Raw genomic sequence first — 57671 nt, 5'->3', positions numbered from 1 at the left:
CAGACCCTAAATACTCTTTCATCAAAGCACGTTGCTGCTCTGGAGTAAGCATACCTGAGTATTTTGGTCCTAATACTTTAGTTATAAGTGGGTAAATATCCTTACTATTATCTACTCGAACATCGGTAGCAAACTTCATTTTATCTATTTGCTCATCTGTTGGGATAAAGAATGCATCATTACCAGTAGCATCATCTCCATTCATATCACCATACATTTCTATAGAATAAGGTGAGCCGCTACGACCTTGATAGATCATTCCTATTGTTGTTTGCCAAGCTTTCTTATAACCATACTGTAAATGATAATAAGCACTTGCTTGAACACGGTGAGGTACATTATAAGCACTAAATGTCAGCTCAGGATCATTAGGATTACGATATGTTGTATTAAAAGAAAAATTGCTTGCTGCAACAGAAGATGTTCCGCTATTAATACTCTTAGACCTCGTATAAGTATAACTTGCCATAAGATCTAATCCAAAGTTGAAATGCTTTTCTCCTTTTAAAGACAAACTTAAAGTATATCCCTTGTTAGTATTATATAGAGCATAAACATGGCTATAAGGAGTGCCTTTTGTAGTTTTTTCAAGCATAGGACGATTATCCCAGGTATAACCAGTCTCATCTCCGAAAGTCTTACCAGTAAGGTCATAAGCCAAATCCTTATAATAAATATCATTTAATGTCTTAGAATAAATAGCCTCTGCCGTCCAATCTATATCTAATAATCTTGCATCAAAACCAAGATTAAATTTTAAGGCCTGAGGCAGTTTAAACCTATCATCAAAGACATCTACTTCTTGGCTTCCTGAAGCTTTTAGCTTTTCTGCATTCGACAATTGTTTATTTGGATCAAGCACAAGTTTAATACCCTTAGGATTATTTACAGAATAAGTCGTTAGCTGAATACCTGTTTTTGCAAAATTATTACTTATCCAAACATATGGAACACGACCAGTAAACACACCTACTCCACCACGAAGAATAAAACGACGATCTTTATTTATATCCCAACGGAAACCTACTCGTGGGCTCCATAAAGGAGTACTTGATAATTTATGATTTGTACGAACTCCCCAATTATGCTTTGAAGCATAATCATTAAATCCAGAGTTTTCTTCAGGAGTATCAAAAAATAAAGGTATATCCACGCGCAAGCCATACGTAATCATTAATGATGGCATTATAGCCCACTTGTCTTGTGCATAGAAACCTAATTGACCTGCAGCAAAAGGTGTTCTCCAGCGTTTATCTCCTGTAACATCTACATTAGCCTGACCATACTTATAACTACGAAAATACTTTTCCTTATCATTGAAAGTATTTGCTACATCATCTTTATAGTATTTTTCAAAGCTTTTAAAATCATCAAACTGATAGGTTCCTGTATAATCTTGAATATATAAATTAGCAAACTTATAATATTCATCATGTGTACCAAATGTAAACGTATGATTTCCCTTATATATCGTCAAATTATCTTCAAAAGTATATATATCTTGATCCAATGAATTGGCTGCAGAGGAACGCTCATTACCTATGTTTATATTACCTCCATTATCTCTCACAGAAATACTTGGGAAAAAAGATCTTACATCACGCTTATCTCGTACACGAACATATGTAGCACGCACTTCATTGCTTATTGTGGGAGCAATACGACTATGAAGCTCTGCTGTTAAAGAATTGGTTACACTCTTAAAAGGATAAGTATATAAGTTGTCATTAATAGAAGTTGCTGAACTTACATTATTAAGTCGCTTTGCTACAACATTACTCCAACGAAATGAAAACTTATTAGCCTCATTAATATTCCAATCTATCTTAGCTCCTATCTTATTACTTTTAGTATAGATATCTGGATTAGAAAAACCTCCATCATATTCCACACCTTGCTTTTTAGCCATTTCTTTTATCATATCTAAAACAGAATTGGCTCTTTCTTTATTTACTCTTGACCCTTCTTGCCCATATCCATTAAGGTTAGGATATATCTTATTGGCATGCTCATAATTAACAAAGAAGAATAACTTATTCTTTATAATAGGTCCACCAAAAGTGAAACCTGCTTGATACTCATTCTGCTTATTATACTTTGGCGCATAACCTGTTCCGTCAGAAAAAGGATAAGAGCTTCCTATAAGATATTGATTATTACCAAAACCATATACGCTTCCATGAAAATGATTAGTACCACTCTTAGTGATGGCATTTATAGCACCACCAGTAAAACCACTCTGACGTACATCAAAAGGCGCAACATTTACTTGTATTTGCTCTATTGTTTCCATAGAAACAGGCTGACCTCCTGCCTGACCTCCATTAGATCCACTTGCAGCCAAACCAAACATATCATTATTCATCGCACCATCTATCATAAATGTGTTATAACGGTTACTAGTACCTGCAAACGAAATAGCACCATTAGATGATGTTGTTATTTGAGGGTTTAGACGAGCCACATCAGCAATACCATGAGTGATACTGGGCATTTCTGCAATTTGCTTTGAAGAGATAGCCTGTGCTGCACCTGTCTTTGTGCCGTTAAGCCCTGCATTACCTGTTACTACTACTTCTTGAAGCTCTTTAGAATCGTCTTCCATTCTGCAAGACAAATCTTCAGTTTCCCCCAACCGTAGATTAACATTCTTAAAAATCTTAGTCTTTTGACCAATGTAAGCTATTTCCACTTTATATGGACCGCCTACACGCATACCTTCGATGGAGAATCTACCATCAATGTTTGTGACTGCTCTGTAAATAGTTCCAGATGGTTGGTGCGTAGCTGTCACTGTTGCTCCAATCACATCCTCCCCTTGAGAAGTTACCTTACCACTAATTCCTGATGTTGTTATCTGTGCCATGGTAGTACTTACCATTGCAACTAACATTACAATCAGAAAGAACAATCTTTTCTGCATAGTTTAAAAAATTAAATGAAAATTATTAAAAGTGATTTTAATTCTTTTTGCAAATTTAGTAAAACAACTTTAAAAGCCGCTTATTTTTTTGTTAAATTGTTAAGTCCTTGAATAATATTATAAATAAAATAGTATTTGTCATTTTAAAACTCTATAACAAAAAAAGTGATGTAAGACACTATTATCATACACCACCTTCTTCGTCTTTTATGTCTATAAAAATATTATTTCTTTCTCTTTTTGTTAATTGTGCCATAGTTACAGCGCTAAGACCAGCTGTTTCTGTTCGTAATCGGCTATCTCCTAAAGTAACACTTTGAAAACCATTAGCCAAAGCCAAATCTACTTCTTCTATAGAAAAATCGCCCTCTGGCCCTATAAGTATAAGTACATCTCTTTCTAAAGCGTTACGTTTTGTTAGTAAAGAAAATAAATCTTTCTTTTTTATCTCCTCATAACAATGACATATAAACTTATTAGTAGAAGGCTTTTTAGTAGAAGATGTAGTAGCTGAAACTTTACGTATAAAGTCGCCAAACGAGGTCATTTCATTAACTATAGGTTTCCACCCCTTACGGCTCTGCTTCATAGCTGATATTATAATCTTTTCTATTCTATCAATACGTAACTGTTTGCGCTCAGAAAATCTACAGCTTAAAAATGTAATCTCATCTATCCCTATTTCTGTAACTTTTTCAGCTAACCATTCTATACGCCCAATATCCTTAGTAGGAGCTATGGCTAAATGAATATGCCCTCGCCAGTTTTTTTTCTGACAAAGGGTTTCTTTTATTGTATAAAAACAATGTTTAGCAGAAGTCATTGTCACTTGTGCCCGATAGAAATATCCTGCTCCGTCCATGAGGAAAAGCTCATCTCCCTGCTTCATACGTAAAACCCTAACAGCGTGAACCATCTCTTCTGCTGGCAGCTCCGTAGAATTTTTAACGTCGGGAACATAGAAAAATCTTACTTCTTTCATTTATTGTCTACAGATATTTGTTATGCCTTATCTTTACTCGTACGCTTATTTAGCTCATCTCTAATGAGTGAAGCTAACTCGTAATCTTCTAAAGCTATAGCCCTTTTAAGAGCACTGTTAAGCATATCACTATTTAGCGCATTTATAGGCAATGCTACGCGTTCTTTATTTATATTAATAGCACAGCTTTGCTGATTGAACAATTTCTCTTCAATATATATTTCAAGTTTAGCCACTAAAGCTAAAAGAATAGCATCAGAAGCACGTATGGAAGTATAGCTCAAATCATCTTTACTAATCAAATATACTTTATATTCACCATCTACAATTCCATTTATCAAAACCTCATAATGCTCATAACTCATCATAGGGTTAAGAGTACACAACACTTCAGGTAGCCAGTTAGTAGTATTCACTTTTCCTGCTAAACGCATAGACAATTCATGTTCTACATCCTCGTTGCACACAATAGCTATATGCCTATTCTTTTCCATATTCTCTAATATAATAAGGTAAAGATTACTGGAATCGACTAACTGGGTCAGACCTGAATATCTAAGTGGTATTTTATTCATTGAGCTTTCTTTGGACGAAAAATAATAGCAAATGATACACCTACTATAAGAGCATAACCAGCAAAAATAAACCAACATGCAGGCCAATCTCCCACTGTTATAGTATTATCTCCTATAGGCATGGCATGCGTATAAGCATTAATGACAGCCTGAGCAACGAGAGTTCCTATGGTCGCCCCTATACCATTTGTCATTAACATAAATAAGCCTTGTGCCGATGAGCGTAGTGAAGATTCTGTATAATGATCGACAAATAAAGAGCCTGAAATATTAAAAAAGTCGAAAGCTACACCATAAATTATCATTGATAAGATAAATAACAAGACACCGGGGAAACCTGGATTACCCAAACCAAACAACCCAAAACGTAATACCCATGCAAACATAGCTATAAGCATTACATTCTTTATACCATAATGCTTCATAAAGAATGGTATTAGCAAAATACAACAAGTTTCACTTACTTGTGAAAGGCTTATTAATATATTAGCATGCTGCACACCAAATGCTTGAGCATACTGTGGCTCGGCACCAAAACTAAATAAAAAAGGATTAGCAAAACTATTAGTTATCTGTAAACTAACACCTAATAACATCGAAAAAATAAAGAATATAGCCATTTTCTTTTCCTTGAACAAGGCAAAAGCACGAAGACCAAAAGCATCTATAAAACTTTTCTTATCTACATCCTTAGAAACCTTACAAGCTGGTAAAGTAAATGTATAAAAGAACAATATTATACTTACAACACCAGAAGTAACAAACTGGTTTTGATTACTTTGAAAACCTAATATATCTACTAACCACATTGTCAAAATAAAACCTATTGTCCCAAACACACGTATAGAAGGGAAAGCTTTAACTGTATCCATACCTGCATCGCTTAAAGCAGAATAAGCCACAGAATTAGACAATGCTAATGTAGGCATATAAAAAGATACTGACAAAGAATATAAACTAAAGATTATAGAAAACTCTGCGCGAACGCCGGCACTCAAGCCATAAGCGGCGGTACAAAACATAAACAAGCCTGCCAAGAAATGACAAATACCTAACAATCGTTGAGCCTGAACCCATCTATCAGCAATGATGCCCATAATAGCAGGCATAAAAATAGAGACTACCCCCTGCATAGAATAAAACCAACCTATATCACGACTAATACCAAGGTTACCAAGATACCTACCCATAGAGGTTAGATAAGCTCCCCACACTGCGAACTCTAAAAAGTTCATCAACGCTAAACGCACTTTCAAACTCATTTTTTATATGTTATTTATGATTTAATAAAAGTGATAGAATCATTATAAAACTTGTTTCGTTACAATAAAAACATTATTTAAACCCATTATCTTGCCAATGCAATACCTTAGTTTTAATTATGGGCTTAACACGCTCATAGTCCTTCTTTCCTAAAAGAGGGAAAGAATAATCCACTATTAGATCATTCTTTTTCTCCAATAAGGTGAAAACAACAAAATAAGGCGATAATAAACTTTTCAGCTCATTGTAAGTAGACTCTTGCATTGTGTCAGGCTTATCTGTATGCAAAGTTAAGTCTATTTTGCTATATTTTTGTATACACCAATCTGTAGAATATATATTAAGCTCACTATCAGAAGTGGGATAATTCCACGATTTTACTACTGCTATAGTGTTAGCATTTATTTTCTTTATTTGAAGATAAGTTTTATTATTCAATCTTACTTTCAAATAATTATCTGTCATTCTTTCTATTCTTGTGGTGTCGCCTAATAAGTTTTTTACAGGGACATAAGGCTTTTTCTTCACACCATCTATAAGGTCTGTACGTAAACTCTTATTAAGATAAGGTATTAGCCCTTTTGGCATATTAATCCAAATATCGCGCATAGATTGAGCTGAAACACAGCTACAACCCATATAAAACATAATAACTACAAATAATAATTTCATCAAAATAATAAGAATATTTTGTATCCAACCATTCTTTTAATAACCTTTCTTCTCCTATAGAGCTTTAAGGCTATAACTATAAAATCTGCACAAAGATACAAAAAAACTGGTATTTACTTTGCCTTTTCTATATTTTCCTTTACTTTTGCCAATAGAAAATAACGAAAGATACAAATATGAAATGTCCAGAATGTAATACAGAGATAAATGATAAAGAGCAATATTGTCCTAACTGTGGAGCTCCAATACCACATTCGGACAGCTACAAAGATGATAACCCACAGTTAGGTAAAGGCTTAGTTATCTTCATAGTAATAGGAACAATATTTCTTATTATCTTTGGTGTATTATATTATAACAATCATAAAAACGATCCAGAATACACACAAACAGCTATTGAGCCAGACTCTAACTTAGCAGAAAGCCATAATAGCAACCTTTCTACTGAACAAAAAGATACTACAACGCAAGATTCCAACGAAACAAAGGAGGAGGACGTTGCTGCTGAGAAAGTATTTAATAGTATTAGAAAGCAAACCATACCTCGACATATCAAAGAGGAAACTGAAGAAAAGAGCACTCACAATGGTGAAACAGATGATAAAACTCCTTCTACTGAAGAAAAAGAAGAGCCTAACAATATCAAGTCTACATCTAAAACAAATACAGAATCTATGACAGAATAAGTTAATGAGATTATAAGTCCTATATATATAATAAGGTGTAACACAAATACTCTTATCTTTTTATATGCCATTTTTTTAAAATAATGGCATATATTTTTTTTGTTATTTTCTTTTTATTGTTTCTACAACATCACATACTGTGAGTACTCCATTTGAAACCTTAAATCTAATATCTTTACCATCAAAAGACATACCATATACACGATTATCATCATGATGATATTGTGGACGAGGATCCTGCTTTAAGATCTCCCTCAACATTTCCATTTTTTTATTATCAAACTTCATGCCCCACTCTTTATCTATATCCACTCTCAATACATTCCATTTATACTCATCTGTAAACCCGCCACGAGCTTCTATATGGCTATCTACATACGATAGATAAGGTTTTATATCATATATAGGAGTACCATTCATTAAATCTGCACCTCTAACATCTATACTACTCTCCTTCACTTCTACTATCTTTACCGAAGACAACCCTAAACCATTGGGACGAAATGGAGATCTAGAAGCAAACACACCTACACGCCCGTTACCTCCAAGACGTGGTGGACGAACTGTAAGTTTAACACTTTCTTTAATAACTTTCTTTACCGGTTTATTAGCTGAAAAACCCCAAATAAGCCAAAGATAATCAAAATTCTCTATCCCACGAATAGCCTCTTTTTTATTATAAGGTGGTAACAACTCTATCGTTCCCATAATATTTTCCACAATACCACTCTGACGAGGAATACCAAACTTTGATGTCAGCGGAGAGTGAAAAACTGCAATAGGTTTTATTTCTTTCATGATTGCAAAGATAATATTTTACTTTTAATTGTTAGCTATTACTATCTTTTTTATCTATCTTTGTAGCCAATAGTAATAAAACAGGCAATTATAAATAAAAATCCAATCAATGGCGAATCAAGAAAAAACAAACATTGAGTTACCTGAAAACGCTTTTCATGAACTCAAAAAAGGAGAAGAATATGAACCTATTATGAAAAAAAATCAAAACTATCCCGAGGTTAGCACATGGTCTATAACATGGGGTATAGTTATGACAGTACTTTTTTCTGCCGCAGCCGCTTATTTAGGACTAAAAGTAGGGCAGGTTTTTGAAGCCGCTATCCCTATTGCTATTATAGCCATAGGGCTCTCTTCTGCCACCAAACGTAAAAATTCATTAGGCGAAAACGTTATTATTCAGAGTATTGGAGCTTGTTCCGGAGCTGTTGTTGCAGGCGGAATTTTTGTAATGCCTGCCATTTATATGCTCAACCTTGAAGCTGATTTCTTTAAAATATTCATTGCTGCGGCATTAGGAGGGGTATTAGGAATTCTTTTTCTTATTCCTTTCCGCAAATATTTTGTTAAAGAGCAGCATGGTAAATATCCTTTTCCAGAGGCAACAGCTACAACGCAAGTATTAGTAAGTGGTGAAAAAGGAGGAAGCCAAGCAAAACCTTTATTACTTGCAGGATTAGTTGGAGGGTTATACGACTTTATAATATCTACCTTTGGTTGGTGGAACGAAACAGTAACAACTCGTATTATAGGTCTTGGAGAAACTATTGCAGATAAAGCAAAATTGGTACTTAAAGTAAACACCGGTGCTGCCATCTTAGGTTTAGGATATATCATTGGCTTGAAATATGCCTTTATCATTTGCTGTGGCTCTCTAACTATATGGTGGGTAGTAGTGCCTGGTATGAACATCTTCTTTCACGATAGTGTACTTAACATGTGGGATCATAACATAACGCAAACCATCGGGCAAATGACTCCTGAACTTATCTTTAAGAGCTATGCACGCTCTATAGGTATAGGCGGAATAGCTATGAGCGGCATTATAGGTATAATCAAATCGTGGAAAATTATAAAAAGTGCAGTAGGATTAGCTGCTCGAGAAATAAAAGGAAAAGGTGCTGATAATGCAGAAATAATTCGTACACAGAGAGATATTTCTTTTAAGATAATTGCATTTGGTAGTATTGGCACACTTATCATTACCTTTCTGTTTTTCTATTTCGGTGTAATGAATTTTAATCTACTCCATGCCATAGTTGCCATTATTCTCGTCACTATCATTGCTTTCTTGTTCACTACCGTGGCAGCTAATGCTATCGCTATAGTAGGCTCAAACCCTGTTTCAGGAATGACTCTCATGACTCTAATCCTTGCTTCCGTGATAATGGTTGCAGTTGGCTTAACAGGTAAAGAAGGTATGTTGGCTGCTTTATTAATGGGAGGTGTAGTGTGTACAGCTCTTTCTATGGCAGGCTCGTTTATTACAGATCTCAAAATAGGATATTGGTTAGGCACAACACCTAAAAAACAAGAAACATGGAAATTTTTAGGAACAATAATTTCTGCAGCTACTGTAGCTGGAGTAATGATGGTTTTAGATAAAACTTATGGATTTAATACCGGCAAACTTGCTGCGCCACAAGCTAATGCTATGGCTGCTGTGATAAAACCACTTATGAGCGGGCAGGGAGCGCCATGGATACTATATGGCATTGGAGCTATAATAGCACTTGTTTTAGATCGCTGCAAAATACCAGCATTAGCCTTTTCTTTAGGTATGTTCATTCCTTTAGAACTAAACATACCACTACTTATTGGAGGAACTATAAATTGGTTTGTAACTTCTCGCTCAAAAGATAAAGCTATAAACACTGCTCGAAACGAAAAGGGTACACTTATAGCATCAGGATTTATTGCAGGAGGAGCATTAATGGGAGTTGTGTCTGCACTTATCAAGTTTGGAGGTATTGAGTTCGATTACGAAAACTGGTGGAGTAACCACCTTTCAGAGCTTTGTTCTATCATTGCATATATAGCTCTGATTAGCTATTTCATTATAGCTACAAAGAAAAAAGAGAAAACACAAAATTAAAAAAAACTATAAGCCTCTACCCTATCTACAAAGCATCATCTTTCTCTTTGCAAAAAATACTTCTGAAAGATAAGAAAGATGATGCTTTGCTTTTTAAAATAATCTATTTTTAGTGCATTTTTAATTTATTTTTCTTATAAAAATAAATTATTTTTAGTTTTCATAAGCCATTAATTAAAGCTAAACAAAACATCTTATACCTATATAGATATAAGATATTTTTTCTCTCTTATCCATCTTCTTATAATATACATTCAGCTGTTTACCACATTAATATATAACCATTACTTTTAGTAAAACATAATAGCTCTATTTTTTTACTTTGACTTATGCCTTTTATCATACTTCCAAAGTTGCAAACTATTAATAATATTTTGCCACAAAATATAACAACCGGGACCAACCGAAGATAATGGATTAAGATAAGAACTTGCTATCCAAATGGCAAAAGTAGTATTCTTTTGCCCTGCAGCCTGTCCTGCCTCAACCTTTCTATCAAAGTGTTTACCTATAAATCTTCCAATACCAAACTGGAAGATACAAACAACAAGAGATGATAAAGCTATTAATAAAAGCCAAAACTTAGAAATCTCAGCACTTATAATACTACGTATCGTTATCCCTGATACCGTCATTAAAACTACACACCACAGATAAAAAGCTAAATTTCTTTGCGAAAGAATCCAGATATAAAGCCATCTAAGAAAACAGCTATGCTTAGTAATATAGCCTAACAACATAGGCACAACAAGCACTATACTTACCTTATAACAAATAGAAAAGAAAGCTGTCCAAAAAGCTATATGCGTAGAAGGCTCAAGTAAAGGAAAAGAAAAAGGAATAAAGACAGCACTTAAAAAATTAGAAACAAAAGTAAAAGTAGTCATTTCCTCTAAATTTCCTCCCAACTTACTTGTTACTACTGCTGCTGCTGTTGCACATGGACATATAATACAGATAAAAACAGATTCTATCAAAACAAACAATGCTCCTTTTATGTTAAGAAGGTAGATTAATCCTAAAAGTAAAGCCATAAAAGCTATTTGAGCAAGGATAACATTAATATGCCACAAAGTAAACTTCAATTTACGATAATCTACCTTACAAAAAGTAACATACAAAACAAGAAACATAAGTACAGGCATAGATATTTGCACTATTGGTTCAAATATCAAACCTACATTTGTTAAAATAGGAATATAAGCAAAAAGCACATAAACAACAATACCTACTGTTATGGCTATAGGTAATGAGCAAGACCTTAAAAATATCAAAAACTTATCCATATCTCTTATAAATACAATTATACAAAAGTACAAAGAAAGAGATTAAAATAGTATTATATTAACAAAAATCCTATTTGCTAAAAGAGAATAATATAAAAACGACTGTAAATCATTTTTATTATAAAAAGGCTATTCACTAAAATAAGTAAATAGCCTTTCAATTTCTAAATATGTATAGGAATTGTTATTCCACTACAACAAATACGTCTTTGCCTAAACCACAAATAGGACAAACCCAATCTTCTGGAATATCCTCAAAAGGTGTTCCTGGAGCAATTCCGCCATCTGGATCACCTACTTCTGGATCATAAACATAACCACATGGTTCGCATTCATACTTTTTCATAATGTTCTCTTTTAAATTATACATAATGTTTACAATACAAAGATATACTTAAAACTACAATCTAACAAAAGAATAGATGTTTTTTTACAATAAATCTTTATCACTTGCTTTCAATTCTACTAAATTTCTCCTTTTTAAACAAAGGCTAATACATTTACTTCGGGTAACAAATTTGAAAACTTTTCTATAAAAAAACACATATATATACCTGCCTCATAACAGATGCTTAATTACCTACTATTTAGTATGTATTGTCTTAATAATCACCTAATTGCGTTAAAACTATCGATTTTATGCAAATATTAGAACGATTTTAATTAACTTTGCATCTTAAAGAAATAAAGACCGAATTAATAAAATGACAACAACTGAAAGTAATACTAATGAGGAGAAGCGTACACTAAGCTTTGTAGAACAACTTGTAGAAGAAGATTTGGCAAAAGGAAAAAATGGAGGACGAATACAAACACGTTTCCCTCCAGAGCCAAATGGTTATCTGCATATAGGACATGCAAAAGCTATTTGCATGGATTTTGGTGTAGCTGAACACTATAATGGAGTTTGTAACCTCCGCTTTGATGACACTAACCCAAGCAAAGAAAACAATGAATATGTAGAAAACATATTAAACGACATCAGATGGTTAGGATTTAAATGGGGCAATATTTACTATGCTTCCGACTATTTTGAGAAGTTATGGGATTTTGCTATATGGATGATAAAAAAAGGATTAGCTTATATAGATGAACAAGGCGCAGAGGAAATAGCTAAACAAAAAGGTACACCTACCACTGCTGGTATAGCTTCGCCTTATCGTGATCGGCCTATAGAAGAAAGTCTTGCTCTATTTGAAAAAATGAATACGCCTGAAGCTATTGAGGGCAGTATGGTGTTACGTGCAAAACTTGATATGTCGAATCCTAACATGCATTTTCGCGATCCTATTATTTATCGTATTATTCATATACCACACCACAGAACAGGAACTAAATGGAATGCTTACCCTATGTATGACTTTGCACATGGACAAAGCGATTACTTTGAAGGCGTAACTCACTCTATTTGTACGCTTGAATTTGTTCCTCATCGTCCATTATACGACAAATTTATAGATTTCTTAAAGGAAAAAGATGGAACAGATAATCCTTTAGACGATAACCGCCCACGGCAGATAGAGTTTAATCGTCTTAATCTTACATACACTGTAATGTCTAAACGTAAGCTACATCAGCTTGTTGACGAGCATTTTGTAAACGGCTGGGACGATCCTCGCATGCCTACTATATGCGGAATGCGACGTAGAGGATATTCTCCTGAAAGTATTAGACACTTTATCGACTCAATAGGCTATACAAAATTTGATGCCCTAAATGATGTAGCGTTACTTGAAGCATCTGTCAGAGAAGATCTTAATAAACGTGCTACACGTGTAAGTGCTGTAATAAACCCTATCAAATTAGTTATTACCAACTATCCTGAAGGACAGACTGAAGAAATGGAAGCTATTGACAATCCTGAAGACAATAATAGTACAAAGCATACCATTACTTTCTCAAAGAATTTATGGATTGAGCGAGATGATTTTATGGAAGATGCTCCTAAAAAGTTCTTTAGAATGGCGCCAGGTAAAGAAGTCAGACTAAAAAATGCTTATATAGTAACATGTACAGGATGCACAAAGGACGCAGATGGTAATATTATAGAGGTACAAGCAGAATACGACCCTAATAGCAAAAGTGGCATGGAAGGGGCTAACAGAAAAGTGAAAGGTACACTACATTGGGTAAGTGCTGATCATTGCTTGAAAGCAGAAGTAAGACAATACGACCGATTATTTAGTGTAGAGAATCCTTCAGCAGATGAACGCGACTTTCGTGAACTAATAAATCCAGAAAGCCTCAAGATTAATAATAATTGCTATGTAGAAGAATATCTTGCTGAAAAGAAACCTGGCGATTATTTACAATTTCAGCGAATAGGCTATTTTATGCTTGATACTGACAGCTCTCATAACCACTTAGTATTCAACAAAACAGTAGGTTTAAAAGACAATTGGGCTAAAAAAGCTAACAAATAAATAATAACTTATACTTAACACAAAGAAATAAACATATTGGACAAATACTATCAAACAGCTAAATTTAAGGCAATTCTAAACACTTACAATGAGTTGCTAAAGGGTAATAACAGTGGGACTCTTGATGCAGAAGACCTTACTGATATTTGCGAATATTATCATTACAAAGGAATGATGAAAGAAATGATGTATACCCTAAATTATGCTATTAATATATTCCCGGGAGCAGTAGCGCCTCTTGCTCTAAAAGCAAGGATAGAGCTTTTTAATAATAACGACATTAAGGCAGCCCTAACCTTAGCTGAAGAAATAGAAGATACTAATGACATAGAGTATATATACCTTATGGCAGAGATTTTGCTTTCACAAGATAAAGTAAATGAGGCTAACAGTTTTATAGAAGATAGGTATAACAACATTTTCGAACAACAAGAAAAAGATGAATACGCTATAGACATAGCAAACTTCTTTCTTGACTATTCAATGCCTTTATTAGCCAAAGCTTGGTTATCAAAAACAAATCAAAAAGACACAAAAGATTTTCATGAAGCAAGTGCTAGGCTATTAAAAGAAGAAGGTAAATACGAGGAAAGTGAAACTATTTATAATCACTTACTTGACAACAACCCTTACTCTATTGAGTATTGGAACGAACTTTCACAGAACCAAATCCTTCATAAAGATTATAATGGCGCAGTAAATTCCTGCGAATATGCTATTGCTATTAATCCTGAAGATGAAGACGCCATACTCAATAAAGCAACCGCATTATTTGCTTTAAACAATTATGATGATGCTCTAAAGTGCTATTACCGATACAAAGAAATTGTCTCCTTTGGAGATACCAGCTCTGTGGATATAACAATTGGACATATTCTTCTCTATCAAGGAAAAGAAAAGGAGGCTAAAAATTATTTTGAGCATGCCTACATGGTATCAGAAGATAAGCCTAACACTATGATACACATTGCTATATCGTCGTTTGAAAATGGCTATACTAATTATGCATATAACACTTTAAAGGCTGTTATTGGCAATTGTGATGAAAGGTGGAAAACAGGTTATGCCTATTTAGCACGATGCTGTTATGAATTAAAGTTAGAAGACGAGTTTAAAAAATATCTTGCCGTTGCTATAAAACGTAATCCTGATGAAAGCGTAGATCTTTTAGCTGATCTCTTCCCTGATGGAACTGATCCAAACAACTACCCTACCACACCTCTCTTATAATCTATCAAACAAAAAATAAATCTAAGAACTATTATGGGATTTATATCTTCGCTACTTTCTCAACTTAATTATGGATATATCTTTTTATTAATGTTATTAGAAAGTACTGTCATACCTGTACCATCTGAATTAGTAGTAGCTCCTGCTGCCTACCACGCAGCTAATGGCAATCTTAATGTATGGTTAGTTATTCTCTTTTCAACCTTAGGGGCAGCCATAGGGGCAAGTATCAACTACCTTGCAGGATACTACCTTGGACGACCCATTATCTATAAATTTGCGAATAGCAAGTGGGGACGTGCTTGCCTTCTAACTCAAAATAAAGTAGAAAAAAGTGAGAAATATTTTGATACTCATGGTATGGTAGCCACTATTACAGGACGCCTCGTACCCGGAATCAGACATCTAATTTCTATTCCTGCAGGACTTGCTAAGATGTCATATTGGAAATTTTTATTATATACCATCATCGGAGCGGCTATTTGGCATAGCATCTTAGCTGCTTTAGGCTATTATATGCACAGCTTTGTTCCAGAAAACCAACTAAATAACAAAATAGAAGAATATGGCGAATATATCAAAATAGTCATCTTAATATTAGTAATAGCGGCATTATTATATATTACTATAAAATGGTATATAAAGCATCGCAAATCAAAATAATACTTTAAACATAAAAATGGCTGTAAATGAAAAATATATAGGAGACATTATAGGTGAAAATCTCCTATCAGACGAAGAAGAAGTTCAACTATCAAATCGCATAAAGATAGGTGATGCTAAGGCTTTAGAAAAACTAACTAAAGCTAATCTTACTTTTGTAGTATCCATTGCACACCAATACAAAGAACAAGGTTTAGATGAAGACGACTTAATTAGTGAAGGGAATATAGGAATGATGTATGCTGCACAAAAATTTGATGGATCTAAAGGAATACGTTTTGTCAAATTTGCTGCGCCATATATCCGCAAAGCAATTGAGAAATCTATAAAGGAGCAAACCACATTATATAAAGTACCTAAAAAAGAAAATAAACTTTTTGAAAAAAAACGTGCAAAACCTGTTTCCTTAGACCAGCCAATACCTATAGGAAGTAATAATAAACTTACTTTACAAAACCTTATTCCAAATAATAACAACAAAGACACAGACGACAGTGTAAATAGCAATATACTAAATACTATACTAATGCAAAGTATAAATTGCTTAAACGAACGTGAAAAAGCTGTAATAACACAATTGTATGGAATAAATGGTACGTCATTAACAATGGCAGAAGTAGCCACCTCTTTAGGCTTAAAACGTGAACGTGTTAGACAAATTCGCAACACAGCTCTACGAAAACTATATCGTAAAATGCGATAACTAAAAAATAGATAATTCTACACTTTACTATTACACGTCATATAAAACTTTCTTTATAACATATATATATTACATATAAATATTAATCTTATTTAAACAGCTTTGCCAAAAAACTTGGCGTATATCCTTTTATACTTTTTATAACCTCCTCAGGAGTTCCTTGTGAAAGTATACGTCCTCCACATTTTCCCCCTTCAGGTCCCATATCTATAACATAATCCGCCATCTTTATAACATCAAGGTTATGTTCTATAATAAGTACTGTATTCCCCTTATCTACAAGTGTCTGTAGAACTTCCATTAATATGCGGATATCTTCAAAATGCAAACCCGTAGTAGGCTCATCAAGAATATAAAGTGTATTGCCTGTATCACGTTTTGATAATTCTGTTGCAAGTTTTACACGCTGACTCTCTCCTCCTGAGAGAGTTGTAGAACTTTGTCCAAGCTTAATATATCCTAATCCTACATCTTGCAATGTTTTTACTTTAGGTAATATTTGCGGAACACTTTCAAAAAAATCTACTGCAGTGTTTACAGTCATATCTAAGACATCTGCTATTGATTTTCCTTTAAAACGCACTTCTAATGTTTCGCGATTATAACGTTTACCATGACATTTCTCACAAGGTACTATTACATCAGGTAAGAAATTCATTTCTATTGTTTTGTATCCATTACCTCCACATGCTTCACAACGTCCACCTTTCACATTAAAAGAAAATCGTCCTGCTTTATATCCACGTATTTTTGCTTCAGGAAGTCCTACAAAAAGCTGACGAATATCCCCAAACACGCCTGTATAAGTTGCAGGATTTGAACGCGGAGTGCGTCCTATAGGGCTCTGATCTACGTCTACCACTTTATCTATATTATCTATTCCCTCTATTTTATCATACGGCATAGGCTTTTTTAAAGAGCGATAAAAATGATGTGAAAGAATAGGTTGTAATGTTTCATTAATAAGAGTACTCTTTCCTGACCCTGACACGCCACTCACTACAACAAGTTTTCCTAAAGGCAATTCTAAGTCTACTTTTTTCAAATTATTTCCTCTACAACCTATGAGTTTTATTGTTTTTCCATTCCCTTTTCTGCGCTCTTTTGGTATAGACAGCCTTCTTTCGCCATTTAAGTATTGAGCAGTTAAGGTATGCGTTTTAAACATTTCTGCTGGTGTTCCTTGAAAAACTACCTCCCCTCCTTTACGCCCTGCTTTTGGACCTATATCAATAATCCAGTCTGCTGCCCGCATCATGTCTTCATCATGCTCCACTACAATAACAGTATTACCAAGATCCCTTAATTCTTTTAAAGAATGTATTAACCTTTCATTATCTCTTTGATGTAATCCTATAGATGGCTCATCAAGTATATAAAGCACATTAACAAGTTGTGATCCTATCTGTGTTGCTAAACGAATGCGCTGACTTTCCCCACCTGAGAGCGAACCACTTTGACGATTAAGCGAGAGATAATCTAAGCCTACATCTAATAAAAAGTCAATGCGTTTACCTATCTCTTTAATTATTTCTGTAGCAATGCTTTTTTGCTTTTCATTAAGATGTTCTTCTATATGCTCTACCCAGTTTTTTAAGTCTACTATATCCTTATTTGCTAATGTTGCAATATTACTATTCCAAAGCCTATATGATAATGCTTCTCTATTAAGACGCTGTCCTTTGCACTCTGGACATTCTATCTCCGAGATAAACTGATCTGACCATTTTTTCCCTACTAAAGAATCTTCAGCTTCAATAACTGCTCGCAAATATTTTATTACCCCATCAAATTCAACAAAATAATCCGATGAAGTCAGAACTATTTCTTTTGCTATTTTTATCTTCTCTATAGACCCATTTAATATTTCATCTAAGCACTCTTTAGAAATATCTTTAACCGCTGTTTTTAATGTATAACCGAACTTTCTTAATATTGCTTCTATCTGCCAAAATATCATTTGCCTCTTATATCTCCCTAATGGGATAATAGCTCCTTCGTATATACTTAACTCTCTATTAGGTATTACCTTTTTAATATCTATTTCATTAACATATCCTAAACCTTTACAACAAGGACATGCGCCTTCAGGAGAATTAAATGAGAAAATATTAGGTGCTGGATTTTTATAAGCTATACCAGTAACAGGATCCATTAACCTTTTAGAAAAGAATTTAGCCTCATTCGTCTCTTTATTTAAAATCATAATTAGACCATCACCTTGCTTCATTGCAATAGAAATTGTTTTTTCTAATCGTTCATGTAATGTGTTTGTACACATTCCGCTGAGATCCATTTTATCAACAACTACCTCTATGTTATGGTTCTTATAACGGTCTACTTTCATTCCACGTGTTATTTCTAACACCTCTCCATCTACTCGAACATAAAGATACCCTTTACGGCGCATTTGTTCAAACAGCTCTCTATAATGACCTTTACGATTTCTAACAAGTGGAGCGAGAATAAATATCTTCTTATCAGAATAGTGGTTAATTATCATATCTATAACTTTTTCCTCTGTGTATTTCACCATCTTTTCTCCACTAATATATGAAAAAGCCTCTCCTGCACGTGCAAATAACAAACGTAAATAATCATAAATTTCTGTAGTAGTGCCTACTGTCGAACGCGGATTCTTATTAGTCGTTTTTTGCTCTATAGCTATTACAGGCGACAAACCTATAATATTATCTACATCTGGACGTTCTAAATTACCAAGAAAATTGCGTGCATACGCTGAAAATGTTTCTATATATCTACGCTGTCCTTCTGCAAATATAGTGTCAAAAGCAAGTGAACTTTTTCCTGATCCAGACAATCCTGTTAATACGGTTAGTGAGTTTCGTGGTATTATTACATCTACATCCTTCAGGTTATGCACGCGCGCACCTAAAACTTCTATTTTTTCATTCATTGTTTTCTTTTAATCTCCTTTATTTTATATATATCTAAGCACCTGTACAAATAGAACTTTTAATTTTAATCATACAATTTATTATCGCTCTAACTAAGTAAAACTATGTTTGGTAAGATATAAGATAACTAAACAAAATCTATTTGTAATAAGATTTTATGCCTCTTTTATTTATATAATTGTACAAAATTACAAAAAATAGTTCTTCTATAATATAAGAGCTAAATAGTTTTTCTTATCTTTGTAGCCAAAAGACTAAAGAATGAGGTTTTATTATGAATCATTATTTTAAATATTTACTAACAATCTTGTTGGCACTCGTTTGCACATTTAGTAATGCTCAAACTACTAAATGGAAAAATATGCACCAAGTAGGTAAACATGAAACTATATTTGGCATTGCAAAAACATATAATATCAGTATTCAAGATTTAATTGACGCTAATCCTGAAATGAAAGTTCCAGGATACGAACTTAAAAAAGGAATATGGCTCTTTGTTCCTTTTTCTAAATCTGGAGATAAAAACACACAAAACATTTTAGAAAAAAACAAGGCTAATATTATCCCTATTAAAACTGTAAATGCAAAAGCAAATGTTATTAAAATAGGTGTGCTCTTGCCACTACATAATAATGATGGCGATGGTAAACGCATGGTAGAGTTTTATCGTGGTATGCTTCTTGCCTTTAATGATCTCAAAAAAGAAGGCTATTCTACAGATGTTCATGCTTGGAACGTACCTATAGATGCTGATATTGATAAAATCTTACAGGATAAAAATATATCTGAGATGAATATTATCTTTGGACCTTTATATTCTAATCAAGTAAAAGCTTTATCCAATTTTTGTAAAGACAAAGGCATAAAAATGGTAGTTCCTTTTTCCATTAATGGTAATGAAGTTGCTGAGAATAGTAATCTTTTTCAAGTATATGAAAATGACAACTTACAAACTACTAAAGCTATTGCCGCTTTTTTAGAACGATTTCACAAATCACATCACCCTGTTTTCATCGATTGTAATGATAAAAATAGTAAGGTTGGCTCATTTACTAATATTTTAAGAAAACAATTAGAATTAGAAAAAATAAGTTACGACCTTACTAATATAAACTCTTCTGATACTAACTTTGCTAAGCATTTCAGTAAATCGATGCCCAATGTCGTTATAATTAATTCAGAAAAAAGTCCTCAACTAAATGCTGTTCTTGCAAAATTAAATATACTAACAAAGACTAATCCCGGCATTGCTATCTCTTTATATGGTTATAATCAGTGGTTTATGTATCAAGATTATGACCTCGCTTCATTCTTCAAATATAATACATATATACCTTCCACTTACTATTATAATAAAAATTCTGATAAGACAAAGGCTTTCGAAAAGATTTATTTTAACACTTATGGCGAGCCTATAAATAATATATATATTCCTCGCATAGCCATTAATGGGTACGATCAAATTCAATTCTTTGTGAGAGGATATAAAAAATTAGGATCTAATTTTAAAGGGCAAGCCTCAAGTATAAAATACAAATCACTACAAAATCGCTTCGATTTTGAGAAAATAGGGCAAGGAGGCTATCGTAATAAGTTCTTTCAATTAATACATTTCAAAAGTGACCAAACCTTAGAAAGTATAGTTTACTAACAATAATTTATTTACTACACTCACATTTTTTATATGACATTTCACAAAAAAATATTATTTTTTACTATCTTTTCTCTTCTTACTTTTACAACATCTTACGCACAAGTAGGTGAACATCGTAGCGTTTTTTCCTTAGGTATAAATGGTGGCTATATAGCTTCTAATATAGGATTCAGCCCAAAAGTAAATCAAAAGATGTACTTAGGTTATACAAGTGGACTTAGTTTGAGATATATTTGTGAAAAATATTTTAATACTATATGCTCTATTTACGGAGAAATAAACTATGCTAAACTTGGCTGGACCGAAGATATTCTAACATCTAATAACCAACCTGTAATTAATAGCAATGGCAAAGCTGAATCTTATAAGCGTACTATCAACTATATTCAAATCCCCATCATGGCACATCTTGCATGGGGAAAAGAACAAGATGGTATTAACTTCTTTTTCAAAGCTGGTCCTCAAATAGGCTATTTTCTAAATGAATCAATCAATAAAAATTTTATTCAACCTAATCTTTCTAAAGATGGAACAGGCCGTTCAAGTAATATAATAGCGCAAGAGAAAATGCCTGTAGAAAATAAATTAGATTATGGAATTGCTGCTGGTATAGGTATTGAATATAGTAAAAAAAATATTGGACATTTTATCATAGAAGCACGCTATTACTATGGCTTAGGAAATATTTATGCAAATACAAAAAAAGATTACTTTGGAAAGTCTAATTTAAATAATATCATTATTAAAGCTACATATTTATTTGATTTAACTAAACCCCAATAATATTTATGTTTAAAAATCATCCTAAAGGTCTTTTACAGGCCGCATTAAGTAACATGGGTGAGCGTTTTGGATACTACATCATGAACGCAGTACTCATACTTTTTCTTTGTTCTAAGTTCGGATTATCTGATGGGAAAGCAGGAGCTATTGCCGCAGTCTTCTTAGCAGGTATTTATGTAATGAGCCTACCTGGTGGTTGGATTGCCGACCGTACACAAAATTATCAACGAACTATTCAAACTGGTATTATACTAATGGCAATTGGTTATGTGGCTCTTTCTATACCTATCTTAGCTACGCCACAAAATAACACATGGCTATTAGTCTTTACATGTATAGCCTTAGCTGTAATAGCTATAGGAAATGGATTGTTTAAAGGTAACTTACAAGCTATTGTTGGTCAGATGTATGATAACTTTGAATCAGACATTGCTAAAAATAATCCCGAAAAACTCAAATGGGCACAAGGGCAACGTGATGCAGGATTTCAAATATTTTATGTTTTTATTAACATAGGTTCCTTAATTGCTCCTTTTGTCGCACCAGTGCTTCGTAGCTGGTGGCTACACCAAAACGGATTAGAGTATAGTCCTAATCTACCTGCTTTATGTCATAAATTTATAGAAGGGAATATTGGCTCCGATCTAAACAATTTAAGAGAACTTGTAACTGCTGTAGGTGGTAATGCTTCCGATTTAGCAACATTTTGTCCTAAATACTTAGATGTTTTCAATACTGGTGTTCACTATAGTTTTATAGTTAGTGTATTAATGATGGGAGTATCTTTAGCTATCTTTATGCTTTCAAAACACATGATGCCTATGCCGGTTAAGAAAAAAGTTACTCATACTATCGAATATACTGCAGAAGAAAAAACAGCTATGGGCAAGGAAATAAAACAACGTATGTATGCTTTGATTGCAGTATTAGCTATTAGCGTATTCTTTTGGTTCTCTTTTCATCAGAATGGACAAAGTCTTTCTTTGTTTGCTCGCGACTTTGTTTACAATAAGACTATAGCTCCAGAGATTATGCAAGCTGTAAACCCTTTCTTCGTCGTATTCTTAACACCAATTATCATGTGGATATTTGCTTATTTCACTAAAATAGGGAAACCTATTTCGACACCACGCAAGATAGTATATGGTATGGGTATAGCAGGTCTTGCATTCGTGTTTTTAATGATATATTCTATAATACAAAAATATCCTTCTGCTGAAAACTTTCTAAAACTTTCTCCAGAAATAAGTAACGCCATGAAAGCTGGTCCTTGGCTACTTGTTGTTACATATTTCTTTCTTACAGTAGCTGAACTATTTATATCTCCACTTGGATTAAGTTTTGTAAGTAAAATTGCGCCAAAACATTTACAAGGTATATGTCAAGGTTTATGGCTTGGTGCTACAGCATTAGGTAATCTACTATTATGGATCGGACCTTTAATGTATAATAAATGGCCATTATGGCAATGTTGGTTAGTTTTTGCTATTGTATGTGTAATTTCCATGACTATCATGTTTAGCATGGTAAAATGGTTAGAAAGAGTTACTAATTCTTAAAAAATAACTTTATCTATAATTATAACATAAGCATCCAATATTTGTCAGTATGAAAGAGACAAATATTGGATGCTTTAATTATTTTTATACTTTGTTGTGCAATTATTTTTTTTATCCCAAAGAGTTACAAAACCCTCACTACTACTTGTGTAATTAGAAATAATTTCCGAAATTTGTAATTGTGTAAGTTCCATTTCTTATATTATTTTATATTTCAAATACAAAGATAATACAAATATGGGCTTACACACTTTTATAGGACAGTACCCGTTTCAAAACTGAGACGACCACCGACAATCTTGAAACCTATTTTCTCAGCAGCTTTACTGATGCCCAGAAGGGAGACAGCACTTTTCTCAAGATTGCAGAGTGTTCATAATTCATCATAGTCAGGATTTTTTTATAATGTATAATATAGTTAAAAGACACGCTAAACCACAGTCCATTGCATCCTGTTGCCTCAATATTCTCATTTTTATTGAACTCCATATTTTTACTTGGTCAAAAGCCCTGTGTCAAAGTGAGTGTTATTAATCTTCTGACGAGCTATGTCTATTTTTTTCCCAAAACTAAAGTTGTAGGATAACTTCAAGTATATCGTATTAGCTGTTTGATTTGATATGTTCCACCTATCCATCTGCAATATAGCTCCTGGATGAGTTTTTTGCCCACTCCTATACTCCTTAACGAATAAATATTTGCCACCAATACCTATATTCAACCCAAAATTCGTTTTATAACTAACTTCTGCCACCGTTGCTTTAGGAGCCTTGATCAACCACAAGCCTTGCATATAGTTACTTGCAGATTGATACATTAGCATAGTGTGCCAGTTCTTGATGTTATAATCAATCTGAAAGAAATAGCGTAAATAGTTATTATCCCATTTATTACCTTCGTTCTGAATATGACCAAGTACGTAATTTCCCCAAGAACTAAAACTAAGTTTTGGGTTACCAAGTGGCATGTATTTTATTTGCCAAGCGACAAGAAAGTCTGCAAGAGAATTCAGATTCTTGTATGTTTCTGCGATGTAGCTTTCTCGCTTTTCAAAAAATGGGAGGATAGCCCCTTTGGCAAAAGAATAGCTTAAATTAATAGATGTAGTAAGATAGTTATTATGGAAATTCCCTCCAGCCGTAAACCTATGCTTGAGATAGGGCTTGAGCTCGGCATTACCGACAAAAACATATTTATAATCTTTGTAAATAGGAGTTTCCGTCAGCATTGAAATACTTGGAGAGATATTATCTATGTGATAAAAAGCAAAAAGCCAAATTCTCTTACTTGGGGTATAATAAACTCTAGCATTGGGCTTAAATGTAAAGAAGGAGAAGGATTGATTATGCTTTGGATTGCGAAAATTCACTTGCTGTAATCCTAAACTACCATACAGTTGCCATTTCCCTATGGAGATTGAGGCATCTGAATAAATATTCAATATATTAATCGAGGAAAAAGATTTTCGAGGCATAGCAAACTCTCCGATATGGAGTTCTTGATCGTTTGTGCTGAAATTATCTCGAATGCCGAACTTTAATGTTGCTTTTTCGAAGAAATGACTATATTGCAGGTCTGCAGTGATGCTTTTCTTGAGACCATACACTTTAGAATATTCGTCAAAGAACTTTTCCCCTGTCAATTTCTCCTCAATGTAAGATGAGTTGAGCTGAGATTTATAAAGGTCTCCGCTAAAATCAAATAATAGCTCTCTTTTTTTACCAAACTTCTTGGCTATGTACACATCCCAAGCGTAAGACTGCCACTTTATATGGCTGGGCGAGTTAGCTTTTAGAATATCTACTTCAGAGGAAATAACCTTTTGTTGATAGTTTGAAAATTCATCATATAGAGATAGTTTCCCAGTGGCATTAAGCTGAAGATTATTACCCCACATTTTCATTACCCCAAACTGAAAATTATGTTGTTTTTTCCCCCATGGAGACTCCATTCCAATTTTTTCTTTGCTATATATTTTATTTTCATAGTTGTATACGAGCTTTTCATCCTGACGATATATGCTACGACTGAGTACATTATCATAAGTCGTAGAAAAACGCCACTTATTAACATTGTAAGCTGTGGAGAAAATATTAGTGCCATCTATTCTGGTGACTGCATCTGTCAAATCCACAAATATATTACCTCCTTGTATGTCCTTTTTTGTGATAACGTTGATAACCATACTCGCTCCCATCGAAATAAAACGTGCAGGAGGATTTCTATAAACATCTACTTTAGAGATGTCTCCCTTGTCAATGACTAACAAATCTTTTTCTTCAACCTTAACTCCATTAAGTAAAATAAGTACTGAACCTCCATCTGAAGCTGTAAGTGTTCGCCATCCCGTTACTGTTAATGACGGTATGAGAGAAAGAGCCTCTAAGAATGTAGAATAATTTTTCATCTTCATAGGGTTAAACCGATAACTTTCGTGAGATGAGAACCTATTCACCTCACTTGGACTTACAACAACTTCTCCAAGTAACTGCGAGTTGGTTCTTAGTTTAATATTCCCTACTTCTTTTTCAGAGAATTCCGCCTCATAAGGATAATAACCAATGTAAGTTACGCGCAAAATAAACTTATGGGGAACTTTGTTTAATTGCAACGAGAATAAGCCCAAAGAATCAGATACAGAGTGAGTAAGAAGGGTGCTATCTTGACTCGACAGCATCACTACTGATACATACGGAAGGTTCTCTTCTGTATCTGAGAGTATTTTACCTCGAACTATTTCTTGAGCATAGGAGGGAAAAGATACATTGAATAGTACAATTGAAAGTACTAGTAAATGTAGTAGTTGGTACTTATTTTTTATTCCTGTATTCATAATATCAAATTCCATTTATTACACTTGGGAGTCAGTTCGGAAGCTGAACAAACGGCATTGTCGTGCAACCCTGCGAGGATATTGCTATAGCAAATCTTCAGAGCTTGTAATGAGATCAGACATACACCTGCAGAATAGAACACCTCCATCGGGAAGTTCCCCAACTCTCCATGCACCATAGAAGCGTGCGATGGGAGCAACTGATCAGGGGTACTCGTTCCGCACGCCAACAGCCCTACGTTTCGAGGTAATTGACCATTATCAAATAGCTTGACAATAGCTTCTTTTGCTAGTTGGGCATTTGTATGGGTAAGTCTGCTGTTCTTGCCTAGAGCATAATATCTCTGTTGAATTTCATTTTGGCGAAGTACGATTGATTTTATTCGAGATTTATTTCCCCCAATCAGTCCTATGTATTCTTCCATTTCGTCATTAGAAATAGGAGAATTGGGCAAAAAAGAGGCAATCCGATTTATATAAACTTTCCTATCCATCTCTATATGTGTTGATTTGTGAGTATAGAGTATTCCAAAGTTTGTCCAGTTGCTCAATATCTAAGCCTGAAAATAATGCGTCTTTAAACGAAAGACCTATATAAATATGTCTAAACAAAGAAGCTATATCTTCACTTGTTTCACTTGACGATATCTCCTTTTTGGATTTAGCCAATTCGATAATATTTATCCAACAAGAGGACTCTCTTTCCTCATAGGCTTTCATTTCATCTTCAAAACTTGGATATAAAGCTTTGAGCTCAAGAATAAATCGATAGAAGTGAAAATGCTTCGCCTCTCCTTTGTTTATTTGACTTAGGGAGTCCATCCTGTCCTTAATAGCACAAAGTTGTTCTACTATAAAGTCTCTCAGAGGTGTTTCTGAAATGGAATACTTTGATTGAGATCCCTCATTTGAAGAAGAGATATGATTGAAGAAGAACATGTCTCCCACACTTTTGAACATATCCTCTTTACTCTTGAAGTAGTAAAACACTAATCCTCTTGAAACATTTGCAGCATTCTCAATTTCGGCAATACTAACTCTGTCATATCCCTTTAAAATGAAAAGCCTAAATGCTTCTTTTAGTATATTCTCCTTACTTGATTTTCTTGCCATATCAACCTATATATGTTCTACTCTTATTAGAAAACAAACCGACTACTGAGTGAACTCTGAAACAAAGGTATGAAATACAAAGCAAACTACCAAATCTTGGGCGAATTTTCTTTTTCCGTAGATTCAACTTCAAAATGCAACTACGTTTGCTAATTTAAGTAAAAGGTCTCAAGTGGCGTTCTGAATCCCAACTTTTTTCTTGGTCTGGCATTTATTTTATATTGATATTCTTTGATTTGATTATCCTTAAAATACTTGAAACCACTCTTTTGGGGAATGTATTGCCTATAGAGTTTGTTAGTATACCTCAATGAGCCCTTTTTCCCAAGAGCAGTAGGGATGCGCAAAATATATCTTCGTATCTAGCGCTTTTTCCAACCACTTGTGGTCTGCGAATTCCTGTCCGTTATCCGTGGTTATTGTTTTTACGTTATGCTTGTAAGGCAACAACATGAGGTATACGGCTTGGGAAACGCCTTTGGCATCCTTGCCTTTCTCAAGTTTCCTTATCATGGTGAACCCCATGCTGCGCTCAACCAGTGTAACCATGGCCCCTTGTTGTCTGCTCCGATGATCAAGTTCATTTCCCAATCTCCATGCCTTGTTCCGTCTGCTTCAGGCGGCCGCTCCTCTATGCTGGTTCGGTCTTTGATGGGCACGTGTTTTCCAACTGGGCGCTTGCGGCACTTCAACTAATGACGGCAGTTCTTGTATAAGTCTCCCCGCTTAGTTTGTCTTCTCGAATGTATTGGTAAATTCTTTCAATGGAAACCATGTTGTAGCCTTTGAGCTTGCAATAGCCAACTATCTGTTCCGGAGACCACTGGCATTGTCGCATGTACCAGCTAACGCGGTTCTTCACCTCACCTGTAAAGGTGCGGGGCTTGCGTAGACGCTCTTTACGAATGTCTGCCAGCATATGTGCATGAGAGTAACTATACGCACCATGTTTGTTGCGATTGCGCTCAAGTTCGCTACTTACAACCGATTCGTCCTTGTTTATGATCGCAGCTATCTTTTTTGCTGAAAACCTTGCTTGTGCATCACTGAAATTGTGTACATTTGTTCTTTGGTGAGTTATGTCATCTTTTATAACTTTTGGAAGGGACTACAAAGATACTAAAACTTTCCATCGGAGAGAGAGGGGAACACCCCCTCTTTTCTCTGAAAAATTATCTTTTTCACTCCTTTTGTTTATTTCCAAAAGTTGAATCTTTTAATTGAACTTACGTCTCACTGATTTAATCTACAATTGAAATCAATTAAAAAAAAAAACTGTTTTTTTTTGTTTTATCAAAAAAAAACTTTAACTTTGCACTCGCTTACTAAAAATAAGTTTTCGGTTAAAATATCATTTTAGGAGAGATGGTAGAGTGGTCGATTACAGCAGTCTTGAAAACTGCCGTGCTGAAAGGCACCGGGGGTTCGAATCCCTCTCTCTCCGCTAATAGGCTTCAAAAGGACTTCACAAGGGTTGTCAATTTAGCCTTCAAAAATTTGCTAATCGTTGTAAAATCAAGGTTTTACAACGATTTTTCTTTGTATATACCTCTATCGCCTGACGGCATAACCCTATGTTTTGACAATCATCATTCGGTCAATTTCTGCTACATAAACTGCTACACAAAAATTGCAGTAGCAAAAAATGTAGCAGTGACGGTATTCTGAATACCATATTGACGGCATCAACTCTTTCTTTTTCAACGTATTAAGTATTAACTTTGCAGCCGAGTGCTACATAAAAGAATGATGCATTATGAGAACAAATTTCAAGGTATCCTTCTACCTACGCTCAAACTATGAGAACAAAGAAGGAAAGTCGCCTGTAATGCTCCGAGTATTCCTTAACGGAGAGATGGCTAATTTCGGATCTACGAAAATATTCGTGGACAAGTCACTGTGGAATAACACTACCAGCAGGCTCAAAGGTCGGACGGCAGAAGCCTTATCCGCTAATGCCGCATTGGACTCCATTTCCACAATGCTGAATAACATTTACCACAAATTCGAGGATGATGAATCCTTGTCATTGGATAAAATCCGCTCATTCTTTGTCGGGAAAGACAGGGAGTACACGACCTTTCTCCCGATATTCGACAAGTTCAACGAAGATGTCAGACAGCGTGTCGGACATACCATCAGCAAGGACAGCCTGCAAAAGTACAGCGTTTTAAGAAGGCATTTCGCAGAATTCCTTATCTATAAGTATGGGAAGAAAGATATTGGACTGGCAGAGTTCACGCCATCTATAGTACAGGACTTTGAACTGTACCTGAGTACGGCGGCTGGGTGTGCCTATAACACATCAGTCAAGAAATTGAAGGCACTGAAAACCGTGACCATCTATGCGCAAAAGCGTGGCTATCTTCTTCACGACCCATTCCTCAATCATCGTTTTCACTTGGAGCCTGTCAATCGAGGTTTTCTCACGGATGAGGAGATTATGAAGATAGCCAACAAGGAAATTGCTATTCAACGCTTGGAGTTAGTAAGGGATGTTTTCATCTTTTCATGCTTCACAGGTCTGGCATATATCGACGTATCCAACCTTACACCAGACAACATCGTAACGCTCGATGATAAGCTGTGGATTATGACCAAGAGGCAGAAAACAAGCGTGGAAACAAATGTGTTACTTCTTGACATTCCCAAGAGTATCATTGCCAAGTACAGTCATAAGACCTATCGGGACGGCAAACTATTTCCCATCCTAACGAATCAGAAAACCAACGCATATTTGAAAGAAATTGCCGACATTTGTGGCATCAAGAAGAATCTGACCTTCCATCTTGCCCGACATACGTTTGCAACCATGTCGCTAAGCAAGGGTGTTCCTATGGAAAGTGTGTCGAAGATGTTGGGACATACCAACATTAAAACTACACAAATTTATGCCCGTATTACCAATAAGAAGATAGAAGACGATATGGAACAGCTGGCTGGCAAGTTAGATAAGTTCAATGTTGCTATGGGCATCAACTCAAAATAATGTACAACCCTAAACCAAGAAGATTATGACAACAACAAAGAAAGAGCTTTCCTACTTCCGTTTGAAGTTAGAGAACTACCTCAGTGAGCATTTCCCCGAAATGCTAAGTGACAAACCATTCATAACGGCAAGAGCTGACGAATCCCTTACTACCTACTGCGATGCAGTGGCACAAGGCTTCTCGCATCCCGAAGCTGAGACAATGGCAAGTGAAGTCTTATACCAAGGTTTGCACTTTTCCAAGTACGACACGCTTGTCTCTATCTTAGAGAATGAGTTCGAGAAAGAACTCCCTTCTCCTCTTCCTGAAAGACTAACACCAATGCTTCTGAAGAATAAGGCTGTGCAAAGCGTTTTCGACAAGTATGAACTGACAGACGACTTTGGCGCAACACCAGAGTATGAGAAACTCTACACCGAATTGACAGGAACAATCGTTCTGCTCATTGAGGTCAATGGTCTGCCAACGATAGGCGGTGAGAACATGACTTGATGTAGCACCATCTGGAGCTTTTGTAGTGTCAAGAGCCAAGATAAACGCTCCACTCCACACGCCAAGAGTTTTACAAACACTTGTCTTTGGGTCGTTAGAGCATCTTGCCGGTGCTCTTGAAACTATTAAAAGCTCCGATTATGAATACAATCATCATGAATCAAGACGTTCTTAAAAGTGCGATTTCTCGCCGAGACAATAGAAGCGAGCTTCCATTGTCCTCACGGCTTAACGAAATCGTTCACACACCTGCCTTCATCAAGGCAGACGCATCGAACAAAACCGATAAGAACAAGCAGCAGCCGACTTCTCCCAAGCAAGTCCGCCGCTTCGGTTGGACACGCTTCATCGAACTAGGCTTCCTGCTTTCCATCGTTATCGGTGCCATTTGGCTTATCTCGAAGATAGTAACGCCACAGGTCGTAACTGTCGTGTCAGTTATTGCAGGTTTTCTGATACTACGCTTTATAGTCAGGGTAATTCTGAAAGTGGCATTTACGTTGCTGAGCATTCTCTTCTGGCTGGCGATTGTCTGTGCCATCCTGCTTTACGTGCTTTGAGAAGCACGACGATGAATCTGTAAACACTTTCATTTATCGTTCATCAGGTGGTTATCTCACATTTCGAGATAGCCACCTTTTCTATTTCCCACTATGGGCGTTGCACTTTCGCTTCCTTTCCAATGCTCCATAATATGCGAAATGAAGAAGACGGATGCTGTTCCCTTTTTATCCGCAAAGGTAGTATGGGGCTTGTGGCTTTCAAAAGGTCTGTGCCGCTTGGTTTGTCTGGAAAATCTCCACACCTACGGGTAGTATTTTCCGACAAAACCTTGTGCAAGCCCGCCCCGCTACCTCTATTTTGCTACAAAAAGGAATCAGCATACTCCGATCTTTGGACGCATAAAAAAAATGTCGCTATGGATAAGCAAAAAGTAAATACAACATCTTCGATGAACAGAAAAGGATATAGCTCCTCCTCTCATTACCGCATTAACCCTGTGGCTGAAAAAAGTGAGCAAGTGTTGGCAATTAAGTTTGTACAATGGGACATTCCCCCTTTGGAGAGCCTTTGTAACAGCAAAGTATATCTCCTGCGTGTGAAACTCAATAGTGGCGAGTGTATGAGCCGTGAGGAAAAGAATTGGCTATGTGAGGCGGTAAACTCAAACACCTATTTCCGTACAGCCGTTCCCCTACAAGGCTATCGCTTTGACTTCTTTGATGTACTGAAGAAATACCTTGTCAATCAGTACGGACAATGGACAGAGTATTACGCACCCGACAGAACAAGCCTAAGAGCCTACCTATATGGGCGTATCAATCAAATAGTAGAAATTTCCAAGTATTAACAACATCAAAACATATACGACAATGAAAGGAACAGAACATTTCACACGGACAATAGCCGAGTATCTTAATCAGCGTGCTATGACAGACCCCTTGTTTGCCCCTAACTTGATGAAACCGAACAAGAATATCGAGGAGTGCATCACCTACATTCTTAATGAAGTGCAGAAAAGCGGTTGCAACGGCTTTGATGATGATGAAATCTTCTCTATGGCTGTTCACTACTATGATGAGGACGATATAGAAGTCGGCAAGGCTGTTTCCTGCCAAGTAGCCGTTAATCACATTGTAGAACTCACAGAGGAAGAAAAAGCCGAAGCAAGGCAGGAAGCCATTAAGCAATATCAGCGTGAGGAACTTGCCAAGATACAGAGCCGTAACGCACGAGTTAAAAAGACCGAGAACATAGCAACCCAAGTACAACCATCACTATTCGATTTTTAAGTCTATGAAACCAAGAAACAAATTTGAAAAGGCAGTTTTTGAACAAAGCAAGCACCTATGCCCGATAACCAAGACACAAAGTAAGTGGGCATTCCGTGAGTGCATAGACCACTTAGCCTACCGCTTGCCAAAAGGTCGCACCACTTGTATGGATTGTGGGCATAGTTGGATAATGAACAAACATAGAGAAACTTGCACTTGCCCTCATTGCAGGGCAAAGTTGCAGGTCAAGGAAACATTCCAAAGGAAATTGCAGCAGAAGCACTATTTCACAACACTTACCGCTTGCGGAGAATACCAAGTGTTGCGGATGTTCCTCCTCGTGGCTGAAATGGAGAAAGGTTGCAAGGCAGGACACTATGTGCTTGAAATCGGTCAGTATTGGTGGAACGCACAAGGACGAAAGACGATTGTTGCCGTTCAGAGAGTATTGGGTAGATACGTTGATACATTCTCCTATTGCGCACCTATGGCAATCCGCAACGACAACGAAGCCTACCGATATGCAGCCTATTCGCAGATATATCCGAAGTTCAAGGTATCAGACACACTCCGCAGAAATGGTTTCAAGGATGATTTTCACGAAATACCCCCGACAACACTCATTCCTGCATTGCTTTCTGACAGCCGTGCCGAAACATTGATGAAGTCGGGACGTACAGACCACCTACGCTATTTCCTTGGCAAAAGAAGAGCGTTTGACGAGTATTGGCAGTCCTATAAGATTGCAGTCCGTAACGGCTACGATATAACGGATATTTCCCTTTGGTGCGACTATGTGGATATGCTCCGCAGATTGAACAAGGACATACACAGCCCGAAGTTTCTTTGTCCCACCAACCTCAAAGGCGAACACGACCGCAGACACAATGAACTTCTCAAAGTGCGTGAAAGGGAAGAAATAGAACAGAAGCAAAAGAAGGCAATGGAAGATGAAAAACGTTTCAAAGAACTTAAATCCAAATTTTTCGGTATCCATTTCACGGACGGCACTATCCAAGTCCACGTATTGGAGAGCGTGCAGGAACATTTGGAAGAAGGTGTATCAATGCATCATTGCGTATTCTCCAACGAATATTATCTTAAAGAGGACTCACTAATCCTATCGGCAACCATTGAGGGCAAGCGGATAGAAACAATAGAAGTATCATTACGAACTTTGGAAGTGGTACAAAGTCGTGGAGTGTGCAACAAGAATACGGAGTATCACGAACAGATAGTGAACCTTGTCAATGCCAACCGCAGGCTAATCAGCCAACGAATGAAGGCAACGGCATAAAGTATAAATCATTAAATTATCAGAGATATGAAAACAGAGATAGAGAACGTCATTTTTAATTGGTCGGATGAGATACCTCCCATTCTTGTTCGGGTTATCAATGCGATAACCCTATCCGACAACAAAGAGGAGTTAAGGTCGACTATCAACAAAATAGCCGAAGAAACAGAACTTGATAAGTTCTTTGCATACGGCTATGGCACACATCACTTTAGGCTTAAACACCGCAGATTATCCAATGGAGAGCCAAAGGAACACAGATTATTAAAGGTTGAATTTTAAGATTGCGAAGATGAAACAGAGATTTTTGGTATATACGCAATATGTTTTCGATGGCGTATTCGATGTTGTTGCAGAGAGCAAGGAAGATGCACGGCAAAAAGTCCTGCAAGATTGTGGGTTGGTCATGGGTGGAAGTATTCACAGCACCCTGCCCGATGATGAGATAAACTGGGCATTTGACAGACACCCAAACAAGCGAATAGACAGAATAACGAAGGTATAGAAACAGCATCTTGAATAAGACCAAGAGCCACGCAAACCGAAAATTTGCGTGGCTTCTTTTCTTTGTCTTTGAACGAGCAGGCGACCAAAGCAAAGAAGCAAAAGAAAGTCGCAAGAATTGCATTATAGGTTTAATTACAGAGTAAACGTTTGGCAATTTGAAACATCAAGCTTTAACTTCGAGATAAAGTTTTTAACTCTCAAAATTTCTTTGTCACGCTCTTGTGGATTATTATAATAAATGGAAAAGAACCAATGAGCATCTGAAGTGACATGATTAGCTATCTCTATAAAATAGTCTAAATCAATATCAGATAAAGAGTGTCCGTAAATGACGATTTTATCTATATTGGTTAAACTGCTCCAGTACTTAGCATTGTTGCAAATTATTTCAGAAATATTTTTCTGCTGCTCATTTACGACTTCAGCAATATTATCGTATGCCTCATATTCATAAATCATTGGATCTTCTGAAAGGAAATCATTTCCATTAAGGTTGTTCATATGCCCAACAACTAATCTTTGATTACAGTTTCGCCTTCCATGTATATAATTGATTTGTGCTTTTGGAATTCTGTAAAGAGTCTCCAATGTTTCGGTATAGTTGAAAGATAGAAACATGCCATTTCTGTCAAAATGTGGCAATACTACAGGCTGAGCATCTATATCTATTTGATTAACCCACTCTTCAAATATACCATGGAAAGCCTCGAACATCATTTCTATGTGGTGTTTGGGGGCATCCTCCATCTGAGCTTGAAACCGCATTTCATGGTCTTCCTCTAATTCAATATCTTCTGTCGATTCATCAAATGCATTCTGAAAATCAATATTCCCTAAAGCACGTTCAAGATCACACCATAGTTCTAGCTCTCCATTTTCTTTATTCCTCGTTGGATAACAAGTTTCTAACAACCCTATCCAATACCCATCTAAGCCAGAATGTCTCCATGCATATTCTCTAAAATTACTATACAAAGAAGCTATGCCATGATGAATGTCAAAGCCATTGCCAATTATATGAAGTGTAGCCATTTTCTCATTAATTAAAATTTTCACAAATTTACTCATTCATAGTGACAAATACGAAAAAACGGGAATAGAATAGAACTCACTCGCAAGTTGATTAAACAGACAAGGAAGATTGATTGGAAAATCAAGGGATAAAGAACAAGGCATACTCCACTTGTCTCCGTTTAACCAATCCTTTCAAGATCTTACCCTTGTATCGGCAGAACGAGACATACTCCGGATAGATGTTTCTGTCCCCTGCCTCTATCTTTTTCAGCAATCGGCTCTTGGGGTGCTTACCATATCCGAGCAACCTTCCCACACCCACATTATAGGCAAGCAAGGTAAGCAGCAAGGCATCCTTGCCATATCCTTTGAAGTGTTCAAAGCATTTCCAAAGGTCGGCACGGAGCAGGGAGTCCGCCTGCCGTTCCGTCATATTGGAAGAGAAATGCTCGCCCGGTTGCAACTGATGCCCATATCCGACATACGGATAGCAACTCTCTCTGTGTAGTCCCTCGAAGTATTTCACGACCGATACGGCGCGCTCAAAAGGAGGTAAGTCTGCCAACCGTACCCTGCACTGGGCAAGGATCGGCTGACAGAGCAAGCACATTATACAGAATAAAGCAAAGCGTTTAGCTGTTCGCATCGTTCAAAGCTTTGGTTACTACTGCGGTGGTCTTTCCCTTTTCCTCCGCCTTTTCATTGTTGAAACTGAAAGTCAGTTGCTGCATCTGACCGAAACTGTCCTCCACGTACACGTCAATCGTCTGGCGGTCGGTGGACAGCGAGGTGTAGTACAGACGGAAGACGTCCTTTGTGAGCGGATAGCGGTCGTTGGGCTTGAATACTATTCTATCATCCATTTTCAGTGTTCCCTTGCCGTCGGGCTGGAAGTATCGGATGGTGTAGCGTGTGTCAGCAAAGTCGCCCCCTCGCTTGAGCGTGCAGCGTATCTCTGCCGTCTGTCCCTTTATGATGCCTTTCTGAACCGGCATTGTTTCCACCATAAACGGATAAGACTGCTGAACATCCAAATTCCTATCACAAGCAGATAGACAAAACACGGCAAGGGCAAGTACGCCCATTACCCATATCGAACTTAATATCTTCTTTTTCATGTTTCTTTTCTATTAAATATTAAACCTAAGTCCTGCTGATAGCGCAGGACGGAAACGATGCACGTCCGTTCCAAAGAGGAAGCGTCCCTGCGCCTTTACAAGAAAGAGAACCCTGTCCGTAAGGAATACTTCCAACGAGCCATACACGGCACCGCCATAGACGAAGCGTGAGCGGTCAAGTAGTGTTGCTCCATCGGGCAGCAGCTTCTGATCCTCGTTGATTTCCTCATAACCACCTAATACGGATATGCCACCATAGAGAAACACGTTCTTACCTCTGTCGGAGAGAACAGGGTGCATATAGCCTACCTGCAAAAGCGCATCTTTGAGTTTTATGCCATAATCCCTATACGGCATATTCTGCTGTTCATACTCAACTCTTACAAAGGAGTAGTTCTCTCGTTTCAAGTAACGGGTAAGTGATACACTAACACCGAAGTTATCCTTGGCAAAGAACTTTTCTCCTTTGACAAGGGGAACGCTGCCCATGACTTCTATCCCTTTCTGTTTGGGTATCAGCCGTTGGGCGTGCGACGGCAGACTAAAAGCCATTGCCACCGCTGCACAAACCGATAAAATGATTTTCTTCTTCATAATGTCTACCATTTCAGTTTGAGGTTATCAATCTTCTTTGCTATCTGCAGGTCCTCTGCCGTTACATAAAAAGTCAGCATACGACCGCCATTTCTTTCATAGAGCGTCACTTCAAGCTGCTTGTCTTCTGCAAGAGAGAACTGTTCGAGCGCAAACACAGTGTGTTCACTACCCATGCCACGCACCTGCATCACCTGATGATAGGCACGAAGCGGCTGCATCACCTGCTCTTGTATGGCGGTACGCTTTGCCACCTTCTTATCAACCACCTTGAACGTGATGAAGTCCACTGAGTACGGCATATTCGTGCCGTTTTCCATACGAATGTGGAAATACAGCAAGCCGTTATGGGCGTACAAGCCACGAAGCAGGAACTTCATACCGAACTGCTGTGCACCGATATGCTTGATGGTACGCTTGTCGTTCTGATAGATAGTCTGCATCATCAGCTTTACTAATATGGGCGACTCGTTGCCAAGTTCCTTAAAGTAAATGTCAGAGCGGTTGCTTGGCAGTCTACCTTCTGTTGTAGAGAGAAAATCCTTCATCTCTATGCTGAGCTTCTCCGGCTCATCGGCATATTTTACATTAAAAGCGTAAAATGAGCCGTCTTCACAAATCACGCTCATGTTGGTTTCCGTCTCAAAGTCCTTCACTGAAGCCTTTACACGTAGCACGTTCTCTGCATCCTCCGCTTTACCTGCAATGATGTTCTGCGAACCTAAGTCTACATAGCGGATGGCAGAAGGGAAGATAAGATGCACGGTCTTGTCAAAGGTAACGTCAAGACCATACGGCAGAACGACACGCCCCGTTGGAATGGCACGGCTCATACCTTGAAAGAGCTCTCCCGAAGTAAGCGGACGGCTTGGTGTCAGACCATCATTGTTTTCCTGTGCTGTGGCTGTTGCTCCCACCATGGCAAGCATAGCCATTGATAAAATAATTTTCTTCATTGTTGCTATTGATTTGATGTTATTTTTTACTTATCATTTTCGATTGTTTCATTTGGACTGAACCAAGAAAAGGCGGTAGCCACCTTTGAGTGTTACCTTGATGGTGCGCAGCTTCTTCTGAAGCAGCTGACTTGCTCCCTGCATCACCCCACGAGCTGCCTCGGAGATAATCTGGTCCTTAGCAGAGGAAGCGAAGGTAAAGGAGGTCCCCATAGAACCGCCGATGTTCGCCCCGACTTCTTTAAGTGCATTGATGTCCTCCGAACCAGGTATATACACACCCTCCTGTCCGTCTGTGTCGTATGCCGAGAGCTTGACGGCTATGATATGCCCACCAACCTCAATACTCTTAATGAGCAGGTGCATACGGTTGCCCTCAATCTTAGCAATGGCTATGAGTCGGCTTTGACGTGGAATGCGCAGTCCCTGCACCTTGGCACTTTCAAGCAGACGAAGCACCACATTGTCGCCCTCCTTGAGCGTGGTCGTTCTGTCCACCACCACTTTGAGCGTGTTGCGCATCGTGGGTGCAGCCGTACTTGTTAGCGAATGGAAACCCAAGTTGCGAGCCTTTTTGCCGTATTCCTCCATAAAATACACATCGCTCATAGGTTGGTCAAGTGAAGATACTAACTGCCTACGCTCCGGCAGCACCTCCATTGCAGGCTTTTCATTCTGCATGGTCTTGCCCTTAGCGGCTTCAGAGCCACCTTCAGTGTCTTCCGTCTTCTCCTTTCCTGCCGTCAGACTATTATTGAAGGTAGGTGGAGTTGATGCTTTAGGGAGATACTTCGCTGCCATCTGATAGCTCTTTTCCATCAGAGCAAGCTGTCGTTTCTCTTCATTGTCCTCCCTACTATCCTTTTGGGATAGCTCTTTTTTGAGGTTGTCTATCTCCGAACGCAAAGCCTCACGTTCCTGCTCGTGTGGGTCGGGAGCGTAAAAGGAGTTCAAGAGCCGATTATTCTCCTCATAGCGATGCATGGAGCTTTCTATCTTTGCCGTAGAAGCAGCTGTCTCTGCACGCTGCTCCTCTGATAGAGCAGTGTTCTGTGCAAAGTAGTCCGATAGCCTGCCCATCTCCTCACGGGTCTGTTCTTCCTCGTGTGCCTTGTCGCCTAATTCGTAGGCTTTGAGCTTGTTTTCGGTGAGCTTTTCCGTCGTTGCCTGCGGGATACTGTCATTGAGTCCCTGCTCCGCTGCAGTCTTATCCTTGCCCGATGGTGCGAAGATAAACCACATCGAGAGGGCAAACAGCAGTCCTAATCCTCCGAAGACCAAGCCTTTTTTCATTTGTTCTTTCTGTTTATTATCCATTTTCTTTGATTGTTTGATGATGTTGTAGGTAAAAATTGCCGTGTAACTCTTGTAAATTGCTGTCCATCCGTATCAGACTGTCCGTCAGCTTTCCCGTGGGGATGGGTAGTTCCTCCTTCTTTGGAGGAAGGAAAAACTGCGCTATCATCCAAAGCGAGCAGAGCAGATAGATGAAGCTCAGCCCATAGACGATAGCCTTGCGCTGCCTTATCGTGAGCCTTTCACACCAATGGCGGAGCCACAGGTGAAATCTCAGATAATGGTGAGCGAGCAAATAGTTTACTTTTCTTGCCATAGCCTTATCGTTTATAAGTCTGTATGTCCCTGTTCTCCTTGACGAGAAAGTTCTCAATCAGGAAGCCTTGCGGGTTGTTGTCCGAACGGACAGAGTTCTGCAGCGTGCAGGTCGTTACAAGACTGCGCTCTGTAACGTTACTCTGACGGACGATAAACTCCCGTGCATAGGTTGTTACCGCATAAGGGTAAGTATTGAAGTTGCAGTGGATAGAGTCCACCTCTATGCGCTGATTGACATTGCCCGATATGGCACGGTTATAATAGCCTTTCTCTGCCAAGTCTTTATAATAGTTGAAAGCCGACTTATCACACAGCACAAAGGCACGTTCCATGTTCTTCTCAATGGCATCCTTGTCAGGCGCAATGGTGAAGAACAGCTCATGAAAACGACGCACGTGTTCTCTTGCCTCTACGGGACGATTACGACTTGCATCCTGACTGAGGGCAAGCATGAGTGACTTTCCCTGGTCAAGCACATAGATTTTCTCCCTCTGCTCCTTGGCGAAGCTGTACGAGGCATAGACAGCATAACCGCTTACTACCACACATACGATGGCAAAGACAAAGGCATAGAGCCGTATCTGTCTGAATGAGGTCTCGATATTGTTAAGTGATTTGAATTCCATTTTTTTCTTTTATACCTGTTGATTAATTAAGCATAGTTGCTCGATTTCTATTTTCCTTTGAGCAAGGCTCCCTTGATACGTCCACCGACATTTCCCACAGCGGCACCTGCGCCTGCCATAGCAGCCTTGCCACCAGTGTATGCACCTTGTACGCCACGCTGTGCCGTCTGGTTGACATTGCGACCGTAGGAGCCAATACCGCCTCCGGCTTCGATAATCCAACCTGCCACGGTAGGTACACAGAAGTAGCCTACAATACCGATAAGGAAGAAGACGATGTAATACCACGTCCCCGAATCAGGCAGATAGTTCGGATCGCTGAGCACCTCGATGTCCTTCTGTATCATCAGAACCTGTATCTTCGTAAGCAATGCCGTAAGAATAGAGCTGACAGGCAGCCACAGATAGACCGATATATAGCGTGAAAACCATGCCGTAAGTGAGCCTGCAAGACCATCCCATACGGCTATGCCGAAGACTATCGGACCGAGAATGGAAAGGACGATGAGCATGAACGTGCGCAGCGTGTCGATGATAAGTCCTGCAGCATGGAAAAGAAGTTCTAAGAGGTCGTGTACCATCTTCATAATCCATTGCTTGGTCTGATAGGCAGCACGCTCGGCATACATACCCGCTATCGTCACGGCATCTTCAGGCCCAATGATACCCATTTCCTCAATCTTCTGGTCAAATTTCTCGTTCGATACAAGATAAGCCGTTTCAGGATTTCTGAGGTAGGCTTCCTCCTGCAACTTGTCTCGCTTGGCAGTAAGCTCTGCAAGGTTTCCCTCCTGTTGGTGTACCATCATCTCCGTTCCCTGCACTACGGGCGAGAGAACGGCATTCATCGTACCCAGTACGACTGTCGGGAAGAACATGATGCAGAAGCCCAGCACGAAGGGACGGAGAAGCGGAAAGACGTCTATCGCCTCGGCACGGGCAATGGAAGCCCATACCCGAAGGGCAATGTAAAAGAGTGCGCCCAAGCCTGCAATGCCCTTGGCAATGCCCGTCATCTGGGCACAGAGCGGCATCATCTCGTCATAGGTGGAGCGGAGCAGCTCATGTAAACTGGCAAAATCCATAAGCAAAAGTGTTTTATGAAAGTTCTTTCAAGTTCTTTTAAGTCTATGGATTTACCAATACCTGTTTGCCGTATTACCATAGAGCGCCTTAACAGAGGCAAGGTCGTTCTTTTCACGAGCACGGACATAACTCACGGAGATATTCTTCCTTGTATAGTACGACACCAAGGAGCGGTATTCACGTAGTGTGGTATAGATACGGTCTATCTGCTGCATGCGCTCGTGGTCGTTCATGGAGAAGACATTACTCTTGACGATGGACTTGAGTTCTTTCAGGCTCTCACCGCTTTGCTCGAGCAGCTTGGTGTAGCCCGAGGCCATCGCAGCGAGTTCTGTCGGGCGGAAGTTCTTGTCCGAGAGCATCTTCTTGTAGGAAGTGACATAGACCTCAGAGATGTCGCCCACCATCAGGATACACTCCTTGACCTTATAAGCATCGCCAATAAGGTTATTCACCTTCTTCAGGGCATCATAATACTTCTTGGTGTCGTTGTAGAGTTTCTCCACTTCCTTAAAACCGTCAAGGGTGTTCTTCACCGTCTTGGAGGCGGTGGCTATCTCCTTGACAGAATTGACGATGTTGCCGGCGAAATTGCCAGGGTCGGTTACTACCCACTGTGCGTGAGCTTTGGGAACTGAAAGGCTCAATCCTAAGAGAGCCATGAAAATGTATTTCTTCATTATTGCTATAGTTTTGATGGTTTGTATTTATTTCTTTTTATTGTTTCTTTTCTCTATGGCAAGCTGACGGATAGCCGTTTCGATATCTCCACCGAGCTGTTCCGCACGCTGCATGACCTCTACCTTCTCGGTTTCCTCCGTGGTGTAGGTCAGGTATTCCTCCATGCTCACTTCCGTAGCATAGACAGCACTCTGCATACCGCCCAGACCTATCCAAACTTCCTTGTAGAGTCGGTTCGGGTCATTGTTCTGGTTAATGGAGAGTATCTGGCTCTTTTCCTTTTCCGAAAGACCGAGCATCGCCTGTATGCCGTCGAACTTGGTCATGTACTTGCGCTGGTCGAGCAGTATCTTGCAGTCGGAGTTGTTGATGATACTTTCTTTGACAATGGGCGACTGGATGATATCGTCTACCTCCTGCGTTACGACAATAGCTTCCCCGAAATATTTTCTCACCGTCTTATAGAGATACTTGATATAGTCTGCCATGTTTGCCGAAGCAATGGCTTTCCACGCTTCCTCAATGAGTATCATCTTGCGGATACCCTTTAATCGGCGCATCTTGTTGATGAAGGCTTCCATGATGATGATGGTTACCACTGGGAAAAGGTCTTTGTTGTCCTTCACTTGGTCGATTTCGAAGACGATGAAACGCTTACTAAGCAAGTCGATGTTCTTGTCCGAGTTCAGCAGGAAATCATATCGACCACCACGATAATATTGCTTCAATGTCGTTAAGAGGTTATTGATATTGAAGTCCGAGAGCGTTACCTTGATGTCACGTTTTTCCATATCCTTTCGGTACACGTCCCGCAGATACTCATAGAAAGTATTAAAACAGGGTGTAACGCTGTGGTCAGCACACATAAGCTCGATATAGGAGTTTACAGCAGAACCAAGTTCGCCCGCTTCGGTCTTAGTGATATGCTCATCGGCACTCTTCCAGAGCGTGAGCAGTAGCGTACAGATACTCTCCCTTTTCTCTACATCGAAGAAGTAATCATCCGTGTAGAAAGGGTTGAAGGAAATCGGACTTTCATTGGTATAGGTGAAATACACGCCGTCCTCGCCCTTGGTCTTGCGGTGGATAAGTTCGCACAAGCCCTGATATGAGTTACCCGTATCGACCAAGAGGACATGTGCCCCTTGCTCGTAATACTGACGTACCATGTGGTTGGTAAAGAAACTCTTACCACTACCCGAAGGACCTAAGATGAACTTGTTACGGTTGGTGATGACTCCCTTTTTCATCGGCAAATCCGATATATCTAAGTGGACGGGCTTTCCTGAAAGGCGGTCTGCCATCTTGATACCGAAGGGAGAGAGCGAGTCCTTATAGTTCGTCTCTGCCGTAAAGAAGCAGAGGGCAGGCTCGATGAAAGTATAAAATGACTCTTCTGCAGGAAAGTCTGCCGCATTACCGGGAATACCCGCCCAGTAGAGCGTTGCCGTATCAATGGTGTTGTGTCGTGGCTTGCACTCCATCAGTGCCAACGCGCTGCCCACATCATTCTTGATGTTGCGGAGTTTTTCCTTGTCATCGCTCCATGCTAGCACGTTGAAGTGGGCACGAATGGAGGTCAATCCCTGTGAGTGGGCGACGTTGAGATATTCCTGTATCCACTCTTCGTTAATCTGATTGCTTCTGCTGTATCTTGCAAGCGAGTGCATGTTGCGTGCCTGCTTCTCAAACCTTTGCAGGTTGTCATCGCTGTCCTCGATGAAGATGTACTGATTATAGATATGGTTGCAGGGCAGCATCAAACCTACGGGAGCGGCAAAGGAAAGTCGGCAGTCACTTCTGTCGGTGGATAGCCGTTCATATCGGCTATCCGTGCTGACCGTTGTCGGTAGGTCATCCGTATCGGAAAGTGTATGCAGACAAAGCATATTGTCGCCCACATGCACAAGGTCTGCGCCCAGACGGATGTCCTCCAAAGACGAATGCCCTTCTTCAGATAGAGAGAAATACCTGTCGAGCAGTCCTCCTTTTTCATTTGTGCCAACTAACTCGTCTTCTGTCATGCGGACAATCCTTATCTGCTCGGTATCGTTGATGATGCGCTCGAACTGGTCTACGGCTTCCATGAACTTCATCACCTCATCCTTGTTGGTGATTTCCTTGGGCAACAGATGTCCACGGCAGAGCGAAGAGAAGTTGCTCTGCTGTGCCATACGCTGCTTGTTCGTCTTGGTAAGGAAGAGATAGACTGAGTGGTGTAGATACGGACGCTCGTTGAAATGCCGTTCAGAGGAACGGGCAAGGAAGCTCAGCCCTCCATCGGAGAGCTTTCCTTGGTAGTCCTCCTTAATGAACCAGTCCTGCTTGTGTACGATGCTGTAATCGGGGAGCACTTTGATTGCCTTATGCCAGGCAGAGTGCATTGCTTCGTATTCTGTAGAAGTGACGGTAAAGAGTTCGGGCAGCTCCACACGGAAAGCCACCGTGATGTCAGCGTCCTTGCTCACCATGCAGCCCTGCTCGATGGAGAGCAGCGGGAACTTTGATTCAAGGGTCGTTATCTTGCTTTTGTTTCTCATATCTTTGCTTTCTTTGGTTGAAGATTACGGATAAGGTGGCAGACCGTACGGCGGTTCACAAGGTAGCGTGGGTGCATACGTACTGCTCCTTTTTTCATCAGCCCATATTGCCCGTACTTTCTGTTCATGGTGAACGTTTGCCATACCACAAGGCTGGCACCCACTACGCCTATGACAAGACAGGTAATTTGGCTGACTCCACAGAGATAGAGAATGACCACAAGAATGAAGACAGCCAGCAAGCCTCCCGCAAAGAGGAAGAGATACTGCGCCTTCAAGCCCTTGAACTCCACCGTCCGGCCTACACCTTTGTTGATTTCAAATGCTGCCATCGCCTTACAGGAAGAAACTTCTCAGGATAGTGGCAGCCACGATGAGGAAGATACACGCACCGAACCAAGAGGCTGCGGTCTTGCTCGTATCGGGATCACCACTTGAGAACTTGTTGTACACTTTTATTCCTCCTATCAGACCTACCACAGCACCGATAGCATAGATAAGCTTCGTTCCGGGATCAAAATAGCTTGTTACCATCTTTGTGGCTTCATTGATACCCGCCATGCCGTTGCCTTGTGCGTACGCTCCTGCGATGGTCATTGCCATCAGGAGCAGCATTGTGATTTTCTTTTTGTTGTTCATTGCTGTTTTTATTTTAAGTTGTTAAACAAATTATTTTCATTTTGGTGAAAGTGGCAAGGGGTAGCTCGGTTTTATCGTATGACAGATATTGGCAGATTGTTTTACTTTTGAGCCACCCCCGCATCACTTTACAATTTTATAATATGAGTAAGAACATTAGTTTACAGATAATATGACAGTGGAAGTTCGGATTCTTCCGAAACATCGCTGTTGCTGCTCTCTACGTTTGAGTCCGTTTCAAAGTCAGAAGAAGAGTTTATATTACTTTCCTCTAAGTCCAGTTCTTCCGCCTTGCGAATGGCAGCAAGCAGCTTTTGATGGTCTTTCTCTTGCTTGAGCGTTGCCTCCTTGATATAGTCCATAAGCTGTGTGCCCCGTATGCTTTGCAACGTGTCCTGCACCTTGTCTTCATCTTCCTTATCAAGTTCATCGTCATTCCTATGCCAGCCGTTTACACGATATAAATCTCTTGTAAGAATGGCCGATGGTGAGACTTCGGGTAAGGAATCGTCTGCAATCTGCAGTTCCTCACGGATGATAGTTTCTTCGTCAGATTCGTCCATCGTATAGTCAACCTGCATTTCATTGTCCTCTTCTGTATTTCCCGCTTCTTTTGTTTCTTCGGACACAGATGAGTTTTTCTCTGCAAAAGTATTAGGTTTTTCATCAGGATTCTCAGAAGAGGAAGCAGCGGGAATTTCGGAGATAGACGGGGAAACGAAAGATTTACTCTTGCCCACCAAAACGTGACGTGCATTGTCAATCTGCTCTTGGGAAACGGATGTGTTGAGACTTGTGCCATGCCCGTTTCCTTTCTGTTTCGGTGTATTCTTCCCTGATTGGGCTGCCAATTCTTGAAATAACCTCCAAAAGTATGCGATGCCGAGAGTTATCCACACTATACCCAGCAAAAGCAATACGCCTAACAATAAATTGATTATCATAAGTCTATGGTTTTATCACGCCTGCGTTGTGAGGCGGTATGGTTCAACAAATCCTGATACGTTTTCAAATGATCGAGAAGGATATTCTCAATATACCCCGTGATAGAAGCCTCCGATCTGATGTCGTTCAGCACATCACGCAGTATCTGGAGTATCTCAGTATGGATACTGAAGCCAGACTTGTTGCGCCCGTTGCGGACACCCGTCAGAAATCGCTGTTCGTATTCAGGAAAGTCCATTGCTGGGGAAGAATCCTTCGTTCTGGCATTTCTCTTTCTTTTCGAAGGCTGCGCTGTTTTGGCATTGCTGCCATTAAACGAAGTTTCTTCCGGTATTTCCTCCTGTTCGTCAATGTTAGAAAGAGAGGCACTTGCATCTTCTTCCACAGAGTCTGAATCATCATCCAAATCAATGGGGTCGTCAAAGTCTGGTGTGTTCTCCTCTGTGCGCTTCTTGACACCTATGTCTGCCATCTCCTCCAATTTCGCTTGAAGCAGCTTTTCACGTTGCTCTTTCAGTGATTTCATACGCCGTTCTCAGTTTTCAGGTTGAGTTTCTTCATGACCTCCTTTACCCACTCATCCACTCCAGTCTGAGGGCGGAGAGCCGGTGCAGGGGGCAGGTAGGAACAGCGGAATACACCTTTGACACCCCCTTGTGCTAATTCCCTGCTGAATCGGACGGAGTTGTAGATACGAGTATCGAAAATCGGCAGTCCCTGTTCCTCAGCATTCTGACTGAACAGGTCAATGACCATGGTACTGGCACTGCGGTTGATTTTGTTCCAAAGCAGAAAGAAGTCCTGAATGCGTGAGCCTTCAAATCCGATACCCAAGTCCCTGATTGTCTTGGCGTATGCAAAACTCGATGCCAGCGACTGTGGGTCGGCTTCTATAGGTGAGATGATGTAGTCCATAGTAATGGACAAATCCATCATGGCACTGGTAAGGGCATGACCAGGAAAGTCAAAGATAATCAGTTGCGGTGCCGTCTTCATTTTACGAAAGTATTTCATGACATCGGAAACGGCTCTTTCCGGTTTGCTTCTGATGATATGATACGATTTCTTGCCGTAGCGGGACAGGCGCTCGTGAAGTTCCCTGCCCAGTTCGGGTGAGGACTCGATGAGGTCTCTGTCGCGTTCGCGGAGTTTGTAGAAAGATTCCTGCGTACCGTCGCAATCCACGACGGCAAGGGAGATGTTCTTCTCGTAATATAGTATGGAAGCCAGCACTTCGGCAAGGCTGCTTTTGCCAACTCCGCCTTTCTGCGAGGCGAAGCCCAGATAGATGGGATTGTTTTTTTTCTTTTCCATATTCATAATCGGTTGTTACTTATGTTATAAGTTGATGTATATCTTGACTGACAAGTCATGTCATATTTGTTGTTGAAACCATATTTTTGACTCGACCTAAAAGTCTGGTTTTGACCCAACTCAATTTTGACTCAGCTCAAAAACATAAAACCATCCGCAGTTCAAACCTTTATTGATTGAGATTTTTGAAGTTGAAATCATTATTTTGGACTCTTCATCTATATAGGTTTCAAGCTGTCTTTCAACTGAATCTGCTTGCAAAATAACAAGGTTTTATCCTAAGTTTCAACTACCTGTGAAGTACAGGGAAATGCAAGGAAAAAGAGTGAATATCATTGATAATGAGATATTTGAAAATCTGCCGTAACTTTGCAGGCAGATAGAGAACATGGAGCTAATCTCCCCGAAGCGGACACCCTGAAAGGTGGATACTTCTATTGCATCATCTCTTGATATTGGCAAGGTGTGTCTTTGTCCGACAAACTCCGTTTTTGCCGACAAAGACCCTTGCCCCAAAGGGGAATTAAATTACTCCAAAGTCGTAATTACAAAAAGGAAAGATAATGAATGACAAGATAGAACGATGGGACAGATGGGATACCCGTCTTCCCAAACCCAAAGACCAGCAACGGGCGATTGATTTGTTTCAACGTTCAGGCGCAGAAACCAAGTCGGATTTTGTGCGTGGTCGCATTCTTGGGGAGAGTTTCAAGGTGATTACGGTGGATAAATCTGCCGTGGAATACTACCGTAAACTCTCCGAACTGACGGCACAAATCCATAAAATTGGTGTGCTCTATAACCAAACCGTGCGTGCCATCAACAGTTATCACAGCGTGAAGACCGCACAGATTCTGCTTGAAAAGTTGGAGAAACTGTCGGCTCAAATCGTAGCTTTGCAAGAACAGGCTATCCGTTTAACCATTGACTACCGCAAAAGATGATTGCCAAGATTTCTGCAACGGAGAACCTTGGAGGAGCACTCGGCTATAACTTCAAAAAGGTAGAGAAAGAGGAAGCAAGCATTCTCCTTGCCGCTGAGTTGTATCAGGACGGAGAGGGACGTTATACGATGGAGGACGTGATTGCCGACATGGAGGCATTGATACCGAAGAAATGCCGAACAAAGAAAGCGGTGTTCCACTGTTCGCTCAATCCGCACCCGGACGAGAAACTCTCTGATGAACTTCTTGCGCAGATTGCCAAGGAGTATATGGAAGCACTCGGCTACGGAAAACAACCCTACATCGTGTTCAAGCACAACGACATCGCCCGTGAGCATATCCACATTGTGTCGCTTCGGATAGATGGTGAGGGAAAGAAAATCAACGACAAGTTTGAAAAGCGAAGGAGCAAGCAGATTACTGATGCTCTGGAAAAGAAATATAACCTCATTCCAAGTTCAAAGGTCAGTGATAGAACAACAACAGAAACGCCAAAGGTCGATACTACGCAAGGAAATATCAAGGAACAAGTGGCAAATACTGTTCGTTCTGCGATGAAGCATTATACATTCTGCTCCTTAGGTGAACTAAATGCCGTTCTGCATAAATACAACCTTGCGGTAGAGGAGGTTAAAACGGAGTATCGAGGAAAGCGATATGACGGACTGGTCTATGTGCCTACCGATGACAAGGGCAATAAGGTGAGCACGCCCATTCACGCCTCGGACATTGGTAGAGGTGTGGGCTATGCTGCCGTTCAGAACAAGATGCTGAAATCGAAGCAGATAGTTAAGCCATTGATACCAACCATCAGAAGAAAGGTATTAGAAGTAATGCGTACTTCTCCCCAGACGGAGGAAGAACTCCGACAAAGATTGGAGGAACAAGGCTTGCGAGTGGTAATCCGAAAGAATGATAATGGACGCATCTATGGTATTACGTTCATTGATGACAAAGAAGGCATTGCGCTCAATGGTTCCCGATTGGGTAAAGGATATGCTGCCAATGTATTCAACGCATATCTATCTAATCCAGCACACAATCCATTCTTGGATGAATCGCTTTATGGAAAGATTGATACCACCTTACAGCAACAGATGCAGACAATACAGTCTGATGAGCAGGAAGGCGACAACCTTGTCGATGAACTTATCGAGGATATGGCAGATGGTTCTTTCCTACCTACGGGCAACGATGATTGGAAAGAAGCGGTATGGCAACGCAAACTCCGCAGACAAAGTAATATAAAACTTAGACGAAGAAAACATTAAATAAACGAGTATTTCTATCTCCCCTCCCTTCGGAGGAGTTGGAGACGGCTACAAAAACATAGCATTATGGCACAGGAAGATGATTTAAGAGCATTAGGTAAGGTTATGGACTTTATGAGGGGCATCTCAGTGGTATTCCTCCTCGTTAACTGTTATTGGTTCTGTTACGAGGCATTTCATGTCTGGGGTTTTACGCTTGGAATCATTGATAAGATACTGATGAATTTCCAGCGTACCACAGGATTATTTTCGTCTATCCTTTGGACAAAACTCTTTTGTGTGGTATTCCTTGCCTTGTCCTGTCTTGGGACGAAAGGCGTGAAAGAGGAGAAAATTACATGGCCAAAGATTTGGACGGTGCTTTTCTCAGGCTTTGTCTTTTTCTTTCTCAATTGGTGGCTACTGGTATTGCCCATCAGCAAGATCGGGGTAGCCTCCCTCTATATATTTACGCTGTCCATTGGCTATATCTGTCTGCTGATGGGTGGCGTATGGATGAGCCGACTACTCAAAAACAACCTTATGGACGATGTGTTTAACACAGAAAATGAAAGCTTCATGCAGGAAACAAGGTTGATGGAGAATGAATATTCGGTCAATTTGCCCACACGCTTTTATTATAAAAAGAAATGGAACAAGGGTTGGATTAACGTGGTCAATCCTTTCCGTGCCTCAATGGTACTCGGAACACCGGGTTCGGGCAAATCCTACGCTATCGTGAACAACTACATCAAGCAGCAAATAGAAAAAGGCTTTGCCATGTACATCTACGATTATAAGTTTCCCGACCTTTCCGAGATTGCTTATAATCACCTGCTTAATCACTTGGATGCCTACAAGGTAAAGCCGCAGTTCTATGTCATCAACTTCGACGATCCGAGGAAATCGCATCGGTGCAATCCTATCAATCCTGCCTTTATGACGGACATATCGGATGCCTATGAGAGTGCCTACACCATCATGCTCAACTTGAACCGCTCGTGGATTCAGAAGCAGGGTGATTTCTTTGTGGAGTCACCGATTATTTTGCTGGCAGCCATCATCTGGTTTCTGAAAATTTATGAGAATGGGAAGTATTGCACATTTCCTCATGCGATAGAGTTTCTTAACCGTCCCTACGCACAGATATTCCCGATACTTACTTCCTACGATGAACTTGCCAATTACCTTTCGCCTTTCATGGACGCTTGGGAGGGTGGCGCACAGGACCAGTTGCAGGGACAGATAGCCAGTGCCAAAATACCGCTATCTCGTATGATTTCACCTGCTCTCTATTGGGTAATGACGGGCGATGATTTTTCGCTCGACATCAACAATCCCAATGAGCCGAAAGTGCTTGTTGTGGGGAACAATCCCGACCGTCAGAATATCTATTCGGCGGCACTAGGATTGTATAACAGCCGTATCGTGAAGCTCATTAACAAGAAGAAGCAACTCAAATCCTCAGTGATTATCGACGAGTTGCCGACAATCTACTTCCGTGGCTTGGACAATCTGATTGCCACTGCACGAAGTAATAAAGTAGCAGTGTGTCTGGGTTTTCAGGACTTTTCGCAGCTAACCCGTGACTATGGAGACAAAGAAAGCAAGGTGATTCAAAATACGGTGGGAAATGTTTTTTCAGGGCAGGTAGTAGGTGAGACGGCTAAGACGCTTTCCGAACGGTTTGGTAAGGTACTTCAGCAACGACAGTCCATGACCATCAATCGAAACGACAAATCCACCTCTATCTCCACACAGATGGACAGCCTTATCCCTGTAAGCAAAATCAGCAATCTCACACAGGGAATGTTTGTCGGTGCTGTGGCCGACAATTTTGATGAGCGTATTGACCAGAAAATTTTCCATGCAGAGATAGTTGTGGACTCTGCAAAGGTTTCCGCAGAGATGAAAGCCTATCAGCCAATCCCAACAATCGCAGACTTTACAAATGAAGATGGCTCCGATAATCTCAAAGAGACCGTCGAAACCTACTACAAATCAATTAAACAAGAGGTCTTAACTCTTGTAAGTAGCGAGATCGAAAGACTCAAAAATAGCCCCGTTTTAAGGCACTTGATGAAGGAAAATTAGAGAACGATTCTTAATGCTCTTTCTAAAGCTTTCGTTAAGTTTTGTTCAGGCAATGCTCCATATATGTTATTATCAACTAATTACATTTTTTCTTAGAAGAAAAGTGAAATTTTGGCGTATAGCTCATTTTGCAGGCTGTTTTTTGTATTAGGTGTTCAATAGCTCAAATTGCAGGCTGGCTTTATTCAGAATATTCAAAGAGTTTATATACCTTTGCCATGCAGTCTGAAGCATAATGGAGCTCTGCTGGGGAGCAACTCCATGAGGAATAGGATTGTATAAAACGACAAGTATAAGCAGGATCCATTATGGGTGTGGTTCCTGCTTCTTCATACTTTGAGTTTCTATCAATGCCAAGAAAAACCCATTGATGAACCTTTTGCGATTCTCTTGTGTAAGTCCGCTATGATTGTTCAAGTTTTTCTTCAGGTCAATGAATGTCCCCTCAATCTTGTTGTTAGTATTGGGCATTCCCCAGCATTCTTCCCGCTGACAGGTAAAAAGATAAGGCAAGTAGAAGTCAAGGCTGTTCATGGCTGACCTCAACCGTCGGTGCGTATAATGCAGCCTGCCGTCCTTGTGCAGACTGCGGTGTTCTATCGTACCCTTCCACTTTTCCTTCCATGCTTGATATTCGCTCCTGAAATCAGCCTCGTGGATTTGATGCAGCCTGTCCACGAGAGCCTTTAAATCCCGGCTGGCCAGCATTCTCGGATTCTGCGTAAGATACCTTCTGACAATCTGCTTCATGTGGAACTGGCACATCTGTACATGGTACTCAGAGAAAGACTTGAAGAGGCTCTTTTTCCCATCAATAATTAGACCGCGTATGACATATCCACGCTTCTCAATACTGACGACTGCGTCTTCATAGTCCTTCACTGTCTCGCTCTTTACAAAGGACAGATAGAGAGGTTTTCCGCTCTCCGTATCCAATGCGAGCAGCACACCGAAGTTTCGACCCCAATACGTTACGTCCAGATGGACAAAACCGCTTCCGTTTAGTGGAGGTTGCACCCACTCACACTTGATGTCATGCAACCTACGCTTGACCGTAGAGAGGCTTATCCTGAAGCGTACCGATAGTTCATTGATCGTCTGCTTCTGTTGTTGATAAGCAGTCCACAATTCATCATCGCTCACTTGGAAACCGGAGCGAAACTGATAGCCGCAATCCTGACATTTATACAGTTGTATACCTTTGCGAACACCATTCTTTTTCGTGTGCGTACTACCACACGCACGACATCTCATTTTGAACATACTAACTTTGAATTTTTAGGCAACTTAAATGCCCATAAAGTTAGTATACATCGGAAAGACACCTATGTCTCAGCCTGCAAAATGAGCTATTGAGCAATTTGAATCGTCAATTTAGTGCTGAAGGTATCTTGAATGGGCGAAACATGTGTAAATATCGAATGGCATGACACTTTTCAGCCTGCAAAATGAGCTATAGGTCGAAATTTTGTAGATATTCTATTCTGATGAATTATAAATTTCAAGGGAAAATGTTTTTCCAAATTCAGTTCTGTTTAGCTGTAAAAATCACCTTCCCTCCAAAATAACAAAAGGAGTCCAGCTATCTAAATCTCTTTAATCACTATTTGTAGGTATTTTGATGCGGTGTGAGATAAAAAAGTTGCAGGAATTTTGGGTGCTCGAAAATAAATTCAAATTCATTTAGACAAATAACGAGAGGGTATTTTGGAGGGAAACCTCGTTGGTATTTACAACTCGGTATTTTTATAAGATTTCATTGGTTACTAGTGACTGAATTCTGTTTTATCTTTGGTAATAACGAGATATTATATGGTTTACTACACTTGTTTTTTCAATAGTTACAATACCTACTCCATTATACTCTGAGTAAACCATTTTGCTTTTTATCGCATACGGAATCTCAATGGAAATTGGAATATAGTAAATACCTTTGTGGTAGATACAGTTCTTTTTAAAAGATATTTTTCCATAAATATATCCAAATTGTGAATAAGGGAAGGCATTTAACTGAATAATAATGGACTGATTATTATGAATCTTATAGTAATCTTCCTCTCTAATTGCTATAGTGTTAACATCTTTTTGGGGGCTTTTTTTTATATATACTTGTCCCTCAAGCGTTTCAGAGTATTTTATAAAAAAAGATGATATAAGAGTGCATAGAACCACGAAGAAAACTGCTAATAATCCATAACGAATATTTTTAGAAGGAATCTTTGATAAAACCTCATCGAATTCTTTAGAACGTTTGGTATACATCTTAATTTGTCTCATAATTGTTTGTTTACCAGATTATAATAAATCCCTTTTTGGGCAATAAGTTCGCGATGTGTTCCAATCTCCTTTATTCTACCCGCTTCTATCAATACAATTTGATCTGCATTGCGAATAGTACTTAGACGGTGTGCAATTATTATTTTGGTTTTATTTATAAAATATGTAGACAGATTTGAGACAATGTCATTCTCGTTTTTGGTGTCTAAAGAATTGGTTGCTTCATCAAGAAACAGATAGCTTGGATTTTTATAAATAGCTCTTGCTATTAAGATTCTTTGCCTTTGTCCTTGGCTTAATCCAATTCCATCGTCTCCTATCCTTGTATCGTACTTTAAAGGTAAATTAATTATAAAATCATAAATGTTTGTTATCTTTGACACCGTATATAATCTGTCTTCATCGAATTCATCTGGGTTGACACATATATTATTTGAGATAGTATCATTGAAAATATAGCCATTTTGCATGACAACTCCACATACAGAACGCCAACGCGATAAATCAATGTCTTTTAAATTGGATGTTCCTACATAAATATCCCCAGTCTCTGGGGGGTAGAAACCTAATATCAATTTTAAAAGAGTTGTTTTTCCCGTTCCACTGACACCAACTATTGCAGTCGTTTTTCCAACTGGAATCTTTAGTGATATATTGTCTAATATCATAGGGGAGTATGGGTCATTATACCTAAATGAAACATTGTGTATATAAATATTTTGATTAGACAATTCTTCTTTATAAAGTTTGACAACGGGGGTGTTTTCTATTTTTTTTAAATGTATTTCTCCCAACCGTTCTAAAGATATTTTAGCATCTTGTAATGAATGAATAAATTGGATTACGCTTGACACCGGACCATTTAATTGACCATTAATATATTGAATAGCCATCATCTCCCCCACACTTAGCTCACCCTTTATAACTAAAAAGGCAGAAAAAAAAACAATACCGATATTTTTTATGTCGTTTAATAGTGTAGCACCAATGGTTTGTAGCTGTTCTAGCCTAAGACCTGCTATAGATATTTTGAAAAGCTTAATTTGTATCCGTTCCCATTCCCATCTTTTTTCAGTTTCGCAATTATTGAGTTTTATGTCTTGAACTCCATTTATCAATTGATAAACACTACTTTGATTTTGTGATGAAACAATAAACCTTTTGTAATCAATAATTCTTCGTCTCTTTAAAAAGAAAGAAAGCCATCCTATATATGCCGTAGAGCCGGTTAAGAAAATCAAGAAAATATATTTATTGAATATAAAAAGGATGGTACCAAATACAATAATAGACATTGTACTGTATAAAATGTCCAAAAGATTGGACACCAAAAAAGCCTCTATCCGATCGTGATCTTTAATTCGTTGAATAAGGTCGCCCGTAAATTTTTTATCAAAAAAGCCTAATGAAAGACTCAGCATTTTACAAAGGAAATCTGAAATGATAGAAATGTTTATTCTTGAACTTATGTGGAGCAATAGTGAACTACGGATATACGAAATAATAGAATTACATATTGTAAAACATAAAAATCCAATAATTATTAAATAAATAGCTTGTATATCTCTATGTCCAATTCCTTTATCAACAATGGATTGTGTCAAAAATGGAAATAGAATTTGAAAGACACCTCCTAGTATTAGTCCAATTAGTAGTTGTAAATAATATTGCCTGTAGGGCTTGATATATGTTAATAGAAAAGAAACGCTTATTTTTTTTTTACGTTCATCACTTTTATGGAATGAAATAGATGGTTCTAGTAATAAACAAATACCATATTCTTCAAAATGCTCAAAAGATTGTAGCCATGCCTTTGAAAAAGACTCTTCATCTAAATCTATTTTTCCAACAGAAGGATCTGCAATTCTATATATACGTTTTCCTCTACTTGTTTTTATATCATATAATACCACAAAGTGTTCTTGTCTCCAATACAAAATACAAGGACACTTAACTTGCTTAGATAAGATGTCTAATTTAATTTTTACCCCTCTTGTCTTAAAACCAATTTTTTCTGCAGCTTTAGCTATTGCCAATAATGAAACTCCCTCTCGTGTTATATATGTTATATCTCTTAGATACTCTAAGTCTAATTTTTTACCATAATATAGTGCAATAGATTGCAGACAAGCTGGACCGCAATCCATAGCATCTAACTGAGCTGTATAAATAAATTTCTTTTTAAATAGTCGCATAATTTATTGCAGAGGACAATTTACATCTGGTAAATCCCATTTTTTAGACCCATTTTTACGAATAATATCCCTATAGCATATTTGTTTTTCAGACCTACATCTTTCAAATAAAGTACAACTATGGCATTTACTTTTGGAAGAAATTGCACTTTGTTTGACATGATACAATGACAGGGCTTTGTCTGAATTCCAAATTTCGTCAATAGATTGACGTTCAACATCGCCTATAATAAAGTGTGGATGCCAATATAATTCTTCACAAATAGTTACCTTTCCATCTGGGAGTATAAAAATTTGAGAAAAATTCCCAGCACAATATGCTCTGTTAAGGAAAGATTTTACTTTCTCTTCCTGCGTAGTGAGGTCATTTGCACTGTCAACTTCCGAGATGGGACTTTCCAAACCTTGATATTTAATCTCAATCTTAGATGCTACAGATATATGCTTAAAGTAATTGAACAATTCTGTTAGCGAGTCTGTTGGCGGGGTTACTTTTCCTCGATATTTTGGTAAAGAATAGATAGATTCGTTTCCAATATCAGGCTTCCAATATAATATATTCTTTCTTTCATTTAGAAAATCAAACAAGGATGACATATCCTTGAGGTTAGCATTCCATTGATGTAAAACGCTATGTATTGCTACTGGTATTTTTTTTTCTTCCATATAAAGGAGCATGGATTTTACTTTGTTTGTGTAATTTTTCCCAACCTTAAGAGTCTTCTCTAGTGTTTCAGAAATAAGGCTATCAAGTGAGAATTGTAAAGGTAAATTATATGTTGCAAATATATCTATGTCTTCTTTAGAGAGAGGTATTTTAGTTGAGACAAAAGGATAATAATCATTTTCTACTAATGAAAAGAGTAATTCTTTCCAATGTGGATACAAGAACACTTCTCCTCCAATTAAGTCAAAGCTTACAACATTAAGTCTTTTGGCTTCTTGAATAAGTTCAAGAATTTTAGAAAGTGGAAGAGTGCAATTGGTAGGACGCCGTTTGTCTGCATAGCAATAATAACACTGTGTCGCACAAATGTTATTCAACATTAAAGTTATAAATGATACTGTTTTATGACGACGGTATTTCAGGTTAAATCGATCTATAATAAAATCTGATGGATTATAGCGATGGAAAGGATTCTTATAGCTAAAACGAGAAATAATTAAATTTTTTGGGAAACCGATAGTTACTCCTTCGTACACAAATCCTACATCATCTGGATTATCTATAAGCTTAAGAATAAATGATTCTACAAATTTTCTCTCAACAGGTATAAAATTTATTACTCTTGAAACAACACTTTCATAGTCGCTCCCATCTATGAAAGAGAGAATTATTGCATGAAGAGGATGTATAACACCTGTGAATGAAAGATTTGCAGTTGCAGATAATGAATATAGGCCAGTGCGTCCTAATAACAATACACTGTCGCCATCAGGTTTAAGAATATATGCGGGGTTAAGTAATATCGGGTCAATCGTAAAACCCAGTTGCAAGCCCTCTCCTCTCAGGCACATAATTTCATAAGTATTTGTTATCTTTGCATCATGAAGAATCACCAAT

Annotated in this window: 51 protein-coding genes, 1 tRNA gene and 3 pseudogenes (1 of these 55 running past the window's edge); 21 read left to right on the top strand and 34 right to left on the bottom strand. The window is 38.6% G+C overall.

From position 1 onward, the window contains the following. From AC1DCD_RS00735 to AC1DCD_RS00715, 5 genes are all read right to left on the bottom strand, one after another. A protein-coding gene (locus AC1DCD_RS00735) for a TonB-dependent receptor (protein WP_464639661.1) crosses the window boundary here: on the bottom strand, positions 1 to 2923 show its 5' portion. Its footprint begins 338 nt before the window's first position; only the first 2923 of its 3261 coding nucleotides appear in the window; its start codon is at positions 2921 to 2923; the stop codon falls past the left edge of the window. 184 nt (positions 2924 to 3107) lie between these two features. Continuing rightward, positions 3108 to 3905, bottom strand: coding sequence for an RsmE family RNA methyltransferase (locus AC1DCD_RS00730; RefSeq protein WP_464639663.1), 798 nt, complete (start codon positions 3903 to 3905; stop codon positions 3108 to 3110). Positions 3906 to 3925: 20 nt separating this feature from the next. Continuing rightward, the gene (locus AC1DCD_RS00725; RefSeq protein WP_464639665.1) at positions 3926 to 4480 is read right to left on the bottom strand and encodes a bifunctional nuclease domain-containing protein; all 555 of its coding nucleotides are present in this window, start codon (positions 4478 to 4480) and stop codon (positions 3926 to 3928) included. Beyond that, positions 4477 to 5742, bottom strand: a complete 1266-nt coding sequence (locus AC1DCD_RS00720; RefSeq protein WP_353585764.1) for an MFS transporter — start codon at positions 5740 to 5742, stop codon at positions 4477 to 4479. Before AC1DCD_RS00720 ends, AC1DCD_RS00725 begins: the two co-directional genes overlap by 4 nt. A 73-nt stretch (positions 5743 to 5815) precedes the next feature. Beyond that, entirely contained in the window at positions 5816 to 6415 is a 600-nt protein-coding gene (locus AC1DCD_RS00715) for a DUF3256 family protein (protein WP_464639667.1), read from the bottom strand. A gap of 176 nt (positions 6416 to 6591) precedes the next feature. Here AC1DCD_RS00715 and AC1DCD_RS00710 point away from each other — a divergent pair, with 176 nt between their 5' ends. Continuing rightward, complete coding sequence (locus AC1DCD_RS00710) at positions 6592 to 7101, top strand: zinc ribbon domain-containing protein (RefSeq protein WP_464639669.1); 510 nt, start codon at positions 6592 to 6594, stop codon at positions 7099 to 7101. Between the two features lie 102 nt (positions 7102 to 7203). On the opposite strand, the gene tsaA is transcribed toward AC1DCD_RS00710, so the two are convergent. Further along, complete coding sequence (tsaA, locus tag AC1DCD_RS00705; protein ID WP_060932871.1) at positions 7204 to 7899, bottom strand: tRNA (N6-threonylcarbamoyladenosine(37)-N6)-methyltransferase TrmO; 696 nt, start codon at positions 7897 to 7899, stop codon at positions 7204 to 7206. Between the two features lie 109 nt (positions 7900 to 8008). Here tsaA and AC1DCD_RS00700 point away from each other — a divergent pair, with 109 nt between their 5' ends. Continuing rightward, positions 8009 to 9994, top strand: coding sequence for an OPT family oligopeptide transporter (locus AC1DCD_RS00700; RefSeq protein WP_464639671.1), 1986 nt, complete (start codon positions 8009 to 8011; stop codon positions 9992 to 9994). Positions 9995 to 10311: 317 nt separating this feature from the next. On the opposite strand, the gene AC1DCD_RS00695 is transcribed toward AC1DCD_RS00700, so the two are convergent. Next, complete coding sequence (locus AC1DCD_RS00695; protein WP_464639673.1) at positions 10312 to 11280, bottom strand: transporter; 969 nt, start codon at positions 11278 to 11280, stop codon at positions 10312 to 10314. A gap of 184 nt (positions 11281 to 11464) precedes the next feature. Continuing rightward, the gene (gene rd, locus AC1DCD_RS00690; protein ID WP_019036446.1) at positions 11465 to 11626 is read right to left on the bottom strand and encodes a rubredoxin; all 162 of its coding nucleotides are present in this window, start codon (positions 11624 to 11626) and stop codon (positions 11465 to 11467) included. 358 nt (positions 11627 to 11984) lie between these two features. Between rd and AC1DCD_RS00685 the strand changes: the two genes are divergently transcribed. Genes AC1DCD_RS00685 through AC1DCD_RS00670 form a run of 4 tightly spaced genes read left to right on the top strand, consistent with a single transcriptional unit; the run spans position 11985 to position 16299 of the window. Beyond that, positions 11985 to 13703 carry a glutamine--tRNA ligase/YqeY domain fusion protein gene (locus tag AC1DCD_RS00685; RefSeq protein WP_464639675.1) on the top strand — a complete coding sequence of 573 codons (1719 nt, stop codon included), beginning with the start codon at positions 11985 to 11987 and terminating at the stop codon, positions 13701 to 13703. Positions 13704 to 13739: 36 nt separating this feature from the next. Then, positions 13740 to 14933, top strand: coding sequence for a tetratricopeptide repeat protein (locus AC1DCD_RS00680; RefSeq protein ID WP_464639677.1), 1194 nt, complete (start codon positions 13740 to 13742; stop codon positions 14931 to 14933). A 33-nt stretch (positions 14934 to 14966) separates the two neighbouring features. Beyond that, positions 14967 to 15596 (top strand): DedA family protein, encoded by a 630-nt coding sequence (locus tag AC1DCD_RS00675; protein ID WP_008447571.1) that lies wholly within the window; start codon positions 14967 to 14969, stop codon positions 15594 to 15596. A gap of 16 nt (positions 15597 to 15612) precedes the next feature. Then, positions 15613 to 16299, top strand: a complete 687-nt coding sequence (locus tag AC1DCD_RS00670; RefSeq protein ID WP_464639679.1) for a sigma-70 family RNA polymerase sigma factor — start codon at positions 15613 to 15615, stop codon at positions 16297 to 16299. An 88-nt stretch (positions 16300 to 16387) separates the two neighbouring features. On the opposite strand, the gene uvrA is transcribed toward AC1DCD_RS00670, so the two are convergent. Then, the gene (gene uvrA, locus AC1DCD_RS00665) at positions 16388 to 19216 is read right to left on the bottom strand and encodes an excinuclease ABC subunit UvrA (RefSeq protein WP_464639681.1); all 2829 of its coding nucleotides are present in this window, start codon (positions 19214 to 19216) and stop codon (positions 16388 to 16390) included. A 275-nt stretch (positions 19217 to 19491) separates the two neighbouring features. On the opposite strand from uvrA, the gene AC1DCD_RS00660 reads away from it, so the two are divergent. The 3 genes from AC1DCD_RS00660 to AC1DCD_RS00650 are packed head-to-tail and all read left to right on the top strand — an operon-like array spanning position 19492 to position 23213. Then, positions 19492 to 20868 carry an amino acid ABC transporter substrate-binding protein gene (locus tag AC1DCD_RS00660; RefSeq protein ID WP_353585770.1) on the top strand — a complete coding sequence of 459 codons (1377 nt, stop codon included), beginning with the start codon at positions 19492 to 19494 and terminating at the stop codon, positions 20866 to 20868. Between the two features lie 33 nt (positions 20869 to 20901). Next, positions 20902 to 21654, top strand: a complete 753-nt coding sequence (locus AC1DCD_RS00655) for a porin family protein (protein WP_464639683.1) — start codon at positions 20902 to 20904, stop codon at positions 21652 to 21654. Between the two features lie 5 nt (positions 21655 to 21659). Then, a complete protein-coding gene (locus AC1DCD_RS00650; protein WP_464639685.1) occupies positions 21660 to 23213 on the top strand; it encodes a peptide MFS transporter in 1554 nt (517 codons plus the stop codon). 119 nt (positions 23214 to 23332) lie between these two features. Here the strand turns inward: AC1DCD_RS00650 and AC1DCD_RS00645 are convergent. The 5 genes and pseudogenes from AC1DCD_RS00645 to AC1DCD_RS00625 all read right to left on the bottom strand — a co-directional run. Then, a pseudogene (locus AC1DCD_RS00645) lies at positions 23333 to 23407 on the bottom strand (transposase); the annotation flags it as partial. 299 nt (positions 23408 to 23706) lie between these two features. Beyond that, the gene (locus AC1DCD_RS00640) at positions 23707 to 26046 is read right to left on the bottom strand and encodes a hypothetical protein (protein WP_464643432.1); all 2340 of its coding nucleotides are present in this window, start codon (positions 26044 to 26046) and stop codon (positions 23707 to 23709) included. A gap of 29 nt (positions 26047 to 26075) precedes the next feature. Continuing rightward, positions 26076 to 26540 (bottom strand): annotated as a pseudogene (locus tag AC1DCD_RS00635) (3-oxoacyl-ACP synthase); the annotation flags it as partial. Further along, a complete protein-coding gene (locus AC1DCD_RS00630) occupies positions 26533 to 27159 on the bottom strand; it encodes a TetR/AcrR family transcriptional regulator (RefSeq protein ID WP_353585775.1) in 627 nt (208 codons plus the stop codon). The gene AC1DCD_RS00630 and the pseudogene AC1DCD_RS00635, both read right to left, overlap by 8 nt. Positions 27160 to 27308: 149 nt before the next feature. Then, positions 27309 to 28221, bottom strand: a pseudogene (locus tag AC1DCD_RS00625) (IS30 family transposase). Between the two features lie 297 nt (positions 28222 to 28518). On the opposite strand from AC1DCD_RS00625, the gene AC1DCD_RS00620 reads away from it, so the two are divergent. From AC1DCD_RS00620 to AC1DCD_RS00580, 9 genes are all read left to right on the top strand, one after another. Then, positions 28519 to 28603, top strand: a tRNA-Ser gene (locus AC1DCD_RS00620). 312 nt (positions 28604 to 28915) lie between these two features. After that, positions 28916 to 30148, top strand: coding sequence for a site-specific integrase (locus tag AC1DCD_RS00615; RefSeq protein WP_060933338.1), 1233 nt, complete (start codon positions 28916 to 28918; stop codon positions 30146 to 30148). Positions 30149 to 30173: 25 nt separating this feature from the next. After that, entirely contained in the window at positions 30174 to 30641 is a 468-nt protein-coding gene (locus AC1DCD_RS00610; protein ID WP_008449137.1) for a DUF1896 domain-containing protein, read from the top strand. A gap of 140 nt (positions 30642 to 30781) precedes the next feature. Then, positions 30782 to 31201 carry a hypothetical protein gene (locus AC1DCD_RS00605; RefSeq protein WP_081452768.1) on the top strand — a complete coding sequence of 140 codons (420 nt, stop codon included), beginning with the start codon at positions 30782 to 30784 and terminating at the stop codon, positions 31199 to 31201. A gap of 122 nt (positions 31202 to 31323) precedes the next feature. Further along, positions 31324 to 31992 carry a hypothetical protein gene (locus AC1DCD_RS00600; protein ID WP_316909154.1) on the top strand — a complete coding sequence of 223 codons (669 nt, stop codon included), beginning with the start codon at positions 31324 to 31326 and terminating at the stop codon, positions 31990 to 31992. 22 nt (positions 31993 to 32014) lie between these two features. Continuing rightward, positions 32015 to 32434, top strand: a complete 420-nt coding sequence (locus tag AC1DCD_RS00595) for a PcfK-like family protein (protein WP_004348170.1) — start codon at positions 32015 to 32017, stop codon at positions 32432 to 32434. A gap of 4 nt (positions 32435 to 32438) precedes the next feature. Continuing rightward, the gene (locus AC1DCD_RS00590; RefSeq protein WP_008449106.1) at positions 32439 to 33713 is read left to right on the top strand and encodes a PcfJ domain-containing protein; all 1275 of its coding nucleotides are present in this window, start codon (positions 32439 to 32441) and stop codon (positions 33711 to 33713) included. 27 nt (positions 33714 to 33740) lie between these two features. Further along, positions 33741 to 33995, top strand: a complete 255-nt coding sequence (locus tag AC1DCD_RS00585) for a hypothetical protein (protein ID WP_036857218.1) — start codon at positions 33741 to 33743, stop codon at positions 33993 to 33995. A gap of 10 nt (positions 33996 to 34005) precedes the next feature. Continuing rightward, the gene (locus AC1DCD_RS00580; protein ID WP_036857221.1) at positions 34006 to 34218 is read left to right on the top strand and encodes a hypothetical protein; all 213 of its coding nucleotides are present in this window, start codon (positions 34006 to 34008) and stop codon (positions 34216 to 34218) included. 134 nt (positions 34219 to 34352) lie between these two features. Here the strand turns inward: AC1DCD_RS00580 and AC1DCD_RS00575 are convergent, their stop codons facing one another. From AC1DCD_RS00575 to AC1DCD_RS00500, 16 genes are all read right to left on the bottom strand, one after another. Then, entirely contained in the window at positions 34353 to 35276 is a 924-nt protein-coding gene (locus AC1DCD_RS00575; protein ID WP_231551789.1) for a bacteriophage abortive infection AbiH family protein, read from the bottom strand. Positions 35277 to 35373: 97 nt separating this feature from the next. After that, entirely contained in the window at positions 35374 to 35880 is a 507-nt protein-coding gene (locus AC1DCD_RS00570) for a glycoside hydrolase family protein (protein ID WP_353585781.1), read from the bottom strand. After that, positions 35867 to 36352, bottom strand: a complete 486-nt coding sequence (locus AC1DCD_RS00565) for a DUF3872 domain-containing protein (RefSeq protein ID WP_008449119.1) — start codon at positions 36350 to 36352, stop codon at positions 35867 to 35869. The genes AC1DCD_RS00570 and AC1DCD_RS00565 overlap by 14 nt, the downstream gene beginning before the upstream one ends. A 12-nt stretch (positions 36353 to 36364) precedes the next feature. Continuing rightward, on the bottom strand, positions 36365 to 36958 hold the full coding sequence (locus AC1DCD_RS00560; protein WP_008449113.1) for a conjugal transfer protein TraO: 594 nt from the start codon (positions 36956 to 36958) through the stop codon (positions 36365 to 36367). Next, a complete protein-coding gene (gene traN, locus AC1DCD_RS00555) occupies positions 36952 to 37902 on the bottom strand; it encodes a conjugative transposon protein TraN (protein WP_008449126.1) in 951 nt (316 codons plus the stop codon). The genes AC1DCD_RS00560 and traN overlap by 7 nt, the downstream gene beginning before the upstream one ends. Before the next feature lie 48 nt (positions 37903 to 37950). Continuing rightward, complete coding sequence (gene traM, locus AC1DCD_RS00550; RefSeq protein WP_464639692.1) at positions 37951 to 39219, bottom strand: conjugative transposon protein TraM; 1269 nt, start codon at positions 39217 to 39219, stop codon at positions 37951 to 37953. Next, a complete protein-coding gene (locus tag AC1DCD_RS00545) occupies positions 39212 to 39514 on the bottom strand; it encodes a hypothetical protein (RefSeq protein ID WP_060933335.1) in 303 nt (100 codons plus the stop codon). Before AC1DCD_RS00545 ends, traM begins: the two co-directional genes overlap by 8 nt. Before the next feature lie 4 nt (positions 39515 to 39518). Further along, positions 39519 to 40142, bottom strand: a complete 624-nt coding sequence (gene traK, locus AC1DCD_RS00540) for a conjugative transposon protein TraK (RefSeq protein WP_060933334.1) — start codon at positions 40140 to 40142, stop codon at positions 39519 to 39521. A gap of 47 nt (positions 40143 to 40189) precedes the next feature. Continuing rightward, positions 40190 to 41227, bottom strand: a complete 1038-nt coding sequence (gene traJ, locus AC1DCD_RS00535; protein ID WP_464639694.1) for a conjugative transposon protein TraJ — start codon at positions 41225 to 41227, stop codon at positions 40190 to 40192. A gap of 51 nt (positions 41228 to 41278) precedes the next feature. Next, complete coding sequence (locus AC1DCD_RS00530) at positions 41279 to 41908, bottom strand: DUF4141 domain-containing protein (RefSeq protein ID WP_060933332.1); 630 nt, start codon at positions 41906 to 41908, stop codon at positions 41279 to 41281. A gap of 27 nt (positions 41909 to 41935) precedes the next feature. After that, a complete protein-coding gene (locus tag AC1DCD_RS00525) occupies positions 41936 to 44449 on the bottom strand; it encodes a TraG family conjugative transposon ATPase (protein ID WP_464639696.1) in 2514 nt (837 codons plus the stop codon). Next, a complete protein-coding gene (locus AC1DCD_RS00520; protein WP_039868556.1) occupies positions 44446 to 44781 on the bottom strand; it encodes a DUF4133 domain-containing protein in 336 nt (111 codons plus the stop codon). The genes AC1DCD_RS00525 and AC1DCD_RS00520 overlap by 4 nt, the downstream gene beginning before the upstream one ends. A gap of 4 nt (positions 44782 to 44785) precedes the next feature. Next, positions 44786 to 45088 carry a DUF4134 domain-containing protein gene (locus AC1DCD_RS00515; RefSeq protein WP_008449145.1) on the bottom strand — a complete coding sequence of 101 codons (303 nt, stop codon included), beginning with the start codon at positions 45086 to 45088 and terminating at the stop codon, positions 44786 to 44788. 161 nt (positions 45089 to 45249) lie between these two features. Further along, the gene (locus AC1DCD_RS00510; protein WP_464639698.1) at positions 45250 to 46032 is read right to left on the bottom strand and encodes a hypothetical protein; all 783 of its coding nucleotides are present in this window, start codon (positions 46030 to 46032) and stop codon (positions 45250 to 45252) included. Next, positions 46029 to 46559, bottom strand: coding sequence for a DUF3408 domain-containing protein (locus AC1DCD_RS00505; RefSeq protein ID WP_036857203.1), 531 nt, complete (start codon positions 46557 to 46559; stop codon positions 46029 to 46031). Before AC1DCD_RS00505 ends, AC1DCD_RS00510 begins: the two co-directional genes overlap by 4 nt. Further along, positions 46556 to 47353, bottom strand: a complete 798-nt coding sequence (locus AC1DCD_RS00500; RefSeq protein WP_464639700.1) for a ParA family protein — start codon at positions 47351 to 47353, stop codon at positions 46556 to 46558. Before AC1DCD_RS00500 ends, AC1DCD_RS00505 begins: the two co-directional genes overlap by 4 nt. A 557-nt stretch (positions 47354 to 47910) precedes the next feature. Between AC1DCD_RS00500 and AC1DCD_RS00495 the strand changes: the two genes are divergently transcribed. The 3 genes from AC1DCD_RS00495 (at position 47911) to mobC (ending at position 51635) form a co-directional block, all read left to right on the top strand. Continuing rightward, on the top strand, positions 47911 to 48291 hold the full coding sequence (locus AC1DCD_RS00495) for a plasmid mobilization protein (RefSeq protein WP_464639702.1): 381 nt from the start codon (positions 47911 to 47913) through the stop codon (positions 48289 to 48291). Beyond that, positions 48288 to 49562: a conjugal transfer protein MobB gene (gene mobB / locus AC1DCD_RS00490; protein ID WP_464639704.1), complete on the top strand. Its 1275-nt coding sequence runs from the start codon at positions 48288 to 48290 to the stop codon at positions 49560 to 49562. The genes AC1DCD_RS00495 and mobB overlap by 4 nt, the downstream gene beginning before the upstream one ends. Before the next feature lie 66 nt (positions 49563 to 49628). Beyond that, on the top strand, positions 49629 to 51635 hold the full coding sequence (gene mobC / locus AC1DCD_RS00485) for a conjugal transfer protein MobC (protein WP_464639706.1): 2007 nt from the start codon (positions 49629 to 49631) through the stop codon (positions 51633 to 51635). 306 nt (positions 51636 to 51941) lie between these two features. On the opposite strand, the gene AC1DCD_RS00480 is transcribed toward mobC, so the two are convergent. From AC1DCD_RS00480 to AC1DCD_RS00465, 4 genes are all read right to left on the bottom strand, one after another. Then, the gene (locus AC1DCD_RS00480; RefSeq protein WP_036856809.1) at positions 51942 to 52898 is read right to left on the bottom strand and encodes an IS256 family transposase, variant Zn-binding type; all 957 of its coding nucleotides are present in this window, start codon (positions 52896 to 52898) and stop codon (positions 51942 to 51944) included. 522 nt (positions 52899 to 53420) lie between these two features. Beyond that, a complete protein-coding gene (locus tag AC1DCD_RS00475) occupies positions 53421 to 53912 on the bottom strand; it encodes a hypothetical protein (protein ID WP_008449094.1) in 492 nt (163 codons plus the stop codon). Then, positions 53909 to 56107, bottom strand: coding sequence for a peptidase domain-containing ABC transporter (locus tag AC1DCD_RS00470; RefSeq protein ID WP_008449150.1), 2199 nt, complete (start codon positions 56105 to 56107; stop codon positions 53909 to 53911). The genes AC1DCD_RS00475 and AC1DCD_RS00470 overlap by 4 nt, the downstream gene beginning before the upstream one ends. A gap of 3 nt (positions 56108 to 56110) precedes the next feature. Further along, the gene (locus AC1DCD_RS00465; RefSeq protein WP_464652990.1) at positions 56111 to 57667 is read right to left on the bottom strand and encodes an SPASM domain-containing protein; all 1557 of its coding nucleotides are present in this window, start codon (positions 57665 to 57667) and stop codon (positions 56111 to 56113) included. Between the last annotated feature and the right edge of the window lie 4 nt (positions 57668 to 57671).

The sequence above is a fragment of the Prevotella sp. C0209C1 genome (genome assembly GCF_056583855.1).
Note: the sequence above shows the minus strand (reverse complement) of the source record. Positions and strands in the feature narration are given on the sequence as shown.

Excerpts from the sequence above, each read along its gene's own strand:
- AC1DCD_RS00560 (WP_008449113.1), bottom strand. The coding sequence starts at position 36,958 with ATGGTAGACATTATGAAGAAGAAAATCATTTTATCGGTTTGTGCAGCG.
- AC1DCD_RS00570 (WP_353585781.1), bottom strand. The coding sequence starts at position 35,880 with ATGCGAACAGCTAAACGCTTTGCTTTATTCTGTATAATGTGCTTGCTC.
- AC1DCD_RS00600 (WP_316909154.1), top strand. The coding sequence starts at position 31,324 with ATGCTCCATAATATGCGAAATGAAGAAGACGGATGCTGTTCCCTTTTT.
- AC1DCD_RS00710 (WP_464639669.1), top strand. The coding sequence starts at position 6,592 with ATGAAATGTCCAGAATGTAATACAGAGATAAATGATAAAGAGCAATAT.
- traK (WP_060933334.1), bottom strand. The coding sequence starts at position 40,142 with ATGGAATTCAAATCACTTAACAATATCGAGACCTCATTCAGACAGATA.
- AC1DCD_RS00475 (WP_008449094.1), bottom strand. The coding sequence starts at position 53,912 with ATGAGACAAATTAAGATGTATACCAAACGTTCTAAAGAATTCGATGAG.
- AC1DCD_RS00650 (WP_464639685.1), top strand. The coding sequence starts at position 21,660 with ATGTTTAAAAATCATCCTAAAGGTCTTTTACAGGCCGCATTAAGTAAC.
- tsaA (WP_060932871.1), bottom strand. The coding sequence starts at position 7,899 with ATGAAAGAAATAAAACCTATTGCAGTTTTTCACTCTCCGCTGACATCA.
- AC1DCD_RS00605 (WP_081452768.1), top strand. The coding sequence starts at position 30,782 with ATGAATACAATCATCATGAATCAAGACGTTCTTAAAAGTGCGATTTCT.
- AC1DCD_RS00675 (WP_008447571.1), top strand. The coding sequence starts at position 14,967 with ATGGGATTTATATCTTCGCTACTTTCTCAACTTAATTATGGATATATC.
- AC1DCD_RS00470 (WP_008449150.1), bottom strand. The coding sequence starts at position 56,107 with ATGCGACTATTTAAAAAGAAATTTATTTATACAGCTCAGTTAGATGCT.
- AC1DCD_RS00480 (WP_036856809.1), bottom strand. The coding sequence starts at position 52,898 with ATGTTCAAAATGAGATGTCGTGCGTGTGGTAGTACGCACACGAAAAAG.
- AC1DCD_RS00655 (WP_464639683.1), top strand. The coding sequence starts at position 20,902 with ATGACATTTCACAAAAAAATATTATTTTTTACTATCTTTTCTCTTCTT.
- AC1DCD_RS00700 (WP_464639671.1), top strand. The coding sequence starts at position 8,009 with ATGGCGAATCAAGAAAAAACAAACATTGAGTTACCTGAAAACGCTTTT.
- AC1DCD_RS00725 (WP_464639665.1), bottom strand. The coding sequence starts at position 4,480 with ATGAATAAAATACCACTTAGATATTCAGGTCTGACCCAGTTAGTCGAT.
- AC1DCD_RS00520 (WP_039868556.1), bottom strand. The coding sequence starts at position 44,781 with ATGGCAGCATTTGAAATCAACAAAGGTGTAGGCCGGACGGTGGAGTTC.
- AC1DCD_RS00565 (WP_008449119.1), bottom strand. The coding sequence starts at position 36,352 with ATGAAAAAGAAGATATTAAGTTCGATATGGGTAATGGGCGTACTTGCC.
- AC1DCD_RS00660 (WP_353585770.1), top strand. The coding sequence starts at position 19,492 with ATGAATCATTATTTTAAATATTTACTAACAATCTTGTTGGCACTCGTT.
- AC1DCD_RS00630 (WP_353585775.1), bottom strand. The coding sequence starts at position 27,159 with ATGGCAAGAAAATCAAGTAAGGAGAATATACTAAAAGAAGCATTTAGG.
- AC1DCD_RS00525 (WP_464639696.1), bottom strand. The coding sequence starts at position 44,449 with ATGAGAAACAAAAGCAAGATAACGACCCTTGAATCAAAGTTCCCGCTG.
- traM (WP_464639692.1), bottom strand. The coding sequence starts at position 39,219 with ATGGATAATAAACAGAAAGAACAAATGAAAAAAGGCTTGGTCTTCGGA.
- AC1DCD_RS00730 (WP_464639663.1), bottom strand. The coding sequence starts at position 3,905 with ATGAAAGAAGTAAGATTTTTCTATGTTCCCGACGTTAAAAATTCTACG.
- AC1DCD_RS00640 (WP_464643432.1), bottom strand. The coding sequence starts at position 26,046 with ATGAATACAGGAATAAAAAATAAGTACCAACTACTACATTTACTAGTA.
- AC1DCD_RS00590 (WP_008449106.1), top strand. The coding sequence starts at position 32,439 with ATGAAACCAAGAAACAAATTTGAAAAGGCAGTTTTTGAACAAAGCAAG.
- AC1DCD_RS00595 (WP_004348170.1), top strand. The coding sequence starts at position 32,015 with ATGAAAGGAACAGAACATTTCACACGGACAATAGCCGAGTATCTTAAT.
- AC1DCD_RS00685 (WP_464639675.1), top strand. The coding sequence starts at position 11,985 with ATGACAACAACTGAAAGTAATACTAATGAGGAGAAGCGTACACTAAGC.
- traN (WP_008449126.1), bottom strand. The coding sequence starts at position 37,902 with ATGAAGAAAATTATTTTATCAATGGCTATGCTTGCCATGGTGGGAGCA.
- AC1DCD_RS00720 (WP_353585764.1), bottom strand. The coding sequence starts at position 5,742 with ATGAGTTTGAAAGTGCGTTTAGCGTTGATGAACTTTTTAGAGTTCGCA.
- uvrA (WP_464639681.1), bottom strand. The coding sequence starts at position 19,216 with ATGAATGAAAAAATAGAAGTTTTAGGTGCGCGCGTGCATAACCTGAAG.
- AC1DCD_RS00500 (WP_464639700.1), bottom strand. The coding sequence starts at position 47,353 with ATGAATATGGAAAAGAAAAAAAACAATCCCATCTATCTGGGCTTCGCC.
- AC1DCD_RS00515 (WP_008449145.1), bottom strand. The coding sequence starts at position 45,088 with ATGAACAACAAAAAGAAAATCACAATGCTGCTCCTGATGGCAATGACC.
- AC1DCD_RS00495 (WP_464639702.1), top strand. The coding sequence starts at position 47,911 with ATGAATGACAAGATAGAACGATGGGACAGATGGGATACCCGTCTTCCC.
- AC1DCD_RS00615 (WP_060933338.1), top strand. The coding sequence starts at position 28,916 with ATGAGAACAAATTTCAAGGTATCCTTCTACCTACGCTCAAACTATGAG.
- AC1DCD_RS00670 (WP_464639679.1), top strand. The coding sequence starts at position 15,613 with ATGGCTGTAAATGAAAAATATATAGGAGACATTATAGGTGAAAATCTC.
- mobC (WP_464639706.1), top strand. The coding sequence starts at position 49,629 with ATGGCACAGGAAGATGATTTAAGAGCATTAGGTAAGGTTATGGACTTT.
- AC1DCD_RS00580 (WP_036857221.1), top strand. The coding sequence starts at position 34,006 with ATGAAACAGAGATTTTTGGTATATACGCAATATGTTTTCGATGGCGTA.
- mobB (WP_464639704.1), top strand. The coding sequence starts at position 48,288 with ATGATTGCCAAGATTTCTGCAACGGAGAACCTTGGAGGAGCACTCGGC.
- AC1DCD_RS00530 (WP_060933332.1), bottom strand. The coding sequence starts at position 41,908 with ATGAAGAAATACATTTTCATGGCTCTCTTAGGATTGAGCCTTTCAGTT.
- traJ (WP_464639694.1), bottom strand. The coding sequence starts at position 41,227 with ATGGATTTTGCCAGTTTACATGAGCTGCTCCGCTCCACCTATGACGAG.
- AC1DCD_RS00505 (WP_036857203.1), bottom strand. The coding sequence starts at position 46,559 with ATGAAATCACTGAAAGAGCAACGTGAAAAGCTGCTTCAAGCGAAATTG.
- AC1DCD_RS00695 (WP_464639673.1), bottom strand. The coding sequence starts at position 11,280 with ATGGATAAGTTTTTGATATTTTTAAGGTCTTGCTCATTACCTATAGCC.
- rd (WP_019036446.1), bottom strand. The coding sequence starts at position 11,626 with ATGAAAAAGTATGAATGCGAACCATGTGGTTATGTTTATGATCCAGAA.
- AC1DCD_RS00510 (WP_464639698.1), bottom strand. The coding sequence starts at position 46,032 with ATGATAATCAATTTATTGTTAGGCGTATTGCTTTTGCTGGGTATAGTG.
- AC1DCD_RS00610 (WP_008449137.1), top strand. The coding sequence starts at position 30,174 with ATGACAACAACAAAGAAAGAGCTTTCCTACTTCCGTTTGAAGTTAGAG.
- AC1DCD_RS00545 (WP_060933335.1), bottom strand. The coding sequence starts at position 39,514 with ATGGCAAGAAAAGTAAACTATTTGCTCGCTCACCATTATCTGAGATTT.
- AC1DCD_RS00585 (WP_036857218.1), top strand. The coding sequence starts at position 33,741 with ATGAAAACAGAGATAGAGAACGTCATTTTTAATTGGTCGGATGAGATA.
- AC1DCD_RS00715 (WP_464639667.1), bottom strand. The coding sequence starts at position 6,415 with ATGAAATTATTATTTGTAGTTATTATGTTTTATATGGGTTGTAGCTGT.